This window comes from Acinetobacter sp. YH12136 (assembly GCF_013418545.1).
Lineage (GTDB): Bacteria > Pseudomonadota > Gammaproteobacteria > Pseudomonadales > Moraxellaceae > Acinetobacter > Acinetobacter towneri.
Genome location: NZ_VPBV01000007.1, coordinates 1 through 54,334 on the forward strand (window position 1 = coordinate 1; position 54,334 = coordinate 54,334).

Consider the following 54,334-nt stretch of genomic DNA (forward strand, 5'->3'; position numbering starts at 1 on the left):
CACTAAAAACAATGCTCAAGTATAAATGCGAGAACGCAGGCGTATTGTTTGAAGAAGTCCAAGAAGCCTATACCACCCAAATCTGTTCGTGCTGCGGTGAGATCACCTCAAGTAGTCCCAAAGGTAGTACAGATCTTGGAATAAGAGAATGGGAGTGCATGAGCTGTGGTACAGCTCATGATCGAGATATAAGCTCTAAACATTCTTGCGCTTGGGCATAAGCGTCTAGCTGTAGGAATCACCCTCTTTTAAGGGGGGAGGATGTCAAAACCTCAAAACCGAGCACATGATTTTACTGCATCGACCTCACCCTGAAAATGAAATCAAAGGTGGGGCATTGAAAGCTGTAAAGCAAGCACTCAAGCAGGAGGGTTTTTTATGAGTTATTTTAAATACAAAGGTTATCTCGGGACGATTGAACCAGACCTTGAAACAGGTGAGTTGTTTGGAAAATTGGCGTTCATTCGAGATCTTATTACTTATGAGGCTGAAACCTTAAAAACACTTGAGCAAGCTTTTCAGGAATCGGTAGATGGATATTTAGGTTCTTGTGCAGAATTAGGGAAGAAACCCGATCAGCCATTCAAGGGAACATTTAATGTTCGTATCAGTCCTGAGTTACATCGCAAAGCTGTTTTAGCTTCGGAAGATAGTTCTTTGAATGCATTTGTGAGTGATGCAATTCAAGAGAAATTAATGCGCTTAGGTGGATGATTTTATCAATGCTATAAATTTTGTTCTATATTCAATTTAAAGCATAGCGACCCATTGTTATACAGATCGCTATGCTTTTTTGTGTGAAAACTACTTCTTCTTACGTTTCAAGCGTTTCTTCGCTTGTTGTGCAGCAAGTGCCTCCAAAGCCTCACGCAATTCTTCATCACTAAAGGTGGTGATGTGTTGCAGCATCTGCAAAGTCACATCATCCAACACCAAATTGGCGTATTGCGCGACGTTTTTAAAGTTGTCATCAAACACAATCGCATTGTCACTGTTGGTGCTGATATAACCTTGCTGAGTCAAAACTTTAATAAAGCTTTGGAATAAGGCTTTGTCAAAGAATTCAGGTGAATTGAATTCATACAGCACCGACAAACGCTGACCGACCAAATGGCTCAACTCTTCGACCTGACGTGCCGAAATATTGCCTGAGCCGCGTTGTGTAATCAGCGCCAGCGTCATGTAATAACGCTCTAAACTCTGCATTACAGGTGCAGCCAATACTACCAATTGGTTGTGATCTTCACTATTTGGTGCAGGTGAAATTAAGTTGCCTTCCGCATCTTCAGAAATCAATTTGGCCTGAATTAACGCTTCTACATAGGCACAAATTCGTTCTTTGAGTTCCTGATCTTGCCATTTTAAGAACAACTCGGCTTTCAGGAACGGATATAAGGTGCGGATGACGTTGATTAAATCGCCACGGCGAATCGAACCATTATGTTTTACCAACGCGGCAATTAAAGATGGTAAGACAAAGGCATGCAAAATATTGTTGCGGAAGTAGGTGAGTAACACCGCCTGATGGTCTTCAATCGCGATAATATCGCCCAAAACGTGCTGCACTCGTTTAATCAGTTTGAGTTTTAAGCCGTAGGCAATAATTTCTTTACCTGATAATGGTGTGACTTGAGTGCGCTCATCATAAGGCAGGGCAGTGAGCAGATTACGGTAAGTGTCTAACTGCTTCACACAAATTTCTTCATCCAAGGTATGTTTTGGTGTTGCCAGTAAAATCAGCGATAACAAAGATACCGGGTTAATTACCGCAGCACGGTTAATGTTTTCCAAAATCGCATGTGCTGAAGTATTCACTGCATCTGACACTTGTGGTGGAATAGGATCATCATTTTTTTCAATGCTGATGTGTTCGGCATCGTGTTGTTTTAGAACATCATCTAAAAACACAGGTTCGCCAAAATTGACATGCACCTTGCCAAAAATCCGTTCAATCTTGCGCATGGTTTTTAAAATGCCCATTAGCGATTCAGATTCTTTTGGCTTGCCTTGCATTTCACCGACATAGGTTGAACCTTCCATCAGGCGTTCATAACCAATATAAGTTGGCACAAAAGCAATCGGTTTAGCACGACCACGCAAATGACTGTGAATGGTCATGGCGAGCATGCCTGTCTTTGGTGGCAACAAGCGGCCTGTACGTGAACGTCCACCTTCAATAAAGTATTCAAGCGGCGTGTTACGCGACAAAATACTGAATAAATATTCTTTAAAGACGGTTGTGTATAAGCCGTTGCCACGGAAAGTACGACGGATAAAAAACGCACCGCCACCACGAAGCAATTGACCTACAAATGGCATATTCAGGTTATCGCCCGCAGCAATGTACGGCACCATCATGCCGCGTTTGTAAATCACATAAGACAGCAATAAATAGTCGATATGACTGCGGTGACATGGGGTATAGATAATTTCATAGTCTTTGGCCAGTTCGCGCACGGTACTAAAATTATGCACTTCCACGCCATCGTACAATTGTGTCCATAAGCGGGTCAGTGCCATATCGGCAAAGCGTACCGCTGCATGAGAGTAGTCCGACACGATTTCATTTAAATAACCAATCGCACGACGCTCGGCTTCAATCACGCTAATTTTACTGCGTAAACTTTCACGACGAATGGCATCTTGCACATCGGGAGATTTAATCAGACTGAGCATGACATTGCGGCGGTCAGACAAGTCTGGGCCAAGTACGACTTCACGTTGTCCATCTAAGTAATTATTTAGAGTGTTAACAATAAAGGTCGCAGGCGACAGGTTCGGATGCTCAGTTTTGGCATGTTCAATTAAAGCGCGTAATGATTGTGGCTCGTGAAATTCCAAATAAGACTGACGACCATGCACCCCAATATTCATTAACTGCTTGACTGTGCCAGGCGTTGCCCACGTATCGGTAAACAGTAGTTTAAACCACGAATCCTCTTTATCTGGAGAACGTCCCCACAACACGGTCACAGGTACCAATTCAATATCAAGTTCTGGGTGTTGTTCTAATTGTTCAATTAAACGTAACAAGCGTGGCGGAAAAGCATAAGGTGGTGGATTGAGTAGGTTGTTCTCATCGTGATGCTGTAAAAACAGAATCGAGGCTTTTTCTTTATGTGAACCCATCACCAATGGATCAAGCGCAGGCGTGAGTTTTAAGCGACGTGTTTCGCCATCGACCACCAAGGCATTGCTGCGTGAGTGATTTTGCAATACGTAGCAAGTTATCTTGGTGCGAGTGGCATTTGAGTCTACACTTTGCGCATCCTTGACAGGGACTTCACCCAAAACATGCGGTGTCACCACAAGGTCAAGCAGCTTACCAGAAAGCTGACGATACATTTGACCAAAACCACGCTTGGACATATTCACTCCTACTTCATCACCTAAGTCCCTAGCCAGTAGGGAATTTATTTTGCGTCATTGTATCTAATAATCGCGCTGCATTTTTAGATAATTTGCATGAATATTGTTAGATTTTATCGTTAAAAATCGTATTTTTAGCAAAATTGATCGGCTAAGTTGTGACACAGCGGTCAGTCTTTGATGGGTAAAAGATGCAGAATCTATGGCAAAATAGCAGGCTTAAAATAGTCAGTTTATTTTGACGATTTATTTTTTCATCGACTTCGATCCCGCATCCCCAATTTCCGCCATACATAGGTTAGTTATGAACGCACTCACACAAGAGCTGGTTGAACTTCTTTGTTTAGAAAAGTTAGAAGAAAATATCTACCGAGGTATCAGTCGTAACTTGGTGGGTAAACGTGTTTTTGGTGGACAGGTTTTGGGACAGGCTTTACGTGCTGCATCTTATACCACTGATCGTCCTGCGCACTCCTTACATGCTTATTTCTTGTTTGGTGGAGATGTCAACGCACCCATTATTTATGAGGTTGACCGCTTACGAGATGGTAAAAGTTTTTCTAGCCGTCAGGTGCGTGCCATTCAGCATGGACGTACTATTTTTACGGCAATAGTGTCGTTTGCGCCATTGGAAGAAGGCTTGAACTATCAAATTTCAGAGCCGAATTATCCCGCCGCTGAACTTTTAAAAAATGAAGCTGAATTAAAACAGCATATTGTTGAATTTGTACCTGAAAACGTTCGCGCCAGTTTTATGCGTGATCGTCATGTTGAAATTCGTCCAATTAACCCGAGCAATCCTTTTTTACCCCAGCCTGAAGCGCCTGTTTATGCGCACTACATTCGTACCCATGACAGCATTTCACCAGAGGTGGATGAAGTGTCTTTGCATCAGGCAATTGCGGCATTTTATTCAGACTTCACGTTAATGACCACAGCACTGCGTCCGCATGGTTTGAGCTATTTATCACCAAGTTTGCAGTGTGCCAGTATTGACCATGCCATGTATTTCCATAAACCGTTCCGTGTGGATGACTGGATGCTGTACGACATGGAAGCCACCATTAGCACTAGTTCGCGTGGTTTGAACTTTGGGCGCATGTGGCAAAATGGTGAATTGGTGTGTAGCACCAGTCAGGAAGGCTTGATTCGTTTACGTGAAATCGAAACGCAATAAAATATAGCCTTTAAAATCTACATTCATCAGCCGACATTCATGTCGGCTTTTTTACATCCTGAAGCACGATCTGAACCTAATCAAAGTGCGCTAGAAAAATAATACTCGATTCAATTTCAGCCACATGGCATAGTCCACACATCACATTAAAAAACTCAATTGCGTATGAGCCTCAATACACAAATTCTAATTGCCGCAATTTTGGGTGTGGTGTTTGGTTTTATTCTGAATCTATTTCCAGACAGCACATTTTTTAGCGCCAGTTTGTATGGCATTGGTTTAATGAGCAGTATTTTTATTGGTTTACTGAAAATGCTGCTGATCCCACTAATTTTTAGCTCAATTGTGGTCGGTGTGTCGAACTTACAGGCTGTAGGGCAATTGAGTCGAGTCTGGAAAATTACGTTGGCGTGTTGTGTCACCACCACGACTTTGGCTTTAATTTTAGGTTTGGCGTGTGCGCATTTATTTGCAGTGGGTAAAGGCGTAGATATTGTGATGTTTCAAGATGCTATGGCGCAGCATCAAAGCCCAGACACGCTTACGCCGTCTTCGTTTTTTACCAATTTCATTCAAAACACCTTAATCAATCCGTTTAAAGCTTTTGCCGAGGGTAATGTTTTGGCAGTGGTGATATTTGCCTTATTGGTGGGTGTGGCGCTGGTCAAAGGCGGGGAGCACTTTAAAACGGTACGTAAACTCAGTCAGCAATTTTTTGAAATTATGATGTTGATGATTGGCTGGGTAATGAAACTGGCACCTTTGGGGATTTTTGCTTTATTGGCTAAGTTGGTTGCAACCGAAGATATTTCAGTCCTGAGTCGTTTGGCAGAGTTTGCTGCAGTGGTCACGGGCACCACGATTTTTCATGGTGTGGTGGTCTTGCCTTTGCTGTTGTGGATATTTGGCAAAATGGATCCGATCACCTTTTTTAAAGGCACACGTGCTGCCTTAATTACGGCTTTTGCCACCAGTTCCAGTTCTGCCACTATGCCACTTTCGATGAAATGTGCGCAGGAAAATTTAGGTGTGCGTCCGCAAACTGCAGGCTTTGTGATCCCGTTAGGTACACAACTGAATATGGATGGAACGGCATTGTATGAAGCTGCAGCGGCTTTGTTTGTTGCCAATTTAATGGGGCTGGATTTAAGTTTAGGACAGCAATTAATTGTCTGTGCCACAGCCATGATCGCTTCTTTGGGCGCGCCTGGTATTCCAAGCGCAGGTATGGTGACGATGATTATGGTATTACAATCGGTGGGCTTGCCTGCAGAAGCGATTGCGATTTTATTGCCGATCGACCGTTTGTTGGATACTGTGCGTACTGTGGTCAATGTGCAGGGCGATATGATGATTAGTGTGGTGGTCGATCGGCATACTCGTGATGACCCTGCACTGCATTCCTGATAATGGGTTTAAAATCGAATCAAGTTTTCAGCATCATCCTGTTTTATTGTGCTATGTAAAGACATGAGCCAAAGCAGATTAATCCCAACATGGGCTGTAGGCCACTTCCCAAATATGACCATCTAAGTCCTGAAAATAACCTGCATAACCGCCGTAAAAGGTGCTCTGTGCAGGTTTTAAAATTTTCGCACCTGCATTTTTTGCTTGTTTCAATACCTGATCGACCTCGAGTGGGCTATGTACATTATGTCCTAAAGTGATTTGTGCAGCACTGCTGGCTGTACCTGTTAAGCCTGTATCTTGTTGTAAACTTTGTTTAGACCATAAAGCCAGTTTTAAGCCTGCTTGCAGTTCAAAAAAGACCACCGCACCTTGTTCAAATTCCTGTCCAATAATGCCTTCAGTTACAAGTCCTAAGCCGTCGCGGTAAAAATCGAGTGCACGTTGTAAATCTTCTACCGCTAAGGTAATCACTGAAATGTGTGCCTGCATGTTTGATCTCCTTATCTTATGTAATTGTTTAAACGTTTAATTGTTATGATCTTGACAGTAGGGCATTTCTGGCTGCGTTGTAAAGTGCAACTTTGGTGGAGAGGGAGATTGTGATTACGGCGTAAAACTGAAAGTGGACATACAAATAAAAAGTCCTATTCGAGATTGAGCGAATAGGACTTTATATTATAGACCAATAGTCAGTAATTTAACGGACTATTTGGTTTCGGTATCAGATGCGGTTAAATCGTCAGTTTCTAAAAATTCAGGCTGATCAACATCAACATCATCGCCAGTCGCTTCTGGAATGCTGTCTAAATCAAATTGATGCGCTTGTTCTAAGGTAAAGTTCAAACGTCCGCCCATCACACTCGCAAGTTCTTCCAAACCTTGCTTATTGAGTGATGAAAACAATTGAATCGAGAAATCTAGTTTCATCTTTTTCAACTGCTGTTTGACTTCAAGCAATACTTTATTGGCAGGGCCGCGGTTGAGTTTGTCCGATTTGGTGAGCAATACATGCACGAACAATTTACGCGAATACGCCCATTCCAGCATCATCACATCAAAGTGCTGTAAGGGATGGCGAATATCCATCAGTAACACCAAGCCTTGTAAACTTTTACGATGAATCAAATAATTTTCGAGTTCTTTTTGCCACACAATTTTCATGGCTTCAGGTACGGCTGCATAACCATAACCGGGTAAATCGACCAAACGCTGTTCGGGGTTGCCCAAACTAAAGAAGTTGATCATTTGAGTACGACCCGGTTTTTTAGAAGCACGTGCCAATTGTTTTTGATTGGTTAAAGCATTAATTGCACTGGACTTACCTGCGTTGGAGCGTCCTGCAAAAGCCACTTCGTAGCCAGTATCTTCTACACATAAATTCAGTTTAGGCGCACTCATTAAAAACTCGGCTTTACGCAGCCAGTTTAAGGCGCGAACAGAGTATTCAGTAATGGCAGGGTCTACTTTTTTCTCGTAGCTAATTTTCTGCCGTGGCTGTGCTGCTGCCTTACTGTTTTTCGATTTTCCTCTGCTATGGTGCATAACTTAACTTCAATTCATGGTCTACAAACAGGCATTATAAAGCAAGTCATACAGGCAAGCGACCTTTGCGCCCTGAATGCCCGAAAAAAGCAACATCTAGGATGATATTGCTTTGACCGTTTAAGTTACTTTAAAGATGAATCAGCGGGATTGGAGATTGTGTACTGAACTGTAAATTGGGTACAGGCTGTAGCACTTCACCCAAGCTGTATTGATCTAAGCTTTGATAAAACTGTTCCATTGCCTGATTGAGAATGCCTTTTAGTCCACATTGCGCACGCAGCACGCAGGGCGGGGTATTACACTCTACAATTTGATTTTCACCTTGCAGGATTCTCACCACATGACCTAAACGCAAAGGCAATGCTTCAGGATGCAAGCGAATCCCGCCACCTTTACCACGAGTGGTAATTAGCCATCCTTGCTTACCCATAAAGTGAACGATTTTTACCAGATGGTTCTGGGAAACATGCAAATCCTGTGCAATTTCCGCAATGGTATAGGGTACATCTCGAGGACGCGAGATATACATTAAAATACGCAGCGCATAGTCGGTGAATTTATTTAATTGCATGATCGCACAGATGTTTTTTTAAAATACAAATAAATTAAGGCTAGTCTAGCATAACTAGACTAGCCTTACCTATTAGCTTTTAACGCTTTAGATTAGTGGCGAACACCACCTGTACCAAACGCTTCGCTATGGATTTGCTCATCTTTGATGCCACGCGCAAGTAAAGCTTTACGCTGTTCTGCCATGAATGGCATTGGACCACATAAGTAGTAATCTGCATCGGCTGGTAACAGCGCTGCATCTACAGTGCTGAGGTCTAAACGACCTGCAACATCGTAATCTTGACCCAGTACATCACCTTCGTTCGGGAACTCATACGCAGTCAACGTATGAATACGTGGACATTTTGCAGTTAAGTCTTGGAGATGCTGTTTCATGGCATGTACTTGTTTGCTACGACATGCGTGAATAAATGTCACAGGTTGTGGCACATCTAAAGTCACCAATTGATTCAACATTGCAATCATTGGTGTTAAGCCAACGCCGCCACTAATGAAGACATTGCGTTTGTTGCTGTCGATGAGGAAGAAGTTACCTGTTGGTGCAGATACTTCAACTTCAGAACCTTCTGGTAATTGGTGCAATACGTTCGATACCCAACCTGCAACTTTATCTGCACCATTGCCTGGCTCACGTTTTACAGAAATACGTAAGTAATCTTGTTGTGGGCTAGTCGATAGCGTGTATTGACGTGGTTGCTTCAAGCCAAGTTCAGGTACAAATACGCGTACTGAAATATATTGACCTGCTTCGTATTTTGGTAAATCGCTACCATCTACTGGCTCGAAGTAGATTGAAGTGATTTCGTCACTTTCTACAACTTTCTTGGCAATTTTGAAATTACGCCAGCCTAACCAGCTGCCTTTAGTTTGTTCGTGTTGTTCGTAGATTGCACGTTCAGCATTAATAAACACTTCTGCTAACTGACCATAAGCAGCTGCCCATGCATCAATTAGAGGATCTTCCATTGAAATATTTAATACTTCGCTAATAGAGTGAAGTAGGTTTTCGCCCACAATATTATAGTCAGGTGCTTGAATGTTTAAGCTCACGTGTTTGTGGGCAATCAATTCAATCACAGGCGCAAGCACAGAAGGATCTTCAATGTTTTCAGCATAAGCTAATACAGCACCTGCAAGCGCTTGAGCCTGCGCACCACTACGTTGGTGACCCATGTTAAAGGTTTCTTTTAGATCAGGATTATTCCCCAACATGCGGTTATAGAAATAACCAGTCAGTGCGACACCATTTTCACGGAGTACAGGAACAGTTGCTTTTACAAGGTCAATTTGCTGTGGAGTCATGTTCGATCTCTCATGGCTGTTATTTATAAGATGTATTCAAAATACATCTTATAAATAAGGATTGCAAACATTTTTTTGTGAAACCTTAAAAAAAATATGGATTATAAAAATATCCCATTATTTTTAAAGTTTTTATGGGGTTTGTAGATGTGACAGCGAGAGGTTTGTAAGTGTTCATTTAGGTTTTGGATGGTGCATCCATGAATGAAATCTATACAAACCTCATCGTTTATAACATGCTATTTCTTACCAAATAATGACCCTAACAAACCTCGTACAATTTTCTGCCCAGTAGAACCGCCTAAGCTGCGTGCTGCGCTTTTGGCAAAGGTACCCACAATATCCTGAGTCAGTTTTTCACGCTGTTTGGCAGCGCGTTCTGCTTCTTTTTGCTGTTCGCGGGCTAGACGTTCTTGCTCGCGCGCTTGTTGTTTGGCGAGTGCTTCGGCTTCTTTAGCCTCTTGCTTGGCGCGTGCTTCAGCTTCTTTGGCTTCAATTTTAGCTTGTTCTGCTGCTGCGGCTAGTTGCTGACGTTGTTCAACTTTTTGTTGCAGCATTTCATAAGCACTTTCACGATCTAATTGCTGCTCATACACACCTGCAATAACACTCTGGCTGATACAGGCTTGACGTTCTTCTGTGCTAATTGGGCTAAACGATGAGTAGGGCGGCATTACCCAAGCACGTTCTACAATTTGCGGTGTGCCTTGTTCATCTAAGCAACTAATTAAGGCTTCACCTACCGCAAGTTCGGTAATGGCTTGTTCAACTTTAAAGTCTGGGTTGGCACGGAATGTATCTGCGGCAGTTTTTACCGCTTTTTGGTCTTTGGGTGTAAAAGCACGTAAGGCATGCTGAACACGGTTACCCAATTGTCCCAATACACTTTCAGGCAAGTCCAGCGGGTTTTGGGTCACAAAATAAATCCCCACGCCTTTAGAGCGAATCAAACGTACCACTTGTTCAATTTTTTCTTGTAGCGCGCTGCTGGCATTGTCAAATAACAAGTGTGCTTCATCAAAAAAGAACACTAACTTTGGCTTGTCCATATCGCCCACTTCAGGCAATTGTTCAAACAGTTCTGATAACATCCATAATAAAAAGGTGGCGTACAGTTTTGGCGTGTTCATGAGTTTGTCTGCAGCCAAAACATTAATATTGCCGCGTCCCTGACTGTCAGTTTGAATAAAATCCAAAATATCCAAACTCGGCTCACCAAAGAATTTATCACCGCCCTGATCAGCTAAAGCCAGTAAATTGCGCTGAATCGCACCCAAACTGGCTGGAGAAAGATTGCCATACTCAGCTTTAAATTCACTGGCGTGTTCGCTGACATAGGTCAGCATGGCTTTTAAATCTTTAAAATCAATCAGTAATAAACCCTGATCATCGGCAATACGGAATACCGCAGACAACACGCCCTCTTGGGTGTCATTCAGGTTCAGCATTTGCGCCAATAATAACGGGCCAATTTCAGAAATGGTGGTACGAATCGGATGACCTTGTTCGGCAAATAAATCCCAAAACACCACAGGAGATGCTGCAAACGGAATGCTTTCGATACCTAAGCTCTTAATACGTGCATCAAACTTTGGGCTGCTGCTGCCTGCTTTGGCTAGACTGGAAACATCGCCTTTGGCATCGGCTAAAAATACGGGTACACCAATTCGTGAAAAGCTTTCTGCCAAGACTTTTAAGGTGACGGTTTTACCTGTACCTGTTGCACCTGCAATTAAACCGTGGCGGTTGGCAAACTGTGAATGTAAAACCACGTCTTGTTGAACGTCGGCAGTTTTTTTACCAATAACGATTGCTGTACTCATATTTTTATCCTGATTTATATAGCTATTGTTAAAATGATGATCTGTGCTGCATTAGTCGCTGAAGCTTTGTAAGGCATTTTGAATATCTTGAATTAAATCTGCAGGATGTTCTAGCCCAATACAAAAACGCACCAATAATCCTTCAGCCAAGTGAGAGTGCTCTAGGGTACGCATGGACTTGAGATCGTAAAGCATCACTAAACTTACGGGGCCGCCCCAGCTAAAGCCGAGTTTAAATAAAGATAGTGCATCACAGAATTGGCGTACAGCGGCTAAATCATATTCAGGCTTAAAAATCACACTGACCAAACCTGCGCTGTGTCCATCGCGGCAAATTTCTTTCCAATACGCATGCCCCGCAGATGTGGCATCGGCAGGGTGCAACACCTGAGCAAATTGTGGTTGTAGTTTCAGCCAGTTGAGTAATTCAATTGTGCTTTTTGCTTGGTGCTCATAACGTAGTTGCATCGAAGCCAAACTGCGTTGTACTTGCGCGACATCATCCCCCGATACGCAAATACCTTGAATGGCATGCATACGAAACAGTTGATGATGTAAGTGTTGATCACGGGTCACGACAGATCCCATTAAAATGTCACCACCACCACTTGGGTATTTGGTCAGGGCATGGACGCTTATATCGACACTTAAATGTTCATCACCAAAATCGAAAGCATTAAACGCAAGTCCTGCACCCCAAGTGTTATCTAAGGCTGTGAGCATGTGATGTGATTTGGCTTTTTTGACTAATGTAGTTAGGTTTGGAAACTCTAGTGTGACCGAACCTGCCGCTTCCAGCCAAATCAGTTTGGCTTGGGCAGAAGGTTGAAAGCTATCGACATAAATTGGATTGTAGACTTGTACGGTGATGCCGTAACGCTGCTCTAAATTGCGTAAATGCTCCATGTTTGGGCCGTAAATATTGTCAGCCACCCAAACTTCATCGCCTTGACTTAAAAAGCAGGAATTCACCAAATTAATTGCTGATAGTCCGCTTGGTGCGAGTAAGCAGTATTCACCACCTTCTAATTGCGCAATCTGATCAGCGAGTGTGAATGTAGTCGGTGTGCCATGTGTGCCATAGCTATAATCATAAGCATCAGTCCAGTGTCGATTAAACAGTGCATCTGTGTTTTCAAAGATAATGGTCGATGCACGAAATAGGGGAGGCTGTACCGTTTGAATATATTGTGGGGCACGTCTTGGTGCATGAATTAAAGCAGTTTGAGCATTTTTCTTCACAGGTTCACTCAGAAAATAAAACCATATTGGCTTTAGATTAAGAGAAACACAGGCTTAAAGCTATAAAAAGCTGAACGCTTTAAAAATACAAGATGAGTCTTGAAGTTGGCGTTATTTTTGCAGAAGCTCAAGTGTAGACATAACTCAGGATGATTAAGATGCAAGCGCCATTAAGAGTGCATTATTTTCAACATATTGCCGAAGAAGGTTTTGGGAGTTGCTATAGCTACCTGAAACAAATGCAGGCACACATCAGTGCCACCGAATTTTTTGCTTTGCCACCCGAACAAAATATTGAAATTGAAGCTTTGCCACGGGTCGAAGATGTCGATTTATTGATTGTGATGGGCGGCGCCATGAGTGTCAATGATGAGGCGAACTATCCCTGGCTGAAAATTGAAAAGCGCTGGATTCGACGTTATTTGGCTTCAGGCAAGCCTGCTATTGGCTTGTGTTTGGGTGGGCAGTTAATTGCCAATGCGTTGGGTGCAGCGGTCAGTCGTAATCCAGAACAAGAGCGTGGTTGGCATCCAGTCTATAAAGTCGAAAATACACCAGAAACCTGCTTTCAAATACCTGATCAAATCACAGTGATGCAGTGGCATGGTGAAACTTTTGAATTACCAAAGGGCGCGGTAAGACTTGCCAGTAATGCCGCCTGCGCTAATCAACTCTATCAAATTGGGAAAAATGTACTAGGATTCCAATTCCATCCAGAAATTACCCCACAAGCTTTGCAGTTGTTTTTAGACAATGCCGAAATGAAACCAGCATTTTCGGGCATGTATGTACAACCCGCGCATGAATTAAAACAGATGTCTGCGTCACAATTTCAGGCAGGCAACCAATTAATGAATCGTGCAATAGATTATGTTTTAGCACAAAGCAAACTTCGAGAATAAAGTCATGGATTGTGGCGCAAACACAGAAAAGAAAGTTAGGTCAGGGCGATGACGATTTCTGCTGTCAGGGATGGTTGGAATGGTCAAAATGCAGATTGTCTAAATTTACACTCAATAAATGGATAGGAATGCTGCTTAACTCATATATAAAGTGCTAATCGTATATTTTAAAAAGAGATATCGGCAGAGCGTGAAAAATAAAGCAATAAAGCCAAAAAGAGATTTGCTTATGCATTAAACAATCGTTATAATGGGCGACCCTTTATGCAAGGGGGTTAACTGCGAAGAAAGTAGTTAACATCGTGACAGTCATGGCATCGATCATGACCTTAGTGATAATTCACTGCCTTTGACACTTGCCTTAAATTAGTGGGGTGAGATGCGTCAAGGGTGATTCTTTATATATTTGGCTTGGAGTTAACTGGTATGTCTAACCAGAGAATTCGTATCCGTTTGAAGTCTTTTGATCATCGTTTGATTGATCAATCTGCTCAAGAAATCGTAGAAACCGCTAAGCGTACTGGCGCACAAGTTTGTGGTCCAATCCCGATGCCAACTCGCATCGAACGCTTCAACGTTTTAACATCACCACACGTAAACAAAGATGCACGCGACCAGTATGAAATCCGTACTTACAAGCGTTTGATCGACATTGTTCAACCTACAGATAAAACTGTTGATGCGTTGATGAAATTAGATCTAGCAGCTGGTGTTGATGTTCAGATTGCATTGGGTTAAGGCTTTCGGTTAATTAACACTCTAAGTTAATTAGGCCGCTTTTTTAGAGGTTTATGCACATGGCTATTGGTTTAGTCGGTCGCAAGTGCGGTATGACCCGTATCTTTACAGATGCTGGTGTTTCTGTACCTGTTACAGTGATTGAGGTTGATCCTAACCGCATCACTCAAATCAAAACGCTTGAAACAGATGGTTATCAAGCAATTCAGGTTACTACTGGTGAACGTCGCGAATCTCGCGTAACTAACGCTCAGAAAGGTCACTTCGCTAAAGCGGGTGTTGCTGCTGGTCGTTTAGTTCAAGAATTCCGTGCTACAGAAGCTGACCTTGAAGGTCGTGAAGTTGGCGGAACTATCGGTGTAGATTTGTTCACAGTAGGTCAGATCGTTGACGTAACTGGTCAGTCTAAAGGTAAGGGTTTCCAGGGTGGTGTTAAGCGTTGGAACTTCCGTACTCAAGACGCTACTCACGGTAACTCTGTTTCTCACCGTGTTCTAGGTTCTACAGGTCAAAACCAGACTCCTGGTCGCGTATTCAAAGGCAAAAAAATGGCTGGCCATTTAGGTGCTGAACGCGTAACTGTACAGGGTCTTGAAATTGTATCTATCGACACAGAGCGTTCAGTTCTTGTTGTTAAAGGTGCGATTCCTGGTGCGACTGGTGGTGACGTAACTGTACGTCCTACGATCAAGGCTTGAGGGGAAATAACGTGAATTTAAATACTGTTTCCGGCTCTGCTGTTGAGTTATCTGAAGTTGCGTTCGGTCGTGAATTCAATGAAGCACTTGTACACCAAGTTGTTACAGCTTACTTAGCTGGTGGTCGTCAAGGCTCTAAAGCTCAGAAATCACGTGCAGACGTTGCTGGCGGTGGTAAAAAACCATTCCGTCAAAAAGGTACTGGCCGCGCTCGTGCTGGTTCTATTCGTAGCCCAATCTGGGTTGGTGGTGGTAAAACTTTTGCTGCTCGTCCACAAGATTGGTCTCAAAAAGTTAACCGCAAAATGTACCGCGGTGCAATGCAATGTATCTTAGCTGAACTTGTTCGCCAAGATCGTCTTGTATTGGTTGAAGAGTTTGCTGTTGAAGCTCCTAAAACTAAAGAGTTGCTTGCAAAACTTAACGACTTGAATGCAACTCGCGCATTGATCGTAACTGAAGCTGTAGATGAGAATCTATATCTTGCAGCGCGTAACCTTCCACACGTTGATGTGGTTGATGCTACTGCAATCGATCCTGTTAGCTTGATCGCGTTCGACAAAGTTGTAATGTCTGTTGCTGCTGCTAAGAAAATTGAGGTAGAACTCGGATGAACAACGAACGTTTATATCAAGTCCTACAAGGACCTGTATTTTCAGAAAAAGCACAAGTTTTAGGCGAAACTGCTGGTGTTCAAGTATTCAAAGTTGCATTAAATGCAAACAAACTTGAAATCAAAAAAGCAGTTGAGCAATTATTTGGTGTGGAAGTTGTTAAAGTTAACACGACTATCACTAAAGGTAAGACTAAGCGCTTTGGTCGTACATTAGGACGCCGTTCTGATGTTAAAAAAGCATACGTCACCCTGAAAGCTGGCCAAGATGTTGAAATGGCTGACTTGGGCGATACCGCTGAAAGCGCAGCGGAATAAGGACGAAATTTATGCCGATTCAAAAATGTAAGCCAACGTCTCCAGGACGTCGCTTTGTAGAGAAAGTCGTTCACGACCATCTTCACAAAGGTGCGCCTTATGCGCCGTTGGTAGAAGCTAAAAAACGTACTGGTGGTCGTAACAACAACGGTCACATTACTACACGTCACGTTGGTGGTGGTCATAAGCAACACTACCGTATCGTAGACTTCAAACGTAACAAAGATGGCATTCCTGCTGTTGTAGAGCGTATTGAATACGATCCAAACCGTACTGCACACATCGCATTGTTGAAGTATGCTGACGGTGAACGTCGTTATATTATTGCGCCTAAAGGTTTACGTGCTGGTGATCAAGTTCAATCTGGTAACGATGCTCCAATCCGCCCAGGTAACTGCTTGCCACTTCGTAACATGCCAATCGGTGCTACTCTTCACAACATCGAACTTAAAATCGGTAAAGGTGCTCAATTAGCGCGTTCTGCTGGTACTTCAGTTCAATTGTTGGGTCGTGACGGTTCATACGCTATCGTTCGTCTACGTTCAGGCGAAATGCGTAAAGTGCACGTTGAATGTCGCGCTGTGTTAGGTGAAGTATCTAACTCAGAAAGCAACCTTCGTTCACTTGGTAAAGCAGGTGCTTCGCGCTGGCGTGGTGTTCGTCCTACCGTTCGTGGTATGGCAATGAACCCGGTTGATCACCCGCACGGTGGTGGTGAAGGGCGTACTAAAGGTATCCAACCTGTAAGCCCATGGGGTCAAAAAGCTAAAGGGTACAAGACACGTACCAACAAGCGTACGACTAAGATGATTATTCGCGACCGTCGCGTTAAGTAACAAGTAAAGGAATCTGACAATGCCTCGTTCTCTGAAAAAAGGCCCATTCGTCGATGCGCACTTGTTCGCTAAGGTTGAAGCGGCAATCGCGGCTAATAACCGTAAGCCGATCAAAACTTGGTCGCGTCGTTCGATGATCCTCCCAGATTTTGTTGGTTTAACAATTTCTGTTCACAATGGTCGTAACCATGTTCCAGTGATTATCTCTGAACACATGGTTGGTCATAAACTCGGTGAATTCGCGCCAACTCGTACCTATCGTGGTCACGGTGTTGACAAGAAGTCTAAACGTTAATAGGTGCTATGATGGAAGTAACTGCTAAATTACGCGGTGCCGCTATCTCGGCACAAAAAGCACGTTTGGTTGCAGATCTTATCCGCGGCAAATCTGTTGCGCATGCACTTAACATTTTAAACTTCAGCAACAAAAAAGCTGCTGTTTTAGTTAAGAAAGCATTGGAATCTGCAATTGCAAATGCTGAACACAATAACAGTTTAGATGTAGACGACCTTAAAGTATCTACGATTTACGTTGACGAAGGCATGAGCCTTAAACGTATTATGCCACGTGCTAAAGGCCGTGCAGATCGTATTACTAAGCGTACTTGTCACATCACCGTTAAGGTAGGGGTTTGATATGGGTCAGAAGGTTCATCCAATCGGTATCCGCCTAGGTGTTGTGAAACGTCATAACGCTAACTGGTATGCGAATCCGAAACAATACGCTGAATACTTGCTTAAAGACCTTCAAGTTCGTGAGTTTTTAACTAAAAAACTTAAGAACGCAATGGTAAGCAATATTCTTATCGAACGTCCAACGGGTGCTGCTAAAGTAACAATTAGCACTGCGCGTCCTGGTATCGTAATCGGTAAAAAAGGCGAAGACATTGAGAAATTACAACGCGAATTAACATCTATTATGGGTGTTCCTGCGCAAGTAAGCATCAACGAAATTGACCGTCCAGACTTAGATGCACGTTTAGTTGCTGAAGCAATCGCTTCTCAATTAGAAAAGCGTGTAATGTTCCGTCGTGCTATGAAGCGTGCGGTACAGAACTCTATGCGTGCTGGTGCTAAAGGTATCAAAGTTGAGGTTTCTGGTCGTTTAGGTGGTGCAGAGATTGCACGTACTGAATGGTATCGTGAAGGTCGTGTACCTTTGCATACACTTCGTGCGGACATCGACTATGCAACTATGCGTGCTGAAACTACTTACGGTACGATTGGCGTTAAAGTTTGGGTATTCCGTGGTGAAATCTTGGGTGGCATGAAACAAGTCATGAACCCAGCACCTGCTGAAGAACGTCCAGCTAAACGCGGTCGCGGTCGTGGTGAAGGTCAAGAGCGTCGTGGTCGTCGCAATGATCGTTCTGCTGAAAAAGGAGAATAATCCATGTTGCAACCTAAACGTACTAAATTCCGTAAGGTGCAAAAAGGCCGTAACACTGGCTTAGCGCACCGTGGTAGCTCAGTATCTTTCGGTACTATCGCTCTTAAATCAGTTGAACGTGGTCAAATGACTGCGCGTCAAATTGAAGCGGCACGTCGTACAATCAGCCGTCGTATTAAGCGTGGTGGTAAGATCTTTATCCGTGTATTCCCAGACAAACCAATTACTTCTAAGCCTCTTGAAGTGCGTATGGGTAAAGGTAAAGGTTCTGTGGAATATTGGGTTTGTCAAATCAAACCAGGTAAAGTCTTGTACGAAATTGATGGTGTGAACGAAGAATTGGCACGTGAAGCATTTACGCTTGCTGCTGCTAAACTTCCGTTTAAAACCACTATCGTGACTCGGACGGTAATGTAATGAAAACTAAAGATCTACGTGAAAAGTCGGTAGAAGAGTTGACAGCTTTGCTTGATGAGCAACAGCTTAACCAATTCCGTCTTCGTATGGCGAAAGCAACTGGTCAATTGGGTAAGTCGCATGAAGTTGCGCTTACTCGTAAAACTATTGCACGCATCAAGACCCTCCTTACCGAAAAACAGGGGAACGGGCAATGAGTCAAAATACAGTCCGCACGTTAACTGGCAAAGTTGTAAGCGACAAAATGGAAAAATCTATTGTTGTCCTTATTGAACGCCAAGTTCAACACCCGTTGTATGGCAAATTGATTCGCCGTTCAACCAAATTACACGCTCATGATGAGAACAATACAGCCAAGATTGGTGATGTTGTAACCATCAAAGAAAGCCGCCCAATGTCTAAAACTAAGTCATGGACTTTAGTTGAAGTTGTTGAAGCTGCTGCTGAGTAATTAACGTTCTTGTTGCATCATCGGTCAATTTCGAGTACTCTTTGAGCCTTTCGAAATTGTGACCGGTGATGCTCGGTTTTGGAGTAGGGCAATGATTCAAACCGAAACGATGCTTGACGTAGCTGACAACAGTGGTGCTCGCCGCGTACAATGTATTAAAGTACTAGGTGGTTCACATCGTCGTTATGCTTCTGTTGGCGACATTATTAAAGTTACTGTAAAAGAAGCTATTCCACGCGCACGTGTTAAAAAAGGTGACGTGATGAATGCTGTTGTTGTACGTACAAAGTTCGGTATTCGTCGTCCAGACGGTTCTGTGATCCGTTTTGATGATAACGCTGCTGTTATTTTGAATAACAACAAAGCACCGATTGCAACTCGTATTTTCGGACCAGTGACTCGTGAACTTCGTACTGAACAGTTCATGAAAATCATTTCATTGGCTCCTGAAGTTCTATAAGAGGCAATCATGGCTAAGATTAAAAAAGGCGATCAAGTAATTGTGATCGCAGGTAAAGAAAAAGGCAAACAGGGTACTGTTCTGTCAGTTTCTAATGACCGTGTTAAGGTCGAAGGTCTTAACTTGGTTAAGAAGCACCAGAAGCCAAACCGTGCTACGGGCGCTGAAGGCGGTATCGTAACGCAGGAAGCTTCGCTTCATATCTCAAACGTGGCAATTTTTAATGCTACAACCCAAAAGGCTGACCGTGTTGGTTACCAAACGATTGATGGCGTGAAAACTCGCGTTTATAAATCGAATGGTGAATCAGTGGCGGTGGCGAAGTAATAGGTTGAAATAGGCAATGGCCAGACTTAAAACACGTTACAACGACGAACTTAAGGCTCAATTACAAGAACAATTGGGCGTTAAGAATGTGATGGAGATCCCTCGCATCACTAAAATTACCATCAACATGGGTGTTGGTGCTGCAGCTGCTGACAAGAAATTGTTAGATGGCGCTCTTTCTGATATGCAAGCTATTGCTGGTCAAAAACCAGTTTTAACATTAGCTCGTAAATCAATCGCTGGTTTTAAAATCCGTGATGGTTGGCCGATTGGTTGTAAAGTTACTTTACGCGGCGAACGTATGTACGAATTCTTAGACCGTTTGATCTCTATCGCGATCCCTCGTATCCGTGACTTCCGTGGTTTCTCTTCGAAATCATTTGATGGTCGTGGTAACTACTCTATGGGTCTCAAGGAACAAATCATGTTCCCTGAAATCGATTTCGATAAGATTGATCAAATTCGTGGTATGGACATCACCATTACTACGACTGCTCGCACCGATGACGAAGGCCGTGCGCTTATGCGTGCATTCGGCTTCCCGTTCAAATAAGAGGTCGATATGGCTAAGAAAGGTATGATTAATCGCGAATTGAAACGCGAAGCTACTGTTGCTAAATACGCTGCAAAACGTGCTGAATTAAAAGCAACGATTGCAAACGTAAATGCAAGCGACGAAGAGCGTTTCGAAGCGATGATGAAATTACAAGCATTACCACGTAATGCGTCTCCAGTACGTCTTCGTAACCGTTGTGGTTTAACTGGTCGTCCTCATGGTTACTTCCGTAAGTTCGGTTTAAGCCGTAACAAATTACGTGACACAGTAATGCAAGGTGATGTACCGGGCGTTGTTAAGGCAAGCTGGTAAGGAGCACTATAAATGAGTATGCAAGATACCGTTGCCGACATGCTAACGCGTGTTCGTAACGCTCAAATGGCAAAGAAACAAACTGTTTCTATGCCTAATTCTAAGTTGAAGGTTGCTATTGCAAACGTACTTCAACAAGAAGGTTATATCGCAAATGTAGAAGTGGCTGACAACGAAGGCAAACCTACATTAACGATTACTTTAAAATACTATGAAGGCAAACCAGTTATCGAAACTGTGAAACGCGTAAGCCGTCCAGGTCTACGTCAGTATCGCGGTAAAGATGCACTTCCAAGCGTTAAGCAAGGTTTAGGTATTGCAATCGTTTCTACAAGCAAAGGCATCATGACTGATCGCGCTGCACGTGCTGCAGGTATCGGTGGTGAAGTTATTGCTTTTGTTTCTTAATAATAGGTGATTCCTCATGTCTCGTGTGGCTAAAGCCCCAGTAACTGTACCTAACGGTGTTACAGTTACTCAGAACGGCCGGCAGGTCGAAGTGAAAGGCAGCAAAGGTACATTGTCTTTCAACCTGCATGCGCTGGTCGAGCTAAAACAGGAAGACGGTATTTTAGCTATTGCTCCTAAAGCTGAGTCGAAAGACGCTTGGATGCAAGCTGGTACTGCTCGCGCTGTGCTTAACAACCTTGTAAAAGGTGTGAGCGAAGGCTTCGAACGTAAGTTGCAATTGATTGGTGTTGGTTATAAAGCTGCGGTAAAAGGTAACGTTGTTAACCTTAACCTTGGTTTTTCACACCCAATCGATTACACCCTTCCTGAAGGTGTGACTGCAGAAACTCCAACTGCAACTGAAATTATCCTTAAATCTGCTGATAAAGCAGCTTTAGGTCAAGTTGCTGCGGATATCCGTGGATACCGTCCACCAGAGCCATATAAAGGTAAAGGTGTTCGTTATTCGGATGAAGTTGTTCTTCGTAAAGAAGCTAAGAAGAAATAAGGCGCGAGGTTCTTATGAACGAAAAGAAACAATCCCGTTTGCGTCGTGCGAAAAGCACACGCTTGCACATCCGTGCATTGGGTGCGACTCGTTTGTGTGTAAACCGCACGCCGCGTCACATCTATGCTCAAGTTATTTCAGCAGATGGTGGCAAAGTTTTAGCGCAAGCTTCAACTTTAGATGCTACTTTACGTGCTGGTACAACTGGTAACGTTGAAGCAGCTCAAAAAGTAGGTGCTTTAATTGCAGAACGCGCGAAAGCAGCTGGCGTAACTAAAGTTGCGTTTGACCGTTCTGGTTTTAAATATCATGGTCGTATCAAAGCCTTGGCTGATGCTGCTCGTGAAAACGGCTTGGAGTTCTAATCATGGCTAAAGTTGAACAAAACGAAGGTCTTGTTGAAAAGCTGGTTGCCGTTGATCGCGTAGCCAAAGTTGTTAAAGGTGGTCGTATCTTCTCTTTCACAGCATTAACTGTTGTGGGTGATGGTAATGGTCGCGTAGGTTTTGGTCGTGGTAAAGCACGTGAAGTTCCAGCTGCTATTTCTAAAGCACTTGAAGCTGCACGTCGTAACATGATCACTATCGAATTGGCAGATGGTACTTTACAACACCCGATTCATGCGCGTCATGGTGCAAGCCGTGTTTACATGCAACCAGCATCTGAAGGTACTGGTGTAATTGCGGGTGGTTCTATGCGTGCAGTTTTAGAAGCTGCAGGTGTACGTAACGTATTGACTAAATGCCGTGGTTCTACTAACGCTGCAAACGTAGTGAACGCAACTTTTAACGGTTTGCGTGACATGACAACTCCTGAAAAGGTTGCTGCGAAACGTGGTCTTTCAGTAGAACAAATTCAAGGGTAATCAATCATGAAAACGATTAAAGTTACCCAGACTAAATCTGCATCGCACCGCTTGAAAAATCACAAGCTTAGCCTTAAAGGTTTAGGTCTGCGTCGTATTGGTCATACTGTAGAAGTGCAAGATACGCCTTCTAACCGTGGTATGATCAACCAAGTCTACTATATGGTTAGTGTAGAGGAATAAGCCATGACTCTGCGTTTAAATGAACTTGCACCTGCAGAAGGTGCTAAGCGTGAAGCCCGTCGTTTAGGCCGTGGTATCGGTTCTGGCGTTGGTAAGACTGGTGGTCGTGGTATCAAAGGTCAAAACTCACGTAAGAGCGGTGGTACACGTCCTGGATTCGAAGGTGGTCAAACTGCGTTATATCGTCGTTTACCTAAATTCGGTTTCACTAGCCAAATCGCTTTGAAAACTGCTGAAGTACGTTTATCTGAGCTTGCTAAAGTGGAAGGCGACATCGTTAGCCTTGAAACTTTAAAAGCAGCGAACGTTGTACGTAAAGATATGGCTCGTGCTCGTATCGTACTTTCTGGTGAAATTACTCGCGCATTCACTATTCAAGGTGTTGCTGTGACTAAAGGCGCTAAAGCTGCTGTTGAAGCGGCTGGCGGTAAAGTCGAGGAGTAATCCCCAGTGTCTATGTCTCCTAGTTCTTCAGGTCATGTTCACATGATGAAAGGCCAACCATTTCACGTGAAATACCGTGAAATTATACGCCGAATGATGTTTCTCATTGGTGCGTTATTGGTATTTCGACTAGGAGCGCATATTCCAGTACCAGGCATTAATAATGCCGCACTTGAACAATTGTTTAATGCAAACCAAGGTACAATTCTTGGTTTGTTTAACATGTTTTCGGGTGGTGCATTAGAGCGGATGTCGATTCTTGCTTTAGGGATCATGCCATACATTTCTGCTTCGATTATCGTACAGTTAATGTCTACCGTGGTTCCTTCGCTTGAAGCTTTGAAAAAAGAAGGCGAGCAAGGTAAACGCAAAATTAATCAATATACGCGCCAAGGCACATTGTTTCTTGCACTTGTGCAAGCGATTGGGATGTGTGCAGGTCTGATTAGTCAAGGGATTACCTTAACTTCAGGTCTGGCTTTTTACGTTCCAGCTGTGACCTCTTTGGTTGCAGGCACAATGTTCCTAATGTGGTTGGGTGAACAAATTACCGAACGCGGAGTGGGTAATGGTATTTCCATGATCATTTTCGCAGGTATTGTTGCAGGCTTGCCTAATTTAATTATGCAATCCTTCACATCTATTGACAGTGGTCAGTCAAGCCTGATTGGTTTGGCAATTTTTGGTTTATTGTCTTTAGGTGTACTTGCAGCGATTGTGTTTATTGAGAAGGCGCAGCGTCGTATTCCAGTAAACTATGCTCAAAAACAACAAGGTCGTCGTGTATTTACTGCTCAGCAAACGCATTTGCCATTAAAAATTAATATGGCAGGTGTGATTCCAGCAATTTTTGCCAGTTCATTGCTTTTGTTCCCAGCGAGCTTAGGTCAATGGGTCGGCAGTGCGGATCCTAGTGCTGGATTAATCAAGCGTAGTCTACAAGACTTGGCATTGGTATTGTCGCCTGGACAACCGTTGTATTTGGTGCTCTTTGGTGCGTTAATTATCTTTTTCTGTTACTTCTACACTGCGCTGGTTTTCAGTCCTAAAGAAGTTTCGGAAAACTTGAAACGCAGCGGAGCTTATGTGCCTGGTATTCGCCCAGGTGAGCAAACTGCTCGTTACTTAGATCATATTCTCAGTCGTTTGACCTTTATTGGCGCGATTTACATCACTGTAGTCTGCTTAATGCCGATGATTCTACAAAGCTCATTTGGAATTCCATTTAGCTTAGGTGGTACATCATTATTAATCGTTGTAGTGGTTGTGATGGACTTTATGGCTCAGCTTCAAGCACATCTCACCTCGCACCAGTACGATAATCAAACGTTAATGAGAAAAACGACTGCTCATCCTAAGGGATAAGCGCACTTAGAGGTTTCATCATGAAAGTACAAGCTTCTGTAAAGAAAATTTGTGGTAGCTGCAAAGTTATCCGTCGTAATGGGGTTATTCGCGTAATTTGCAGCGCAGAACCTCGTCATAAGCAGCGTCAAGGTTAATTTGATTAAGACCTGTTGATTTCAGTAGGCTAATTAGGTTATTATCCGCCCCTCAAGATTTTTGTGGGGCGGTTGATTATCTTAACTGCCTTTTTGGAGAAAATTGAATGGCTCGTATTGCCGGTGTAAACATTCCGGATAACAAGCACGCTGTTATCTCTCTCACTTATATCTTTGGTATTGGTCGCCACACTGCTAAGACTATCTTAGCTGCTGCTGGTATCGCACCAACAACAAAGATCCGTGAATTAGATGACGCTCAGCTTGATGCGATTCGTGCAGAAGTTGCTAAGGTTCCGACCGAAGGTGACTTACGTCGCGAAATTTCCATGAACATTAAACGTTTAATGGATTTAGGCTGCTACCGCGGTCTTCGTCATCGTCGCAGCTTGCCTGTCCGTGGTCAACGCACCAAAACTAACGCACGTACCCGTAAAGGTCCGCGCAAACCGATTAAGAAATAAGATTTCTGGAAGCTAAAAGATGGCTAAAGATACTCGCACACGCAAGAAGGTCACTCGTACCGTCTCTGAAGGTGTTGCACACATTCACGCTTCTTTTAATAACACCATTGTGACCATTACCGATCGTCAAGGTAATGCACTGGCTTGGGCTACCTCAGGTGGACAAGGCTTCCGTGGATCACGTAAATCAACTCCGTTCGCTGCTCAGGTAGCTGCTGAAGTTGCTGGTAAAGCTGCTTTAGATTACGGTTTGAAAAACTTGGACGTCCTTGTTAAAGGTCCTGGTCCAGGTCGTGAGTCTGCGGTTCGTGCATTAGGTGCAGTGGGTTATAAAATTAACAGCATTACCGATGTGACTCCAATCCCTCACAACGGTTGCCGTCCACCTAAAAAACGTCGCGTGTAAGGAGAAACATTCATGGCTCGTTATATTGGTCCAAAATGCAAACTCTCTCGCCGCGAAGGGACAGACCTGCAACTAAAATCTGGCGTTAAACCATTTGACGTCAAAACTAAAAAACACGCTAAAGCTCCTGGCCAACATGGCGGGGCTCGTGGTGGTAAGCAATCTGAGTACTCACTACAATTACGTGAAAAACAAAAAGTACGTCGTATGTACGGTGTTTTAGAGCGTCAATTTAGTAACTACTATAAAGAAGCTGCTCGTGTGAAAGGCGCAACAGGTGAAAACTTGTTGAAATTGCTCGAAAGCCGTCTTGATAACGTTGTTTATCGCATGGGTTTTGGTTCTACACGTGCAGAAGCTCGTCAGCTTGTATCTCACCGTAGCATTACTTTAAATGGTCGTCGTGTTAACATTGCGTCTATTCAAGTTAAAGCTGGTGATGTAATTGCAGTTCACGAAGGTGCAAAACAACAATTACGTATTAAAAACGCAATTGAATTGGCTGCTCAACGTGGTATCCCTTCATGGATGGAAGTTGACCATTCTAAATTTGAAGGTACGTTTAAAGCTGCACCAGATCGTTCTGATTTACCTGCTGAAATCAACGAAAGCTTGATTGTAGAATTGTATTCTAAATAATCCTTGAGGTAGCAATAATGACGCGTACTGCAAATGAGTTTCTTACTCCGCAAGCGATCAAGGTCGAAGCGGCAAGCGGGACCTCGGCAAAAGTTATTCTAGAACCATTAGAGCGTGGCTTTGGTCACACTCTTGGTAATGCTTTACGTCGCATCCTTCTTTCTTCTTTACCTGGCGCAGCTGTGGTAGAAGTTGAAATTGAAGGTGTCGAGCACGAGTACAGTACTTTGGAAGGCTTGCAGCAGGACATCGTCGAGCTCTTGCTGAACCTGAAAGGATTGTCTATTAAGCTGTTCGATCAAAATGAAGCTTATTTGACATTGGAAAAACAAGGTCCAGGCGATGTAACAGCTGCAGACCTTCGTTTACCGCATAATGTTGAAGTGGTTAACCCTGAACACTTGATTGGCACTTTAAGTGCTACAGGCAATTTAAAAATGCGCCTGAAAGTTGCTCAAGGCCGTGGTTATGAAACATCTGACTCACGTTTCCCAGAAGGCGAAACTCGCCCTGTAGGTCGTTTGCAGTTAGATGCTTCTTATAGCCCAATCAAACGTGTGTCTTACATCGTAGAAAATGCGCGTGTAGAACAACGTACTGACCTTGACAAGTTGGTCATTGATCTTGAAACCAACGGAACTGTAGATCCAGAAGAAGCGATCCGCAAAGCGGCAACAATCTTGCAACAACAAATTGCAATTTTTGTTGATCTTCAGAAAGATCAAGCTCCTGTTGCTCAAGAGCCTCGTGAAGAAGTTGACCCAATCTTGCTTCGTCCAGTAGATGATCTAGAGCTTACTGTTCGTTCTGCTAACTGTTTGAAAGCAGAAAATATTTACTACATTGGTGATCTTGTACAGCGTACTGAAGTTGAGCTACTTAAAACGCCTAACTTGGGTAAAAAATCGCTTACAGAGATCAAAGATGTTCTGGCTTCTAAAGGCTTACAGCTCGGCATGCGTTTAGAGAACTGGCCACCGGCTAGTCTCCGTATGGACGATCGTTTCGCCTATCGTAGCCGTTAATTAAGTAGGACTATCACCATGCGTCATCGTAATAGTGGTGTGAAATTAGGCCGTACAAGCAGCCATCGCAAAGCGATGTTCCAAAACTTGGCTAATTCTTTGTTCGAACACGAGTTAATCAAAACAACTGTTCCTAAAGCAAAAGAATTACGTCGTGTTGCTGAGCCTTTAATCACTTTAGCTAAAAACGATACAGTAGCAAACCGTCGTTTAGCGTTTGCTCGTACTCGTTCAGCAGCAACTGTTGGTAAATTATTTACCGTTCTTGGCCCTCGTTACAAAGAGCGTAACGGCGGTTATCTACGTGTTCTTAAAGCGGGCTTCCGTGCGGGTGATGCTGCACCGATGGCTTACGTTGAGCTTGTAGATCGCGAAGTTAAATAATTTCGCTAAGAATAACGCACGTTGTTCAGAAAAAGACCGGTTTTACCGGTCTTTTTTTATGAAAAAAATATATTGAATCTCAATAAATGATGAAATTGTCCCGAATTGATATAAATTTTAGTAACTTTTGCTAAACTTGACATTGTGTATTGTCAAATTTATGCTTTAATAAAAAACATCATTCAAGCTGGACAATAAAACATGGATAAGCAGGTTGATATATTAATTATTGGGGCAGGGATTTCGGGCATTGGTGTAGCAGCACATTTAAGTCAAAACTGCCCACAGCGTTCTTTTGAAATTATTGAGCGTCGTCAAAGTTTTGGTGGCACTTGGGATTTATTCCAATATCCGGGCATTCGTTCAGATTCGGATATGTCGACTTTTGGTTATAATTTTAAGCCTTGGAAAAAAACCAATGTACTTGCCGATGGCGCATCTATCAAAGACTATCTAGAAGAAGTCATTCAAGAAAAAGCCTTACACTCAAAAATTCATTTTCAGCATCGTGTGTTATCTGCCAATTATGACTCTCAAACACGTAAGTGGATGTTACGTATAGAAAATGCAGTGCAACAGATTGAAACTTGGGTGGCTAATTTTGTTTTAGGTTGCACAGGCTATTACAATTACGATCAAGGTTTTCAGCCTGACTTTCCGAATCAACATGCGTTTAAAGGTACATTTATTCACCCACAGCATTGGCCTGAGAATTTAGATTATCGTGGTAAAAAGGTCTTAATTATTGGTAGTGGTGCAACCGCCATTACCTTAGTACCTGCTATGTCAAAAGGTGGTGCAGCGCATGTCACCATGCTACAACGCTCGCCGACTTATATTGCTTCAGTGCCTGCAATGGATTTTGTTTATCAGCAAATGCGTAAAGTTTTGCCTGAAGATGTTGCTTACAAAATCACGCGCGCACGTAATATTGGCATGCAACGCGCAATTTATGCTTTAGCACAAAAGCAGCCGAAATTACTGCGGACTTTGTTGCTGAAATCTATCCAAATGCAGCTCAAAGGCAAGGTGGATATGAAGCATTTCACACCACATTATAATCCGTGGGATCAGCGTTTATGTGTTGTGCCTGATGGTGATTTATTTAAGATTTTACGCGAAGGACATGCCTCGATTGAAACTGATCAAATTGCTAGTTTTACTGAAACAGGTGTGCAATTAAAATCAGGTAAACATTTGGATGCCGATATTATTGTGTCTGCGACAGGTTTGAATATTCAAATTCTAGGCGGTATTCAAGCCACAATTGATGGTGAGCCTTTGGATACCTCCAAACACATGCTGTATCAAGGTGTGATGGTCAGCGATGTGCCGAATATGGCGATGATTATTGGCTATATTAATGCGTCTTGGACACTTAAAGTGGATGTGGCTGCGGATTATATTTGTCGTTTGCTCAATTATATGGATCGACAAGGTTATGACGAGGTGATTCCTCAAGGTGACCAAACAGAGTTGTTAGAAGATACGGTGATGGGCAGTTTGAGTTCGGGCTATATCGCACGTGCTGCTGATGTGATGCCAAAGCAAGGCAAACATGCGCCATGGCGAGTCACTAACAATTACTTAGAAGATCGCAAAACTTTAAAACAAGCAAGCTTTGAAGATGGTATTTTAAAGTTCAAACAGGCTGTGCCTGCACAGCAGCGTAAACCTAAATTAGTGTCTTAAATCGTTGGGTGCAAAAATAATATGGTGCAAGGGATTTAAAATCTCTTGCGCCATTTTTATGTTGAAGTGGTAATTTTATAAAGAACGTGAAATCAGCTCTTTCATAATTTCATTGGTGCCTGCATAAATACGATTGGCCCGATTGTCTAAGTAAGCACGTGCAATTGGATACTCAAGCATATAGCCATAACCACCATGCAGTTGTAGACATTCATCCACCACTTTGGAGTACATCTCTGAAATTTTATATTTGGCGGCCGCTGCAGCTTCAACACTGAGCTGATCTTGAAGTTGTAACTGCATACATTGATCTAAAAAAGCACGACAGAAATCAATTTCGGTGCGTAATTCTGCCAGTTTAAAGCGCGTATTTTGAAAGCTATGAATACTTTTGCCAAAGGCTTGACGTTGCTGAGTATATTGCAGTGTATGTGCAAAAGCAGCTTCTGCACCTGCTTGGCAAATAATCGCGACAATTAAGCGTTCCCAAGCCAGTTCTTTCATCAGCATGATAAAGCCCATGCCTTCTGCACCCAATAAATTGCTGCGAGGCACGCGGACATTATCAAAAAATAATTCGCAAGTGTCCTGACCTTTCATACCAATTTTATTCAGTGGTTTGCCTTTGCTAAATCCCGCACGGTCTGCTTCTACCAATATTAAAGACAGATTGGCTGAACCTTTGTCTGTGTTCGCTGTTTTACATACCACAATCGCCATGTCGCACAAATAGCCGTTGGTAATAAAAATTTTAGAACCATTAATCACGTATTCATCGCCATCCAATACCGCAGAGGTACGCACAGCTTGTAAGTCTGAACCTGTACCGGGTTCGGTCATGGCAATCGCGGTTATCACTTCGCCTGTGGCCATGCGGGGTAACCAGTGTTGTTTTTGTTCAGTTGTGCCAAAGTTATTAATGTAATTGGCGACAATATCTGAATGCAGTGAAAAACCGGTAGCACTGTCACCTGCATAGGCTTGTTCTTCAATCAAAATCATGCTGTATAAGCGGTCTACCCCTGAACCTGCATATTCTTCAGGCATGGTGCTACACAGCAAACCCAAAGCACCTGCTTTACGCCATAGCTCACGATCTACATGCTGCTGCGCTTCAAATTTTTCAGTATGGAGGATGACTTCCTGCAAATAGAATTTTCGTACCAAATCACGAAAACTGTCGTGTTCAGCACTGAATAAGGTGCGCGGTAACATATTGGCAATGGGGCGAATTGCGGCAGATTGCATGGTTTTATCTTCCTGATGTTGTTATTTTGAATTCACCTTAGAAGAATTTATAGGGGGCAACAAGGTGCAAAAGTTTCAATTGCAAATGAAAGATGATGCTTTTGGTCAATGCTGCATAAAAGTCATCGAAACTTTAAAAGGGGTCGGTTAAACTAGCCTGAGTTTAATTTTAATGGGGAAACCGCATGAGTGATGACATCAGCTTAGAAGAACGCAAAGTGATTTACCGTGCCCGTCGTGGTTTAAAGGAAATTGATGTCTATTTTGACCCGTATGTGAAAAATCATTATTTGACTGCCAGTGCGGAAGAAAAACAAATGTTTGCCGATTTGGTTGAGCAGGAAGACCCAGATTTATTGGATTGGTTTATGGAAGTGTCTGAGCCACCACGTCCTGAGTTGAAAGATTTTATCCGTAAACTAAAGCATTATGTGCATGGCTAAGCAGCAGTTTCAGCTGAAACCTAGTGTCATCGCAATAGTGTTTCAGCTGATGATCGCTCTACTCATCGTTTGGCTTTTACTACAAGTGTTAAAGCCATGGCTTAGCGTTGTATGTATTGTCATTATGGGCTGGACATATTTTAAATTTGTTCGTGCAAACCGAATTGTTGGTTTAGATCAATTAGATGACCGTGAATGGTCAATTTCCTATCTCGCGCCTCGTGTAGTATCACAACAGATTAAAAGCACAGCTCGCCAAATTGAAATTCAGCGTGTGCAACTGCGTCAAGTGATAGATCATCAAATTTATATCGTCATGGAATTTCAGCAAGCCTTTAAACCTCTGGTGATTTGGTGTGATCAGGTTTCCAAGGCGGAATGGAAGGCTCTAAAAGTATTGGCGAAAATGCTCTAATTTACAGACAGCTGTATATTTTTATAATAATAAAAAACTATAAGTATCATAAAGATAAAATTATCATCTATTTTTCGTGTCCTGATCAGTCATTTTATATTGGCATAAAAGATTACACATATCCCTATTTTCAGTTATATTCATTCCAGACAAGTGTAGATCAATACAAATCAGATTCCTGAAATGTGCAGATTTAAATTTAGTCGAAAGATTTTTTAAGATAAGCCCGAATTGGGCATCAGTTAATAAGTAGCATGTGCTGAACCGTCGCAATGCTACTTTTTTTTGCCTAAATTTTGTCGGATGACAGATTTCAGTCAATTTTAGTCACTTTAAAACATGGCAAAGTTATCCATCTGAAGCAGCAAGTAGACGCTTTTATTCAGATATTGCTTCTGCTATGTTTGTTGCAATGGACATAAACACAATTATAGAGGACAGGAAAATGTCGCAAGTCCAAAAAATAGGCCAGGGTGTGGCCGTATTTGCAATCACAAGTTTATTATTATCAGGTTGTTCACAAGTGATCAAAACAGGTGCCAATGTCGCACTTGGATTTACTGAAAAACATATTGTGCCGCCAATTTTAGCGATGGAAGATGCTGAAATGGTGTGTAATTCTGGTAATTCCTTAACCCCTGCCATTATGGCGACTAAAGATATGGGCGCAGACCCAACCCGTGTTGCGGTACTAATGTATTCGGCTGCGGGTATTTGTGCCGAAGAAAAAGCTTTGGATGCTGAATTGCGTTATTTACGTGCAGCAAAAGCAGGGCAAGTGGGCGAAGCGCAAGATGCGCGGATTCAGCAAAAACGTTGGGCGGCTTTGGCGGCACAGCGCCAATACACAGGCTATCAATTGTTTCAGCATCGTTGGGAAAAGAAATATCGGAAACCTTTGGGCGAAGGTTGTCCAAAAATGAACAGTGATATTGATCAAACTGTGTATATGTTGGGGATGTTGAGTGGCTTGCAAGCCATGACCAATGATATTAATTCAGGCGGGGCAGTGCATGTGCCTAAAGATATTGCCGCGATTGTTGAACGTGGTATGACCTGTTTAAACAATGAAAAATTCTGGGGCGCACCAGAGGCTACACGTGCCGTAATTTGGACTTTGCTTCCAGGTGCGGGAGATGGCAAACCTGATCCGTATCAAACCTTAAAGCAGTCGATGCAAATCGGTGAAAATAAAGGCGTGCGTTTATCACACGCTTTATACGCGGTTGCTGCCCAAGCCAGTGGTGAAGATGCCAAAATCCGCGACGCACTCAAAGCCTTTTCTAATGCACGCAGTGACGAAAAACCTGTAAATCCACAATTTAAATTGATTGATGCCATGGCGGGAAGCATGGTACAAGGAATTTCAGACCGTTACTGGACTGAACATACAGGTGTGCGTACGGGTGATCAGCAGCGTTTCTGGGATGAGCAAGATAATTCTTCTGAATTAGATGATTTATTTAATGAGGATACGGCAGCTCAATTGTAAAAATATCAAGATTGCCCAATTCAATATTGACCAGAGGTTTTAGGATTGGGCAATCCGTTTGCCGAAGCACATAACAAGAATAATTTGGAGGATGCAAGCGCCTATGCAATATTCATCTCAATTTCTCAGTCGAAAAATTGTGTTTATTGCGACATGTATGTCGGTTTCGGTATGTTTGCAGATTTTTGCAGAGCATTTTATTTATTGGTCTACACATTTATTGGATGAATTTTGGCGCTTATGGACAGGGCATTGGGTGCATGTGGGCTGGATTCATTATTTACTCAATATGATCGCGTTTGCCTGTTTACCTTTTATTTTTCCGCATGCCAAAGTATGGCACTTTGTGGCGCTTTTGTTGGTACTACCGCCAGCGATTAGTCTGAGTTTCTATTACTTCCTTGCCGATATTGATGCCTATGCAGGACTTTCTGGGGTGTTGCATGGTGCTTATGTGGCGGTGGCATGTGTGCATTTGCTTTATAAAAAAGAACGTGGCTTTGCCACATTGGTCTTGCTGCTTATTTTATCTAAACTGATTTGGGAAAATACCGTGGGCAGTTTGGGTACAGCAGAATTAATCGGGAGTCCTGTATTAGTTGAGGCACATTTATTGGGGGTGATTTGGGGAGTAATTTTTGCACTGGCTTATATTATTTGGGCCTATTGCATTGATTCGCATTAAATTTACATCGAAAAGGACTCACAAGAAATCTCACAATTGACCATTTTTACTTAAAAGAAAATCTATATTGTCATTTTAAAAATAACGACGTTCATTCACATTTAAACTGAATACAAAAATGCTCAATGGAAGATGGATATTCCGTTGAATAAGGACAGACAGAAATTCGAGTGTCTCGGTTTCTGCATAGAATAAAAACAGGAAAATATATGCACAATAACGGACAACGCAGGTCTGGCTTGGCTTTGCTCAGACATATATGGACAGAATGGATTTCTACATTCGTTATTTTGATCTTGTTGCTACTGACACTTATTATTGGTACAGGTGAAATGGTACATGGTCAGTTGTTGCGCATGGGTGAACGCCTATACGGTGACCCTGCAACGGGTATGCAGTATTCATTTTTGCGTGCCGAACCCACTGCACCTGACTGCGAACGCAACCCCGATGTCGATGCGCAAGTACATGCCCAAATGCAAGCCAATGCTGCTGATGAGTTTGCCGATATTTTTGGCACCGCCTCTGAGTCAGATGTCCGTGCTTCAATTTTGGCAGCCAAACAAATTTGTGAAGAAAAATTTCAATTTCATGATCAGGCGATTCAGCATATTCAAGCTCATCCAAGCTTGAAAATGTATCGAACCATTGAAACCTCTTTCTTTGGCATTTTTAAATTTGGTACTGAAAACCGTGCCATTTTATTGGTGTTGATGGTGGTCTTTGCCGCAATTAGTGCCACTTTAAAAACCCATCACATTGGTTTACGTGGCCCTGCGACCAAAATTGACTTCAAGGTGTACTCGACCTTAATGGTGGTGGCGAATGGTTTCTTAACCTCGTCAAGTATCAGTCAATATCGTTCAGTACTCGATTCGGGCGTACCGATGAGTGGCGAAACACAGGTCATTTACTGGATGTGGATGATTCTGTTTGCAACTCTGACTTTAATTAGTTTATTCCAGCTTATTAAGCCACCTGCACCGACCCGTGAAGGCTGTAGTTTAGGTCTTGCTTTCCTGAGCGTACCTTTGTATGCCTATATGGCAATTAGTACGGGTTTCTCTTTTACCTTCCTGATGGATTATCCAATGGGGCAAGGGATTTACCTAGGGCAACTGGTCGAATTCTCTAGTATTTTCTTGAACTTGGCTTTGTTTATTTGGGCGGGGATGTTGCTCAAACAAACCCGAATTGTGGATTTGTTCCTGAATATTCTGCGTCCGTGGAATTTGGCACCTGAAACCTTAACCTGGCTGATTCTGATTGCCGCTGCATTACCAACGGCTTATACCGGTGCATCGGGGATTTTTGTCATTGCTGCAGGTGCGATCATTTATAAAGAAGTTTGGAATGCGGGTGGACGACGTCAGTTTGCACTGGCGGCAACAGCTATGTCGGGTTCAATGGGGGTCGTGCTTCGTCCATGCCTATTGATTGTTGTGGTGGCATCGCTGAATAAAGAAGTCACAACGGATATGCTGTATCACTATGGTTTGTATGTGTTCCTACTGACTTCAACCCTGTTTTTAGTGATTTCGTTGTTCTTTGCTGAAAATAAATTCCGCATTGCTGCACCGAACATAGCTGCGCCATTGTCCTTACGTGCTTTTGGCCCTGTACTACCATATATCCTCATTTTTGTGTTGATTTGGTTGTTCTATAAATATGCTTTAGACACCAATATGAATGAATTTACTGCACCTGTAATGATGCCGGTTATTTTATTGATGATGGTGTTGTTTGATAAATTGCGCCATGAACCTGCGCCTATTCCAGCGATGGGGCAGTGGGATCAGACTTTAGATCACAAGCCTGTAGCACAACAGACAGCAGCTTCATCTGAGCGCTCATTATTGACTGCACCTGATTCACCATTGCGTCAGTATGGTTTCTTCAAAGCTCTGCATTTATCGACCAGTGAAACGGTGGGACATATTGGGGCATTGGTAATTTTGATGGCGCTTTCAGTCAGTGTAGGTGGCTATTTAGAACGCATTGAAATTATGGAAGCGTTCCCAACCGACATTAGCAGCATCTTTATTGTGATTAGCCTGATTGTTGCCTTGATGATTTTTGTGGGCATGATTATGGATCCATTCGGTGCGGTGATTCTAATTTCTGCAACGGTTGCGCCTGTAGCTTATCAATATGGGATACATCCTGCGCATTTCTGGATGATTACCCTAATTGGTTTTGAATTAGGCTATGTGACGCCACCTGTAGCGCTGAATCACTTATTGGCAAGGCAGTCGATTGGAGATGAAGAAGTCGCTGCAGCCGATGCAGAAGTTCGTCATAAATCGTTCTATTATCGTTATGAGCGTTGGATTTTGCCTATGATTGTGATGCTTCCTGCGATGTTGATTATTGCCTATGCACCGTATGCGTTCAAGCTATTCGGCTGGTATGAATAAGCACATGGATACTTAATCACTGTCATCTTATTATTTAAAAACACCCTGTGGTTCACTACGGGGTGTTTTTTTAATAGGTTGATATGCAGGGAATACAAAGCAGCATTATGAATGCGGGGAGTGATGATTCAGGTGTTTTTGTAACAGTGGACTGCACAAAATAATGGCAAGCAAAATTAGGGCAAAGCCAATTAAACTAAATAAGTCTGGCGTTTCATGCCAAAAGCTAAAGCCCCAAATCCCTGCAAAAATAATCGCAATGTAATTGACAGGGCCAATTTGCCCAGCAGGGGCAAGACGGTAGGCATTGGACATAAAGATCTGACTGATATTGGCCAGCAATCCTGCACCAATTAAAAAACTCAATTCTTTTAAGTTGTAAGGACGCCATGACCAGAACATCGGTACAACAGAAATGAGTGTCCCAATCATGCAAAAATAAAACACAATGCGTTCAGGCGGTTCGGTTTGAGTCAGGGCGCGTACCGTGACAAAAGCCATCGCTGCTAAAAAACTGGCACTGAGTCCAATTGCGGACATGCTATTAAACATACCTGCATCGGGTTTGGCGACAAATAACACGCCAAATAAACCAATGAACGCAGCCCATAGCATTGGTTTGGTGATTTTTTCTTTAAGGAATAGCCATGCAATTAAGGGAATAAAAATAGGCGATGAATAGGTGAAGACCATCGCATTGGACAGTTTTAGATTGGCAATCGCGTAGAAAAAACCATACATGGCGGTTAATCCGACTACCGAACGCCAAGTGTGCATCCATAACTTTTCAGTTTTAAAAAAGCCCAAGCCTTTATTGAAAATGAGCGGGATAAAAATAAACAAACCAATGAAATTACGGAAAAATACCACTGTGGCATTATCTACCGTTTCTGAGGCGTAACGAACGCACACTCCCATGAGTGAAAACAGAAAGGCAGAGCAGGTCAACAGCATAATTGCTTTGAGCAAATTTTGTTGGGCAGAACCAGAAGATGTCATACAAATAAAGCCAGAATAACCTCTGGCTATTCTAGCTTAAATTGGCTACAACACTGACCCTTTATCGTATTTTAAAATGACTGATGTGAAGCAGAGGAGGCTTACTGTGCCAGTTGGGCTTCCAGTATTTTGATTTGTTCTTCTTTCAGTTTAATCAATTCATCAGCATCGTTATGTTGCTGTTTTAATAAAGCGCGTTGATCATTCAGCTGATTTTGAATGTCATCTAATTTGGCCACTTCTTCTTTGGCAAGCGCTGCATTTTCAGATACAGGCGCTTTGAGTAAATCTTCTGTGACCAACTGTTTTGGTGCTGCTTTATCTTCTTGCAATGGCGTTGCTTCAGCAGGTGCAGCTTTCGCTACAGGCGCCGTAGTTGGGGCAGTTTCTATAGGCGCAGTATTGTCGCTATCGCCCATCCATTGAAAGATAAATACGGCAATAATGACAATAATTAATCCACCCGTAATCGCCCATAAAAGCTTAGGGTTATGTCGTTGATCTTCAGTCATGCGTTGTTGAACCTTATTGTTTTACTTTGACTGACGCGGCTTAAACTGGATCACCCCAATTTCATCTGAAACCTCTGGGATTTCAGGTTCATCAATATGTGTTGGACGGTTTTCCGTATAATCACACTCGATACATTCGATCCATTCAGCTTCGTCAGCGGTGAGCATGACAACCCGATCCATCGCCTGACATTTCGGACATTTTGCGCCTGCAATGAAACGACGTTTAATGGTCATCACGACTCCCCTAACTTCATCTAAAGTTCTTAGTTTAAGCGTTTTTGACTATGTTCGTCCAACCTTGATGACGTAATAGTGCGTCTATTTTTGGCTCGCGTCCGCGGAAATTGATAAATGCGTCAAGCGCTGAATCTTTTCCGCCAACTGCTAGAATAAACTGTCTAAACTGCTTGCCAGTTTCGGTGTTAAATAGCCCTTCATTTTCAAAGCGATCAAAGGCATCGCTGGCCAAAACCTCTGCCCATTTGTATGAATAATATCCTGCAGCATAGCCGCCTGCGAAAATATGGCTGAAGCTGTGCTGGAAGCGGTTGTAAGCTGTAGTTGGCGCAACGGCATAGTTTTGACGAATATCATCTAGCATGGCTTGAATCTGTTCCGCATTTAAAGCAGGGTTGCTGCGATGAATACTTAAATCGAACAGGGCAAATTCAATTTGGCGCAGGCTCTGCATTCCCGACTGGAAGAAACGTGCATCTAACAGTGCTTTAAGCAGGTGTTCTGGCAGGGTGTCTTGGGTTTCAATATGCGCACTCAGCATATCTAAACTATCTTGATCCCAAGTCCAAAATTCCATGAATTGGCTTGGTAATTCCACCGCATCCCAAGCGACACCATGTGTACCTGCCACAGCAATATTATCTACTTCAGTTAGCATGTGATGTAAGCCATGTCCAAATTCATGGAATAGGGTGATGACTTCATCATGCGTTAAAAGCGCGGGTTGATCTGCCACAGGCGGGGTAAAGTTACACACCATATAGCAAATTGGTTTTTGTAAACCCTGTGCCAATTGCATGCGTGAGCGGAAGCCACTCATCCATGCGCCGCCGCGTTTGCCTGTACGGGCATATAGATCAAAGTAAAAACCACCAATCACTTGACCTTGATCTTCAAGTTCAAAATAACGTGTATCGGGGTGCCAAACAGGGGTAGCGCGCTCAATAATATCGACATCGTATAAACGCTTGACGATGCTAAATAGACCTTCAACCACTTTCGGTGCAGGGAAATATGGTTTTAACATTTCTTGTGAAAGGTTAAATTGCTGTAATTTTAATTTTTCAGAATAGTAGCCTGTATCCCACGGTTGTAAGGTATCAATCCCATCTTGGGCGGCAATGGCTTTGAGTTCGGCAATTTCTTGTTCTGCAGGTGCACGAGCATGTTCTGCCAGTTCACGCAGGAATTGATCGACTGCTTCGACACTTGGTGCCATTTTGCTGGCAAGGGATAATTCTGCATAGTTGTTAAAACCGAGCAATTGCGCCATTTCTTGACGTAAACGCAAGATTTCTTCCATGATCGGGGTGTTGTCAAATTCAGACTGGGCTGATTGATCGGACGCGCGAGTAGTGTATGCCTGATACAAGGTTTCGCGCAAAGCACGATCATCGGCATAGGTCATAATGGCTAAATAGGCAGGAATATCCAGTGTTGCCACAGCTTGTTCCAATTCGCGTTGCTGACCATATTGTTTCAGCAATTCAACGCTGCTTGGCGGTAAACCTTTGAGCTGATCTTCGGACAATACTTTGTAATAGGCTTGGGTGGCATCCAACACATGATTGGAAAAGTCTGATGACAGTTGCGATAAACGCGCTGAAATTTCAGCATAGCGTTTTTTAGCTTCACCTTCTAAGGCCACACCTGACAGTTTAAAGTCGCGCAATGCCAGTTGAATTGCGCTTTGTTGTGCAGCAGGCAAATCTTTAAAGGTGTTGGCGTCGTGAATATGTTGATAGCTTTGATACAACACCGTGTGCTGACCCAATTGAGTGTAGTAGTCGCTTAAACTTGGTAACAGCGCTTGATACACTTCGCGGGTTTCAGGATTATTCATGACCGCATTTAAATGTGACAGCACGCCCCATGCTTCGCTCATGTTATTTTCGAGCTGATCAATCTGTTCTAAAACATTTAATTGCGCCGTCGTATTTTCAGGTACTGCAGTCAGATTATTTAAAAAGTTTTGTCCCTGCTGAATGGCATGCTCAATTTTTTGTTTTAAATCTGCCAGGGTAATTTGATCAAATTGTGGAACAGGCAAAGTTGCCTTTTCTAATGTCATGTCGGTCTGCCGATTTATTTCCTGTGTTATTTGTAGAAGTAAGGCTTCTAGAAGGATAAATCAAGCCTTGGGTGCTATTTATTCGCTCTTGTTTCACCGTGGATAGATTGAATATCTTGGATGTAGGTGCCAAAGCGCCCCTCAATGACCGATAATTTTATGAATAGATTTTGATTTTTGTAGTGTTCATATTCATCTACATTGATTCGAAACATACCAGTAGAGTCATACGGTGTTTCAATAGAATAGTAGACACTTCCTTTTTTACCATGTTTTTTAACAGCGCTTGCTTCCAATGTCACCACAGTAGGTGTACCCAAAACTAGGGTATGAAGCAGAGGAGGATAGACAACTAGATTTAAGTAAAGAAACAGAATTACAAAAATAGGGAAGAGGATTAAAAAATAGAATTTTGGCTTTTTTTGTACATTTGTCCATGTACGTGGAATGATCCATTGTCCGTATCTATGCAGAACATAAAAGTAGATCAAAACAGCCAAATAAATCAACGTTGCAACAATGAAGGCTGTGATTTTGACTTGATTTGTTGGGGTGAAGTCTATAAAAAAGAGAGCAATCAGTGCTGAAATACTAAGTACAAAGACTAAGCATATTACATATTCATGGTAATAGTATTTAGTAATTTTCTGTGATGTCATGATTTTTAAGTGGTTTATTTTTATAGAGATATATTAAATGAAAAAGAGCGCCGTAGCACTCTTTTTTATTTAGTAAAATTTACTCACCCTTTGCTTTGGCATTGGATTTTTTCTTTTTCACCTTGGTCTTTTTTTTGGCTTTGTCTTTCGGTTTAGCTTCCGACTTCGCTGAGGTTTTTTTACCGTAAGAGCTCGGTTTGCTTTTTGGCTTTTTCTTCGGCACAGGTTGCTCACCGTTTTCACTTAAAGTCGCCTTGCTTGGACGCTCAGAAAAAACTTCTTCAGTGGCTTCACGGCTGAACGGTTTTGCCACGCGCGGTGCGCGCATACGAATAGCACGACCTGCATGGGTGAGTTGCTGCATGAGCTCAAAATCAATTTTGCGATCTTCTAAATTGACAGCCGCGACTTTAATTTTAACTTCATCGCCCAAGCTAAAGCTTTGACCACGTGCTTGTCCAATTAGACTTTGGCTGGCTTGGTCAAATACAAAGAAGTCATCGCCCAACTGGCTGACATGAATCATGCCATCGACATAAAGGTCTTTGAGAGTAACAAATAAACCAAATTCGGCTACTGCAGAAATTACGCCCACAAATTCTTCACCCAAATGCTGCTGCATATAGTGGCATTTTAGCCATGTGGTGACAGAGCGTGAGGCTTCATCGGCACGACGTTCAGTTGCAGAATAATGTTCGCCTGCATCATCTAAAGCTGCGCCCGAAAGTGGTGATGGTTTTTGTTTTAAATGCGCTTTAATGGCACGATGCAACAATAGGTCAGGGTAGCGACGGATTGGTGAAGTGAAATGCGTGTAGGCATCGTAAGCTAAACCATAGTGACCTGAATTATTGGCGCCATAATAGGCTTGCATCATTGAGCGTAATAACACCGCGTGAATACTTGGTGCATCAATACGATCTTTAGTGGCTTCAATCACCGCTTGATAGTCGGCCTGAGTGGGTTGTTCTGGAAAATGTAGCCCAAGTAATTTGACAAAATCACGGACTTTTTGAATACGTGAAAACTCTGGCGGTTCATGCACACGGTACAGCATCGGCACATCATGTTTGAGTGCATATTCTGCTGCTGCGACGTTGGCGAGTAACATACATTCTTCAATCAGTTTATGCGCATCGTTACGGCTGCGCGGCAAAATTTCTTTAATTCCACCTAACTCATCAAAGGTCATGTAGGTTTCAATGGTTTCAAATTCCATGGCATGACGTTCGGCACGTAAGCCTTTAAGCACTTGATACAGTTGGAACAGGGTATTTAATGATTTGCGCATTTCCCGATCTTCAGGAATTGCCGCACTATCACCCTCAAAATATTGTGCCACTTGAGTATAGGTTAAACGTGCTTTGGAATGCATGACCGATGGATAAAATTCAAAACCTGTGACCCGACCTGCGCGTGACAGTTTTAAATCGCAGACCATACACAAACGGTCAACCTGCGGATTCAGCGAACATAAGCCATTCGATAAAGCTTCAGGCAACATCGGCAATACAAAATGCGGGAAATAGACTGAAGTCCCACGTTCCTGAGCTTCATCATCCAACGGTTTGCCTGTGCGGACGTAATGGCTGACATCGGCAATTGCGACCACGACACGGTAACCACCGCCTGGACGTTTTTCTGCATATACTGCATCGTCAAAGTCGCGGGCATCTTCACCATCAATAGTCACTAAGGCTAAATCGCGTAAATCAACACGTCCTTCACGGTCTTGGGCAGTCGGTTCTTGAAAGCTTTCAGCTTCTTGAATGACATCTTCAGGAAATTCATACGGCAGACCAAATTCTAAAATGGTTTGCGGAATAATAATTTCAGTTTCGGCTTTGTCTGCCATCGACTGAATAATATGTCCTGTGGCAAATTCTTCGCGGGTTGGATAGTCATCAATCGCAATGCGCACAGAATCGCCCAATTTAACTTGGGCATGTTCAATTAATTCTTTTTCAAGGGTAATGGGTTGATGGCTATTTGGCTGGGCAGGCTGAATAAAATATTCACCATCGTATTCTGACAATTTACCAATGATTTGTTTGACACGACGCTGGGTGACTTCGGTAATAAACCCCCATGCCTTGCCTTTACGATCTACCGATGTCTGGCGGACTTTGACTTGATCGCCATTAAACACCAAACGTAGTTCGCGTTCAGGCAATAAAATATCTTCATGACCTGCAATATTGGCTGTGCCTAAACCTTTACTGTTGATGTAAACCGTGGCGTCATGAGTCGGTTGTTCTGCAGCCAGCTGGAACTTGAATCCATCTTTCATGAGCTGACCATCACGTACCATGGCAATTAAACGATGGCTCAGGGCATCAATACTTTTTTGATCGGCAATCGCAAAATGCTCAACCAAGTCTGCATGTGACTGTGCCACTTGCAAGGTTTCAATGGTTTCTAAGATTAAGGTACGGCTTGGAATAGGATTTTCGTAGCGTTCGGCTTCAGCTTTTGCTTCAGGATCGACCCAATTTTTCATCATGGAATAAACTTCATGTCAGAAGATAGGTTTAGCATAAGTCATGTACGGAAAGACTGCACGTAAATGATTGCAATAATGTGTTTTCTGTCGTTATTTTACGATGTTTCTAGTTTTTGTGCAGCGATTGCCAAAAGTTCAGGCGTAATTCTGGTGATGAATCCTGAAAATTGTTTAAAAAATATTTAATTGAGCAAAAATATGCAAAAATTGTGGTATCGAAGCTTGCAGTGCTAGCACTTAATTTGTATTATGGCGGCACGTTACGGTGAGATGGGTGAGTGGCTGAAACCACGTCCCTGCTAAGGACGCATACGGGTAACTGTATCGAGGGTTCGAATCCCTCTCTCACCGCCACGCTTTACTTATGTCGCGCTCATAGCTCAGCTGGATAGAGCACTTGGCTACGAACTAAGGGGTCGGGAGTTCGAATCTCTCTGAGCGCACCAATAAGTAAACCGAACAGTAACGTATCGCCTAAATTGGCACACAAGTAATGCGCTCATAGCTCAGCTGGATAGAGCACTTGGCTACGAACTAAGGGGTCGGGAGTTCGAATCTCTCTGAGCGCACCAACTTGAACAATCAACCGCTTAAATGCGGTTTTTTTGTGCCTGAAATTTAGTAAACTCAAACAATAATCAGTTTATTAAAAAGAATAGCGTACTCATAGTTTTACGTTAAAATTCTTTTGAATCGTCCAATATCTGTGCATTTGATTGCAAAATGATGAATTAATACTTAACAGCCAGAAAAAAACACGTATAATGCACCCCATCAAGTCGTCGCGCTCATAGCTCAGCTGGATAGAGCACTTGGCTACGAACTAAGGGGTCGGGAGTTCGAATCTCTCTGAGCGCACCAACTTGAAATAAAAAACCGCACTTTTGATGCGGTTTTTTTGCATCTACACTATCTAAAAATGATGAAATTTCTGTGTCAAAAGCATGACCATTGTTTTACGTCTGGCTTTGAGCGAATAAACACGAAAAAAATAAGGAAAGTGCTCAATCTAGTGTAAGATTTAGCTCAATTTGAATGACTTGATGATGAGCTTATGTCTGACACGCAGCCAGCATTGTCTTTGCGCTATTTTTTAAATTTAGAAGAATCTCAAGACGGCTTTGCCCTTGCGACTTTTGGTAAAAAACAATTTACCCGTTTTATTACACCGTTGATTAGTGTGGCGATTATTGCTTGGGGCTTTTATTTGGGCTTCGATGGGGTAGGTCGCTATTATGTTGCACTCGGTGCTTTCTTTTTAATCTTGCAAACTTTAATGCGTTATTGGTTTTTGCCAATGATGTTTAAACGCCAGTTTGTAAAATACCAATTTGGAAAAAGCGAGCAAGGCATTGATTTATTTCAGGACTATGCCGAGCTGTATGCCAATGGTCGTAAACAGGTATTTCATTATAACGAGGTGCAAAATTTCGCTGTGGGTAAACTCACCTATATGCTGGAATTAAAAAATCGTACAGTGGTGATTGTACCGAAACGTGCATTTAATCTGCCTGCAGAACAAACGGTTTTTGAAAATACTTTTAAAAAGTAAGTTCTAATTTTCCCAATTTACGAGTTATTTGAGGATGATCATGAGTACACGTCCATCTAAAATTGTCTGTGTCGGTCGCAGTTATGCAGACCATGCCAAAGAATTAGGTAATGCTGTACCTGATCATCCTGTGTTATTTATTAAACCGCCAAGCAGTTTACGCAGTTTAAGTGATGGGATTACGTGGAATAAGGTCTGGGGCAATTGTCACTATGAATGTGAATTGAGTTTACGCATTGACCAGCCTTTAAATGCAGACACAGATCCTGCCAAAGTATTGGATGCTGTAGGTGCAGTGACTTTGGGCTTGGATTTAACTTTGCGTGAATTGCAGGATGAACTGAAGAAAAAAGGACAGCCGTGGGAACGAGCCAAAGCGTTTGACGGTTCTTGTGTGTTGGCAGATTGGGTGGATGTATCGGAAATTCAGGACTGGAAAAACGTGCAATATCGTTTGGACATTAATGATGAATTACGTCAGCAAGGCGATACCAGTTTATTGATTTTTGATATTGCGGCATTGTTGGCAGATATTAGCCAAGTATTTAGTTTAGAACCTGGTGATGTGGTAATGACTGGTACACCTGCAGGGGTGGCAGCATTACAGTCGGGCGATCAGTTGAAGATGACCTTACAAGGACGTACTCAGGCATTTGTCTGGACGACTTTTGTAAAATAAATAGTGGTGTAAACGGTGATGTCATCAAAAGATGAGTATCACCGTTTTGTACTTGCTTTTAAATCCAATGGTTATACTTTCAGTAAATGCTGAAATTTACTGCGTAATTTATTCAGTTTCGGTGGAATGGAAAAATTGCAGTAGCCCTGATTTGGATTTTTGGCAAAGAAATTCTGATGATAGTCTTCTGCAGGGTAAAATTCAGGTGCTGCACTGAGTTCAGTCACAACATTCACACCTTCAGCTTGTAATGCTGCAATCATCTCGGTGGCAGCTTGTTGCTGTGTAGCATCTAAATAATAAATCACAGAGCGGTATTGTGTGCCGACATCATTGCCCTGACGGTTTAATGTGGTTGGGTCGTGTGTGGCAAAAAACACCTCAAGTAATTGTGAATAGCTGATCTGCTGCTCATCAAAATCAATCAAAATGACTTCTGCATGTCCGCTGTCGCCACGGCAAATATCTTCATAGCTTGGGTTTAAGGTATGTCCACCTGCATAACCGCTGGTGACTTTTTCTACGCCTTGCAGTTGTAAAAATACGGCTTCGACACACCAGAAACATCCGCCACCAAACAATGCTTGTTGCATGATTTTGTCCTTATATTTTATGAATCAACCATTTTAAGCCTGTCTATTATTAGGCTTAGCCGTTAACGTGCAGCCGTTGGTGTTTCAAATTGAATCAGTAAATTTCCATGGCGATCTAGCAATTTCAGGGTTTTACCATAGACCTGATAATGCGTCACTTTATTTAGGGCTTCATGAAATTTCTGATCTAAGTTGTTGTTATTTAAGCAAGCCATTCGCGTGGTTGCCAATTGCCCCAATTGTAGGGTGTCACGTCCTGCGACATAACTACCGCTGAGTCGGTTACAACTATCTGAACCTGTGACTGTTTGTGTGGCGGCATCAAAGTTTAAATATGGCAAGTTTTGGCGGTTTGCTTCTGTTTTTAACATGCTGTTGCCCAATTGCGTAGCAGTCCATGTACGTTGTACTAAGTTGGCTTGATTGATTGCGCTAATTTGGCTTGCACTCGTTTGAGTTGGCATAGTTTCACATCCTGATAAAGCAATCATTGCACCCAATAAGGTGATCCCGAAGTATTTTTTTAGCATGGAATGATCTCTAATTTTTTGAAATTGTTGCTATCTAAACAAATTATGCGCCGTGGCTCTAGTTGAATTTGTATGTTTGCTGCAACTTTTTCCAAGATATGGTGTGGTTTTTTCTCTGAATTGATTGTATCTGCGCAAAATGACCAAAATAGGTCAGGGCAGCACTTTGTTCTGATAAGTCGGATGCGAATAAGGCGTGCTGATGTTTGCTGAAGAATCGAGCTGCACGCCTTGTCGAATGAGCGCGGAAAAGTCTTGGCTGTGGATATCTTTTAAGTTTTCCACACGTGGGTTAATGTGGGCACGTTGATACCAAGTTTGCATATCCCAACGATGATCCAGCGCATGCAAATCATATAAATAATTGGGTAAATAACCCGAAGCAAACAGACGATAGTCGGCAGGGAAACGTTTTTGAGATACTGCCTGAATCATGTCAAACAGCAGCGTGGTGCAATTACTGGTCAACGTATTATACCAACGCGCTTTGGCGGCTAAAGCATCGGCTTTATGCAGATATTCCTGAAACAGTGCTTGTGCTTCTTGTGGATTGAGCTGGATCGGGAAAAAATAAACTTGCTCACCCCGAATATTGCTGCGGGTGTAGATGATATCTTTTTCATCGGCAGCGACAAGGCTGAGTTCATATTGCCGAAAGAAGCCACCAATCGCAGAAAACTCTTCGTGTTTTTCTTTGCGAATTTCAATGGAAAAGGTGAGTGGCGCTTGATCGGCAAAGTCAAAACTGACTAAGGTATGCGCAATTTTTGGCCCCATCCAGTAAGAGGTGATGATATTCACCCCCGTAATCTGTTTCAGGTTAAATTGGCGGGTTTCCCAACGTTCGGTATAGCGACCATCGGCATGCCAGTCAAAATTGCGGATATTGTGCAGCGTGACCTGATCTTGTACTTGTTCATAATGCAGCATACGGGCTACTTCAGGGTTCCAGTCACGGTCTTGCTTGGCATCCATCCCAAAATACCAAAACAGCCCCAAGGTAAAACCCAAAAGATAAACCAAAATATCCTGATTGCGACTGAGCAAATGCTGAGTGATATAAATGCCCAAAATGCTGAGGGTGAAGGCTAGCCAAGTCCCAATCAGCACACGGCTCATTAACCAACCCAAAGGCTGATGAATCCACAAGGCCATACTGAGCCAAATAGAAGAAAGAACGACACCTAAACTGAAGATGAAATGCAGCATCCGCCATTCCTGAGGCAAGTTAAATTCCGTTTAAGTTATGATAATCAAAGATTGCCAAAGCTGTCAGCATTATTTTTGATAGCGGGCAAACTCAAAGACAATGCCTGATTTTTCATCGACATGCTGTTCTGAGGCTACTTTTTTAAATTCGGCAGGAATGGCAGGGTAATGCGCATCTCCCTGCACATCCAACTCAATATGCGTCAGTTCCAAACGGTCAGCAATCGGCATAGTTTGGCTAAAAATTTCACCACCACCAATAATAAATAAAGTGTTTGGTTTTTCTGAGGCTTGAACATCGGCAACGGCTTGTTGCAAGGCATCTTCAATGCTATGCGCCACTTTTGTGCCTTCAAATGCCCAGTTTGGGTCGCGGGTAATCACCCAATTGACACGTTTAGGCAGGGTGCGTCCCATCGACTCCAAGGTTTTGCGTCCCATAATCACCACGCCACCTTGGGTGATTTCTTTGAAGTGTTTTAAGTCTGCCGAAATATGCCACGGCAATTGGTTACCCTGACCAATGCAGCGTTGTTGATCCATAGCGACTACGTGTACAACTTCTAAATTTTGAAATGACATAATTAGGCTCGTATTTTCTTAGTCTGCCAAGCATCTTTTGGGGACGTTGGGGCAATTTAAATGTTGAGATGATAAATCTAGCAACAGGCAATTAAACAGCGACAGGTGCTTTAATTGCAGGATGTGACTCATAGCCTACAATTTCAATATCTTCAAATTTAAAATCGAAAATATCTTTGATTTCAGGATTGAGTTTTAACTGACATAACGCCAGTGGTTCACGGCTTAGCTGTAACTGTGCCTGTTCAAAGTGGTTGGCATATAAATGCGTATCGCCACCTGTCCAGACAAAATCTCCGACTTCTAAATCACAGACTTGCGCGATCATGTGGGTTAGTAAAGCATAGCTGGCAATATTAAAAGGCACGCCTAAAAAAACATCGGCACTGCGTTGATATAGCTGGCATGAGAGTTTGCCGTTGTGCACAAAAAACTGGAATAAAGTATGGCAAGGCGGTAAAGCAACTTGACCTGCTTCTTTCGGGTTCCAGCCTGACACGATTAAACGACGTGAATTTGGATTGGTTTTAATTTCATTGATTAACCATGCAATTTGGTCAAAACCATCTTGCTCATACAGACCATCGGCTTTTTGTGTTGCACCAAAATTACGCCATTGATGTCCGTACACTGGGCCAAGTTCACCTTCAGGACGACCAAAGCGCGCGGTTTGTTCTGCGGTAGACCATTCATCCCAAATACTGACTTTATGTTCTTGTAGATATTTGACGTTGGTATCGCCTTTTAAAAACCATAACAGCTCAATTACGATAGAACGGAAATGTACTTTTTTGGTAGTCAGCAGTGGAAAACCTTGTGCAAGGTTAAAACGCATTTGGTGCCCAAACACTGAACGTGTGCCTGTTCCGGTACGGTCACCTTTGTCGCCACCATGGTCAAGAATATGTTGGAGTAGGTCTAAATACTGGCGCATAGCGTTCTCTGGTCAAGCAAAAGAAATATTTTTTGTTTGGGCAATTCGATGCCCAGTAAATCAGAAAGAATAATAGCAGAGTTTTTAAAGTTGTGACTTTATTGTGTGTCGGAAGCGTGATGTTGATGCAGTAAAGCCAACGGCGAAAACAGGCAAATAGCCAAAGCGGTAAAGCCAATGCCTTGAGCGCCCGACAGTAAAATTTCACCGTGTTGAATCTGCATGAAAATTATTGCGAGTAACAACGCCAGTGGAATCCAAGTCAATAGTCGTGCCAACCAACCTGTGGGATGTTGTGCAGTAAAATGAATTTTGCAGTAACGACAAATTAAAAAAACAATACCTGTGGCCAGAAACATTAAAATCGCATCGAGCTTTAAGGGTTCTAAGAAGTATACCGCTGCAGTGACCAGCGCGATCAGCATCAGCAGGGCAATTTTCTTTGTGACCGCAACCTGTGGGTTAAACCAAAATTCAAGCATGTGAGATATTGATGTCTGAAAAGTGTAAGTAATAGATAGCACTGTAGCATAAAAAAGGCGAAGATTGACTTCGCCTGAATGGATGAAACCTGCATTTAAATGGGTAGTAGCTTAGCTGTTTTTTTGCGGCCCCCAATCATAAATTTTCTTTTGATAGGCATACCACATCATCCAGAAACCGACCAAAATCATTGGTAAGCTCAGGAATTGTCCCTTACTCATCCATGCAATAAAGAGCTGACCATGATCGGGTTCGCGGAAAAATTCGACAACAAAGCGCGCCAAACCATAACCAATCAGGAATAGGGCAGACACTGCCATGCGTGGACGTGGCTTTGAACTAAACCACCACAGTACAATAAACAGGATTAGACCTTCACATAAGGCTTGATACAATTGCGATGGATGACGTACCAATTGTAAAGGATCGGTCGGGAAAATCATCCCCAAAGCAAAATTCGGATCGGTCACAGGGCGACCATATAATTCACCACCAATAAAGTTACCAATACGACCAAACATTAGACCTGTAGGTACACATGGGGCAATAAAATCCAAAGTTTGAAACCACGTCATTTTGTATTTTTTACACCAGAACAGCATGGCTAAAATCACGCCCAGAAAGCCGCCATGGAAACTCATGCCGCCTGTCCAGACTTGGAATAACCACAGTGGATTTTCCAAAAATTGTTCAAAGCCGTAGAAAAACACATAACCGACACGTCCACCAATCACCACGCCCAAAGCGCCGTAAAAGATCAGGTCGGAAACCATGTCTGGTGTCCAGCCACGTTGTTTGGCACGGTAAGTTGCCAAACCCCATGCAAATAAAAATGCCAGTAAATACATCAAGCCATACCAATGGACTTGTAAAGGCCCGAGCGAAATAGCAACGGGGTCAATATTTGGATAGGTGAGCATTCCTGTTCCTTGTGATTCTGTTTTGCACAGATTTTAGCTGAATGTGATGAAAAATGTTGTACATTCAATGTGTAAAGATCAAGAGTTTAAATTATGTGTATTGTGGCATTGGCTTGGCAGGTCTTGACAGACACACCACTGTGTTTGATTTCAAATCGAGATGAGTTCTATCGGCGTCCGACAGCAGCACTGGCAGCATGGTCTGATAGTCCAATTGTTGCAGGGCAAGATTTAGAATCGGGCGGTACGTGGATGGGCATTACCCCATCGGGACGCTGGGCTGTGATTACCAATTATCGTGATGCGAATGATGTTCGTGAATATCCAACTTCACGTGGGCATATTATTCAGGCTTTTTTAGAATCTGAGCAAACGCCTATCCGTTTTGCGCAAGCCTTAGAAAAACAGCAATGTGAATATGCAGGTTTTAATTTATTTGTGGGTGACACCACTCAAGCGGTGTACATGAGTAACCGTGGAGAAGCGCCGCAGGTTTTAGCTAAAGGCGTTTATGTGGTGTCGAATGGATTGATGAGTGACCCTTGGGAAAAAACTGCACGTTTACGCAAACGCTTTACGCAGGAGTTTTTACCGATGCTGCAATTGCCTGATCTTGCAACGGCAGAGCTAAATGCTGCGGCGTGGGATATTTTGCAAGATGAACGCAAAGTTGCATCTGAATTGTTACCGCAAACAGGGATTTCATTGGAGATGGAAGCGTTGTTGTCATCGACTTTTATTCAAAGTCCACTTTACGGTACACGTTGTTCCAATTTTTTACGTATGCAGGCGCAGCAATTTACATGGCTGGAAAAAACACAATATGGTGAGCAAAAGGGAGATATTGTGCAGCAACAGTTGAACATTGAGGCATAAAAAATGCCGACGTGATGTCGGCATTTTTAATTTATGGATGTTATCCAGCAATTGCTTTGCCGTCTTTACGGGTGATGACAACCGTTGCTGAACGAGGACGTGCAGTTTTATTGTTCATGTCAGTTTGTGTTGCAGGCCAATGGCTGCTTGGCGCATCAAAACTCTTTGAATCTTCACCTGGGTGCTGAACGTTAATAAAGATTGCTTTGTAGTCAGGTGTCATGGTTACACCTGTAACTTCACATTCTTTTGGCCCAACAAGGAAGCGACGTAAGTTTTTATCGGTGACTTGAGCACCAGCAATTGTACTTTGATCACCAACAGTTTTTACAACACCGCCATCACCAACTTGACCAGGTAGTGCTGCTAACATCATACAGTTTGTAACATCTGTATATGCGCCATCATCTGTTTGAATCCAAAGAACACCACGTGGGTCAAACCACATACCATCTGGACTTGAGAAGTCGTTTGCATCGCTTAAATTAGAAAGGTTAATTGTCGGATCCATACTTGCTTCAGCACCAAATAGATAGATATCCCATTCAAATGATGTTGCTGCAGTATTCTCTTCTTTAAAGCGGATAATATGACCATTGACGTTACCTTTACCACCTTCAGGATCGGTGTAGTTACGTGGGTTTGCAGGATCTGTTGCATAGCTTGAACCACGGTTCGAGTTATTGGTTAAAGTCACGTACACTTCACCATTTTCAGGGTTTACAGCAACCCATTCTGGACGATCCATTTTTGTAGCTCCTACAGCATCTGCTGCAAGACGAGCAAAAGTAAGGACATCCGCTTGTGAGCTAAATGGGTAAATAGCGTTTGTTTCGGTTAAGCCATTTTTACCATAAGCCAGTTCAATCCACTCTCCTGTGCCTGATGCATTAAATTTAGCGACATAGAATTTCCCTGAATTCATATATTTGTCGCCAGCTCGATAACCACCATTCACATCTTTAGGATCCCATGTTGCATCTGATACAAATTTGTAGATGTACTCACCGCGCGAGTCATCGCCCATATAGAATGCAAATTTTTGCCCTTCAATTGCGCGGCTGGCGCGACAGTCTTCGTGAGCAAAACGACCTAATGCAGTACGTTTTACTGGGTTTGAGCGGCTATCGAATGGATCAATTTCTACAATCCAGCCAAATGTATTTGGCGCATTACGATAGTCTTGAGTTGCAGACTCTTTGGTTACGTTAGCAGCCCAACGATCATACATGTCTTGAGATTCAAAACCAGCTTCTGCTGTTTCCCAACCATAGCGTGAAGATTTATTCAAATACACGATGCGATCTTGCTCATCGCGTTCTGGAATTTTTTTACCATCAGCATCTAAAATATAAATGATGTTGTTTTTCGCATCACGTTTAACACTACCGTCTGCATTTTTTTCAGTTTGATAAGAGATCTCTAAGCCTAAGCCATAGCGTTTAAGTGCTATTTTTTCAGCTTCACTACGGGCTGAGTATTGGTCTGTACCTGAGCGTTGGAAATAACCAATAAAATTTTCTTCAGCAGTTAAATAAGTGCCCCATGGTGTATAACCATTACCACAGTTATTTTGTGTGCCTCGAGTTTGACGACCAGCGGGAGAGAATGCTGTGTGCAGTAATGGAGAACCAGCTACAGGCCCTGCAAAATCCATGACAGTCGAAGCTGTAATACGACGGTTAAATGGTGATGACTTCACAATCTCTACAGCTTGAGTTTCAGCATTTTTCTTAATATGAACGACTGAAACACCGTGTGCATTTACTTCACGAATCACTTCATCTTCTGGGCGACGTCCATCCTTTTTAGTTGCGCCTTTTGGATGTAAGAAGGTTTGGTTGATATATTCGTGGTTCAAAACCAATAAGCCATGATCTGATGCATTTTCATCATAACGACCAGTTTTAGTACTTAAGCCAAAATAGCTCATGCCATCGTGACAGTCACCAGAGCGGAATTGGAAACTTGGGCCAGATGGAACATCTGCATCTGCATTCCAATTGCTATAAGAAGGATTGATTGAGTCACCTAAAGCATATAATACAGTTGCTTGGTAACCTTCAGGAACAGTAACAATATCATTTAAATTTTTATCTACAGCTTTAAATGTTAATGTTTCAGGCTTGGTATTGGGTTCTTCTTTACTTGTTGGTGGTGTTACATTTGTATCTTCATCATCATCACTACATGCAGATAAAGAAGAAGCTAAAGCTAAAGCTGCTGCACCGCTTGCAGTTTTTTTAATTAAACTGCGACGGCTCATGCGTTGTTCTAGAATGTCACGAAAGTGCGTATTGTCTGAAGTGTTATTATCTAACTCTTGATCTTCATTGTAAGGCATAAAATCAGTCATTTTTTTCCTAGCAAATTGCTTAGTCGTTTGAAAGTTATATGTAAATTAGTGGCTAAACATGACATGCGGGTTAAGCTTATGTGTCAAACTGATTAAATCCGTTCAGTTGTGATCTACACGCACAAAAAAAGAAGCAACCATGTGCTTCTTTTTAAAATTCAATATTTTAGATTAGCTGTGACTGACTCGTCGCTTCTCAATTAATTTGCCAAAAAACAAACCAATTTCAAACAGCATCCACATCGGAATGGCAAGCATGATCATCGATAAAGCGTCTGGCGGTGTGACAAACATGGCCACAAAAAAACAGCCAACAATAATAAAGCGACGTTTTTCAACCAAAGTTTGCGTAGACACGACACCAATCATAATCAGCAAAAGTGTGACAATTGGAATCTCAAAGGTAAAACCAAAAACCAAAAACAGCTTCAAACAAAATGTAAGATAGCTATTAATATCGGTCATCGGGGCGACTGTTTCAGGGGAAACGCTAATGAAAAAGTGCAGAATGGATGGCAAGGCGACAAAGTAAGCAAAGCTAATTCCGATATAGAACAAGCAAATACTGCCGATCAGCAAAGGCAGCGCCAAACTTTTTTCTTTTTCATATAACGCTGGTTTTACGAATGCCCAAATCTGATACAAAATAAATGGCATCGCAATGAACAGCGCGACAAAAAAGTTTAGTTTAAACGGCGCCATAAAGGTTGCGGTAACATCAGTCGCAATCATGGTTGATGTACGTGGCAACTGTGCACGTAATGGTTCCGACAATACTTGATAAGTTTTATTGGCAAACGGCAATAAACAGAAGAATAAGGCAAGAATAAGCCCTACAATTTTAAAAAGATGATTACGCAGCACCATCAAGTGCTTAGTAATTGGCATTTCTTCTAATGCGGCTTGCTCTGCCTT

Annotated in this window: 64 protein-coding genes, 4 tRNA genes and 1 pseudogene (1 of these 69 cut by a window edge); 46 read left to right on the top strand and 23 right to left on the bottom strand. The window is 42.6% G+C overall.

The window, feature by feature from the left end:
* Nucleotides 1–252 (top strand): annotated as a pseudogene (locus FTU71_RS04625) (zinc ribbon domain-containing protein); the annotation flags it as partial.
* Nucleotides 253–378: 126 nt separating this feature from the next.
* Nucleotides 379–714, top strand: coding sequence for a type II toxin-antitoxin system HicB family antitoxin (locus FTU71_RS04630; RefSeq protein ID WP_096901356.1), 336 nt, complete (start codon nucleotides 379–381; stop codon nucleotides 712–714).
* Between the two features lie 90 nt (nucleotides 715–804).
* On the opposite strand, the gene plsB is transcribed toward FTU71_RS04630, so the two are convergent.
* Nucleotides 805–3,369 (bottom strand): glycerol-3-phosphate 1-O-acyltransferase PlsB, encoded by a 2,565-nt coding sequence (gene plsB, locus FTU71_RS04635; protein ID WP_004974675.1) that lies wholly within the window; start codon nucleotides 3,367–3,369, stop codon nucleotides 805–807.
* Between the two features lie 304 nt (nucleotides 3,370–3,673).
* On the opposite strand from plsB, the gene FTU71_RS04640 reads away from it, so the two are divergent.
* Nucleotides 3,674–4,546, top strand: coding sequence for an acyl-CoA thioesterase II (locus FTU71_RS04640; protein WP_096901357.1), 873 nt, complete (start codon nucleotides 3,674–3,676; stop codon nucleotides 4,544–4,546).
* Nucleotides 4,547–4,711: 165 nt separating this feature from the next.
* Nucleotides 4,712–5,953: a dicarboxylate/amino acid:cation symporter gene (locus FTU71_RS04645; RefSeq protein WP_004974680.1), complete on the top strand. Its 1,242-nt coding sequence runs from the start codon at nucleotides 4,712–4,714 to the stop codon at nucleotides 5,951–5,953.
* A gap of 78 nt (nucleotides 5,954–6,031) precedes the next feature.
* Here the strand turns inward: FTU71_RS04645 and FTU71_RS04650 are convergent, their stop codons facing one another.
* From FTU71_RS04650 to FTU71_RS04675, 6 genes are all read right to left on the bottom strand, one after another.
* Nucleotides 6,032–6,445: a VOC family protein gene (locus FTU71_RS04650; RefSeq protein WP_019836869.1), complete on the bottom strand. Its 414-nt coding sequence runs from the start codon at nucleotides 6,443–6,445 to the stop codon at nucleotides 6,032–6,034.
* A gap of 216 nt (nucleotides 6,446–6,661) precedes the next feature.
* Nucleotides 6,662–7,498: a ribosome biogenesis GTP-binding protein YihA/YsxC gene (gene yihA / locus FTU71_RS04655; protein ID WP_096901358.1), complete on the bottom strand. Its 837-nt coding sequence runs from the start codon at nucleotides 7,496–7,498 to the stop codon at nucleotides 6,662–6,664.
* Between the two features lie 130 nt (nucleotides 7,499–7,628).
* Entirely contained in the window at nucleotides 7,629–8,072 is a 444-nt protein-coding gene (locus tag FTU71_RS04660) for an Rrf2 family transcriptional regulator (RefSeq protein WP_004974689.1), read from the bottom strand.
* A gap of 92 nt (nucleotides 8,073–8,164) precedes the next feature.
* Nucleotides 8,165–9,376 carry an NO-inducible flavohemoprotein gene (hmpA, locus tag FTU71_RS04665; RefSeq protein ID WP_096901359.1) on the bottom strand — a complete coding sequence of 404 codons (1,212 nt, stop codon included), beginning with the start codon at nucleotides 9,374–9,376 and terminating at the stop codon, nucleotides 8,165–8,167.
* A 239-nt stretch (nucleotides 9,377–9,615) separates the two neighbouring features.
* Nucleotides 9,616–11,199 (bottom strand): helicase HerA-like domain-containing protein, encoded by a 1,584-nt coding sequence (locus FTU71_RS04670; RefSeq protein ID WP_096901360.1) that lies wholly within the window; start codon nucleotides 11,197–11,199, stop codon nucleotides 9,616–9,618.
* Nucleotides 11,200–11,250: 51 nt separating this feature from the next.
* A complete protein-coding gene (locus FTU71_RS04675; RefSeq protein WP_096901361.1) occupies nucleotides 11,251–12,441 on the bottom strand; it encodes a PLP-dependent transferase in 1,191 nt (396 codons plus the stop codon).
* Nucleotides 12,442–12,599: 158 nt separating this feature from the next.
* Here FTU71_RS04675 and FTU71_RS04680 point away from each other — a divergent pair, with 158 nt between their 5' ends.
* The 30 genes from FTU71_RS04680 to FTU71_RS04825 all read left to right on the top strand — a co-directional run bounded on the left by FTU71_RS04680 (nucleotide 12,600) and on the right by FTU71_RS04825 (nucleotide 29,021).
* The gene (locus FTU71_RS04680; protein WP_096901362.1) at nucleotides 12,600–13,343 is read left to right on the top strand and encodes a type 1 glutamine amidotransferase; all 744 of its coding nucleotides are present in this window, start codon (nucleotides 12,600–12,602) and stop codon (nucleotides 13,341–13,343) included.
* Nucleotides 13,344–13,769: 426 nt separating this feature from the next.
* The gene (rpsJ, locus tag FTU71_RS04685; protein WP_000070912.1) at nucleotides 13,770–14,081 is read left to right on the top strand and encodes a 30S ribosomal protein S10; all 312 of its coding nucleotides are present in this window, start codon (nucleotides 13,770–13,772) and stop codon (nucleotides 14,079–14,081) included.
* A 59-nt stretch (nucleotides 14,082–14,140) separates the two neighbouring features.
* Entirely contained in the window at nucleotides 14,141–14,779 is a 639-nt protein-coding gene (rplC, locus tag FTU71_RS04690; protein WP_026438075.1) for a 50S ribosomal protein L3, read from the top strand.
* Between the two features lie 11 nt (nucleotides 14,780–14,790).
* On the top strand, nucleotides 14,791–15,393 hold the full coding sequence (rplD, locus tag FTU71_RS04695) for a 50S ribosomal protein L4 (protein WP_004974702.1): 603 nt from the start codon (nucleotides 14,791–14,793) through the stop codon (nucleotides 15,391–15,393).
* Nucleotides 15,390–15,710, top strand: coding sequence for a 50S ribosomal protein L23 (gene rplW, locus FTU71_RS04700; protein WP_004974703.1), 321 nt, complete (start codon nucleotides 15,390–15,392; stop codon nucleotides 15,708–15,710). The genes rplD and rplW overlap by 4 nt, the downstream gene beginning before the upstream one ends.
* A gap of 11 nt (nucleotides 15,711–15,721) precedes the next feature.
* Nucleotides 15,722–16,546 carry a 50S ribosomal protein L2 gene (gene rplB / locus FTU71_RS04705; protein ID WP_004974706.1) on the top strand — a complete coding sequence of 275 codons (825 nt, stop codon included), beginning with the start codon at nucleotides 15,722–15,724 and terminating at the stop codon, nucleotides 16,544–16,546.
* A 19-nt stretch (nucleotides 16,547–16,565) separates the two neighbouring features.
* Nucleotides 16,566–16,841, top strand: a complete 276-nt coding sequence (gene rpsS / locus FTU71_RS04710; protein WP_004673001.1) for a 30S ribosomal protein S19 — start codon at nucleotides 16,566–16,568, stop codon at nucleotides 16,839–16,841.
* Between the two features lie 11 nt (nucleotides 16,842–16,852).
* Nucleotides 16,853–17,182 carry a 50S ribosomal protein L22 gene (rplV, locus tag FTU71_RS04715; protein ID WP_001982638.1) on the top strand — a complete coding sequence of 110 codons (330 nt, stop codon included), beginning with the start codon at nucleotides 16,853–16,855 and terminating at the stop codon, nucleotides 17,180–17,182.
* Between the two features lies 1 nt (nucleotide 17,183).
* Entirely contained in the window at nucleotides 17,184–17,936 is a 753-nt protein-coding gene (gene rpsC, locus FTU71_RS04720) for a 30S ribosomal protein S3 (protein ID WP_004974711.1), read from the top strand.
* A gap of 3 nt (nucleotides 17,937–17,939) precedes the next feature.
* On the top strand, nucleotides 17,940–18,353 hold the full coding sequence (gene rplP, locus FTU71_RS04725) for a 50S ribosomal protein L16 (protein WP_004691317.1): 414 nt from the start codon (nucleotides 17,940–17,942) through the stop codon (nucleotides 18,351–18,353).
* Complete coding sequence (gene rpmC / locus FTU71_RS04730) at nucleotides 18,353–18,550, top strand: 50S ribosomal protein L29 (protein WP_004650482.1); 198 nt, start codon at nucleotides 18,353–18,355, stop codon at nucleotides 18,548–18,550. The genes rplP and rpmC overlap by 1 nt, the downstream gene beginning before the upstream one ends.
* Complete coding sequence (gene rpsQ, locus FTU71_RS04735; protein ID WP_004974714.1) at nucleotides 18,547–18,804, top strand: 30S ribosomal protein S17; 258 nt, start codon at nucleotides 18,547–18,549, stop codon at nucleotides 18,802–18,804. Before rpmC ends, rpsQ begins: the two co-directional genes overlap by 4 nt.
* Before the next feature lie 91 nt (nucleotides 18,805–18,895).
* Nucleotides 18,896–19,264: a 50S ribosomal protein L14 gene (gene rplN, locus FTU71_RS04740; RefSeq protein WP_001982634.1), complete on the top strand. Its 369-nt coding sequence runs from the start codon at nucleotides 18,896–18,898 to the stop codon at nucleotides 19,262–19,264.
* A 9-nt stretch (nucleotides 19,265–19,273) separates the two neighbouring features.
* Nucleotides 19,274–19,591, top strand: a complete 318-nt coding sequence (rplX, locus tag FTU71_RS04745; RefSeq protein ID WP_004974717.1) for a 50S ribosomal protein L24 — start codon at nucleotides 19,274–19,276, stop codon at nucleotides 19,589–19,591.
* Between the two features lie 16 nt (nucleotides 19,592–19,607).
* Nucleotides 19,608–20,144 carry a 50S ribosomal protein L5 gene (gene rplE / locus FTU71_RS04750; RefSeq protein ID WP_004974719.1) on the top strand — a complete coding sequence of 179 codons (537 nt, stop codon included), beginning with the start codon at nucleotides 19,608–19,610 and terminating at the stop codon, nucleotides 20,142–20,144.
* A gap of 9 nt (nucleotides 20,145–20,153) precedes the next feature.
* Nucleotides 20,154–20,459 carry a 30S ribosomal protein S14 gene (gene rpsN, locus FTU71_RS04755; protein WP_004825185.1) on the top strand — a complete coding sequence of 102 codons (306 nt, stop codon included), beginning with the start codon at nucleotides 20,154–20,156 and terminating at the stop codon, nucleotides 20,457–20,459.
* A gap of 12 nt (nucleotides 20,460–20,471) precedes the next feature.
* On the top strand, nucleotides 20,472–20,867 hold the full coding sequence (gene rpsH / locus FTU71_RS04760) for a 30S ribosomal protein S8 (RefSeq protein WP_004974720.1): 396 nt from the start codon (nucleotides 20,472–20,474) through the stop codon (nucleotides 20,865–20,867).
* 16 nt (nucleotides 20,868–20,883) lie between these two features.
* On the top strand, nucleotides 20,884–21,417 hold the full coding sequence (gene rplF, locus FTU71_RS04765) for a 50S ribosomal protein L6 (RefSeq protein WP_004974722.1): 534 nt from the start codon (nucleotides 20,884–20,886) through the stop codon (nucleotides 21,415–21,417).
* A gap of 14 nt (nucleotides 21,418–21,431) precedes the next feature.
* Complete coding sequence (gene rplR, locus FTU71_RS04770) at nucleotides 21,432–21,782, top strand: 50S ribosomal protein L18 (protein ID WP_004281497.1); 351 nt, start codon at nucleotides 21,432–21,434, stop codon at nucleotides 21,780–21,782.
* Nucleotides 21,783–21,784: 2 nt separating this feature from the next.
* Entirely contained in the window at nucleotides 21,785–22,282 is a 498-nt protein-coding gene (rpsE, locus tag FTU71_RS04775; protein ID WP_004974725.1) for a 30S ribosomal protein S5, read from the top strand.
* Nucleotides 22,283–22,288: 6 nt separating this feature from the next.
* Nucleotides 22,289–22,465: a 50S ribosomal protein L30 gene (rpmD, locus tag FTU71_RS04780; RefSeq protein ID WP_004786899.1), complete on the top strand. Its 177-nt coding sequence runs from the start codon at nucleotides 22,289–22,291 to the stop codon at nucleotides 22,463–22,465.
* Between the two features lie 3 nt (nucleotides 22,466–22,468).
* The gene (rplO, locus tag FTU71_RS04785) at nucleotides 22,469–22,909 is read left to right on the top strand and encodes a 50S ribosomal protein L15 (protein ID WP_004974728.1); all 441 of its coding nucleotides are present in this window, start codon (nucleotides 22,469–22,471) and stop codon (nucleotides 22,907–22,909) included.
* Between the two features lie 45 nt (nucleotides 22,910–22,954).
* The gene (gene secY, locus FTU71_RS04790) at nucleotides 22,955–24,274 is read left to right on the top strand and encodes a preprotein translocase subunit SecY (protein WP_171324833.1); all 1,320 of its coding nucleotides are present in this window, start codon (nucleotides 22,955–22,957) and stop codon (nucleotides 24,272–24,274) included.
* Between the two features lie 20 nt (nucleotides 24,275–24,294).
* On the top strand, nucleotides 24,295–24,411 hold the full coding sequence (gene rpmJ, locus FTU71_RS04795; RefSeq protein ID WP_000867907.1) for a 50S ribosomal protein L36: 117 nt from the start codon (nucleotides 24,295–24,297) through the stop codon (nucleotides 24,409–24,411).
* A 107-nt stretch (nucleotides 24,412–24,518) separates the two neighbouring features.
* On the top strand, nucleotides 24,519–24,875 hold the full coding sequence (gene rpsM / locus FTU71_RS04800; RefSeq protein WP_004974734.1) for a 30S ribosomal protein S13: 357 nt from the start codon (nucleotides 24,519–24,521) through the stop codon (nucleotides 24,873–24,875).
* 19 nt (nucleotides 24,876–24,894) lie between these two features.
* Entirely contained in the window at nucleotides 24,895–25,281 is a 387-nt protein-coding gene (gene rpsK, locus FTU71_RS04805) for a 30S ribosomal protein S11 (RefSeq protein ID WP_001040166.1), read from the top strand.
* A gap of 12 nt (nucleotides 25,282–25,293) precedes the next feature.
* The gene (gene rpsD, locus FTU71_RS04810) at nucleotides 25,294–25,920 is read left to right on the top strand and encodes a 30S ribosomal protein S4 (RefSeq protein WP_004974744.1); all 627 of its coding nucleotides are present in this window, start codon (nucleotides 25,294–25,296) and stop codon (nucleotides 25,918–25,920) included.
* Between the two features lie 17 nt (nucleotides 25,921–25,937).
* The gene (locus FTU71_RS04815; protein WP_096901364.1) at nucleotides 25,938–26,945 is read left to right on the top strand and encodes a DNA-directed RNA polymerase subunit alpha; all 1,008 of its coding nucleotides are present in this window, start codon (nucleotides 25,938–25,940) and stop codon (nucleotides 26,943–26,945) included.
* Nucleotides 26,946–26,963: 18 nt separating this feature from the next.
* A complete protein-coding gene (gene rplQ / locus FTU71_RS04820; protein ID WP_004974746.1) occupies nucleotides 26,964–27,329 on the top strand; it encodes a 50S ribosomal protein L17 in 366 nt (121 codons plus the stop codon).
* Between the two features lie 201 nt (nucleotides 27,330–27,530).
* Nucleotides 27,531–29,021, top strand: coding sequence for an NAD(P)/FAD-dependent oxidoreductase (locus FTU71_RS04825; protein ID WP_179989874.1), 1,491 nt, complete (start codon nucleotides 27,531–27,533; stop codon nucleotides 29,019–29,021).
* Nucleotides 29,022–29,096: 75 nt separating this feature from the next.
* Here the strand turns inward: FTU71_RS04825 and FTU71_RS04830 are convergent, their stop codons facing one another.
* Nucleotides 29,097–30,269, bottom strand: a complete 1,173-nt coding sequence (locus FTU71_RS04830; RefSeq protein WP_179993949.1) for an acyl-CoA dehydrogenase family protein — start codon at nucleotides 30,267–30,269, stop codon at nucleotides 29,097–29,099.
* 185 nt (nucleotides 30,270–30,454) lie between these two features.
* On the opposite strand from FTU71_RS04830, the gene FTU71_RS04835 reads away from it, so the two are divergent.
* The 5 genes from FTU71_RS04835 (at nucleotide 30,455) to FTU71_RS04855 (ending at nucleotide 35,721) form a co-directional block, all read left to right on the top strand.
* Entirely contained in the window at nucleotides 30,455–30,712 is a 258-nt protein-coding gene (locus FTU71_RS04835) for a succinate dehydrogenase assembly factor 2 (protein ID WP_004974752.1), read from the top strand.
* Nucleotides 30,705–31,127 carry a protein YgfX gene (locus FTU71_RS04840; RefSeq protein ID WP_096901367.1) on the top strand — a complete coding sequence of 141 codons (423 nt, stop codon included), beginning with the start codon at nucleotides 30,705–30,707 and terminating at the stop codon, nucleotides 31,125–31,127. The genes FTU71_RS04835 and FTU71_RS04840 overlap by 8 nt, the downstream gene beginning before the upstream one ends.
* A 445-nt stretch (nucleotides 31,128–31,572) precedes the next feature.
* Nucleotides 31,573–32,619 carry a hypothetical protein gene (locus tag FTU71_RS04845; RefSeq protein ID WP_179989878.1) on the top strand — a complete coding sequence of 349 codons (1,047 nt, stop codon included), beginning with the start codon at nucleotides 31,573–31,575 and terminating at the stop codon, nucleotides 32,617–32,619.
* 103 nt (nucleotides 32,620–32,722) lie between these two features.
* Nucleotides 32,723–33,304, top strand: coding sequence for a rhombosortase (rrtA, locus tag FTU71_RS04850; protein WP_179993950.1), 582 nt, complete (start codon nucleotides 32,723–32,725; stop codon nucleotides 33,302–33,304).
* 209 nt (nucleotides 33,305–33,513) lie between these two features.
* Complete coding sequence (locus FTU71_RS04855) at nucleotides 33,514–35,721, top strand: TRAP transporter large permease subunit (RefSeq protein ID WP_180111524.1); 2,208 nt, start codon at nucleotides 33,514–33,516, stop codon at nucleotides 35,719–35,721.
* A gap of 105 nt (nucleotides 35,722–35,826) precedes the next feature.
* Here the strand turns inward: FTU71_RS04855 and FTU71_RS04860 are convergent, their stop codons facing one another.
* The 6 genes from FTU71_RS04860 to rnr form a co-directional block, all read right to left on the bottom strand.
* Complete coding sequence (locus FTU71_RS04860; RefSeq protein ID WP_004974770.1) at nucleotides 35,827–36,720, bottom strand: DMT family transporter; 894 nt, start codon at nucleotides 36,718–36,720, stop codon at nucleotides 35,827–35,829.
* Between the two features lie 101 nt (nucleotides 36,721–36,821).
* Complete coding sequence (locus FTU71_RS04865; RefSeq protein WP_180111525.1) at nucleotides 36,822–37,232, bottom strand: hypothetical protein; 411 nt, start codon at nucleotides 37,230–37,232, stop codon at nucleotides 36,822–36,824.
* 21 nt (nucleotides 37,233–37,253) lie between these two features.
* Entirely contained in the window at nucleotides 37,254–37,463 is a 210-nt protein-coding gene (locus FTU71_RS04870) for a YheV family putative zinc ribbon protein (protein WP_171324836.1), read from the bottom strand.
* Between the two features lie 40 nt (nucleotides 37,464–37,503).
* On the bottom strand, nucleotides 37,504–39,543 hold the full coding sequence (locus FTU71_RS04875) for a M3 family metallopeptidase (protein ID WP_180111527.1): 2,040 nt from the start codon (nucleotides 39,541–39,543) through the stop codon (nucleotides 37,504–37,506).
* A 74-nt stretch (nucleotides 39,544–39,617) separates the two neighbouring features.
* Entirely contained in the window at nucleotides 39,618–40,202 is a 585-nt protein-coding gene (locus FTU71_RS04880; protein WP_180111529.1) for a hypothetical protein, read from the bottom strand.
* Between the two features lie 79 nt (nucleotides 40,203–40,281).
* On the bottom strand, nucleotides 40,282–42,705 hold the full coding sequence (gene rnr, locus FTU71_RS04885; RefSeq protein WP_180111532.1) for a ribonuclease R: 2,424 nt from the start codon (nucleotides 42,703–42,705) through the stop codon (nucleotides 40,282–40,284).
* A 264-nt stretch (nucleotides 42,706–42,969) separates the two neighbouring features.
* Between rnr and FTU71_RS04890 the strand changes: the two genes are divergently transcribed.
* The 6 genes from FTU71_RS04890 to FTU71_RS04915 all read left to right on the top strand — a co-directional run bounded on the left by FTU71_RS04890 (nucleotide 42,970) and on the right by FTU71_RS04915 (nucleotide 44,936).
* A tRNA-Ser gene (locus FTU71_RS04890) sits at nucleotides 42,970–43,059 on the top strand.
* Between the two features lie 15 nt (nucleotides 43,060–43,074).
* Nucleotides 43,075–43,151 (top strand) — tRNA-Arg (locus FTU71_RS04895).
* 49 nt (nucleotides 43,152–43,200) lie between these two features.
* Nucleotides 43,201–43,277, top strand: a tRNA-Arg gene (locus tag FTU71_RS04900).
* A gap of 212 nt (nucleotides 43,278–43,489) precedes the next feature.
* Nucleotides 43,490–43,566, top strand: a tRNA-Arg gene (locus FTU71_RS04905).
* 193 nt (nucleotides 43,567–43,759) lie between these two features.
* Nucleotides 43,760–44,257 (top strand): YcxB family protein, encoded by a 498-nt coding sequence (locus FTU71_RS04910; protein WP_096901373.1) that lies wholly within the window; start codon nucleotides 43,760–43,762, stop codon nucleotides 44,255–44,257.
* 40 nt (nucleotides 44,258–44,297) lie between these two features.
* On the top strand, nucleotides 44,298–44,936 hold the full coding sequence (locus FTU71_RS04915; RefSeq protein WP_096901374.1) for a fumarylacetoacetate hydrolase family protein: 639 nt from the start codon (nucleotides 44,298–44,300) through the stop codon (nucleotides 44,934–44,936).
* A gap of 71 nt (nucleotides 44,937–45,007) precedes the next feature.
* On the opposite strand, the gene msrA is transcribed toward FTU71_RS04915, so the two are convergent.
* From msrA to lgt, 7 genes are all read right to left on the bottom strand, one after another.
* On the bottom strand, nucleotides 45,008–45,529 hold the full coding sequence (msrA, locus tag FTU71_RS04920; RefSeq protein WP_070153293.1) for a peptide-methionine (S)-S-oxide reductase MsrA: 522 nt from the start codon (nucleotides 45,527–45,529) through the stop codon (nucleotides 45,008–45,010).
* A gap of 62 nt (nucleotides 45,530–45,591) precedes the next feature.
* A complete protein-coding gene (locus tag FTU71_RS04925) occupies nucleotides 45,592–46,059 on the bottom strand; it encodes an META domain-containing protein (RefSeq protein ID WP_004974787.1) in 468 nt (155 codons plus the stop codon).
* A gap of 153 nt (nucleotides 46,060–46,212) precedes the next feature.
* Complete coding sequence (locus tag FTU71_RS04930) at nucleotides 46,213–47,268, bottom strand: DUF4105 domain-containing protein (RefSeq protein ID WP_180111534.1); 1,056 nt, start codon at nucleotides 47,266–47,268, stop codon at nucleotides 46,213–46,215.
* 69 nt (nucleotides 47,269–47,337) lie between these two features.
* Nucleotides 47,338–47,850, bottom strand: coding sequence for a dihydrofolate reductase (locus FTU71_RS04935; protein ID WP_180111536.1), 513 nt, complete (start codon nucleotides 47,848–47,850; stop codon nucleotides 47,338–47,340).
* 91 nt (nucleotides 47,851–47,941) lie between these two features.
* Complete coding sequence (gene thyA, locus FTU71_RS04940) at nucleotides 47,942–48,784, bottom strand: thymidylate synthase (RefSeq protein WP_004974795.1); 843 nt, start codon at nucleotides 48,782–48,784, stop codon at nucleotides 47,942–47,944.
* 98 nt (nucleotides 48,785–48,882) lie between these two features.
* Nucleotides 48,883–49,266, bottom strand: a complete 384-nt coding sequence (locus FTU71_RS04945; protein ID WP_179991486.1) for an AzlD domain-containing protein — start codon at nucleotides 49,264–49,266, stop codon at nucleotides 48,883–48,885.
* A 111-nt stretch (nucleotides 49,267–49,377) separates the two neighbouring features.
* Nucleotides 49,378–50,187, bottom strand: coding sequence for a prolipoprotein diacylglyceryl transferase (gene lgt / locus FTU71_RS04950; protein ID WP_096901379.1), 810 nt, complete (start codon nucleotides 50,185–50,187; stop codon nucleotides 49,378–49,380).
* A gap of 93 nt (nucleotides 50,188–50,280) precedes the next feature.
* Between lgt and FTU71_RS04955 the strand changes: the two genes are divergently transcribed.
* Nucleotides 50,281–51,063 carry an NRDE family protein gene (locus FTU71_RS04955; protein WP_004974805.1) on the top strand — a complete coding sequence of 261 codons (783 nt, stop codon included), beginning with the start codon at nucleotides 50,281–50,283 and terminating at the stop codon, nucleotides 51,061–51,063.
* A 40-nt stretch (nucleotides 51,064–51,103) separates the two neighbouring features.
* Here the strand turns inward: FTU71_RS04955 and FTU71_RS04960 are convergent, their stop codons facing one another.
* Nucleotides 51,104–53,419 carry a PhoX family phosphatase gene (locus FTU71_RS04960; RefSeq protein WP_180111538.1) on the bottom strand — a complete coding sequence of 772 codons (2,316 nt, stop codon included), beginning with the start codon at nucleotides 53,417–53,419 and terminating at the stop codon, nucleotides 51,104–51,106.
* Between the two features lie 171 nt (nucleotides 53,420–53,590).
* Nucleotides 53,591–54,334, bottom strand: partial view of a twin-arginine translocase subunit TatC gene (tatC, locus tag FTU71_RS04965; protein WP_180111540.1) — the 3' portion only. The gene runs 42 nt beyond the window's last position; only the last 744 of its 786 coding nucleotides appear in the window; its start codon lies off the right edge, out of view; it ends in the stop codon at nucleotides 53,591–53,593.

Bases quoted from the DNA above. Each gene is read 5' to 3' on its own strand.
- FTU71_RS04935 (WP_180111536.1), bottom strand. From the start codon at position 47,850: ATGTCATTTCAAAATTTAGAAGTTGTACACGTAGTCGCTATGGATCAA.
- FTU71_RS04930 (WP_180111534.1), bottom strand. From the start codon at position 47,268: ATGCTGCATTTCATCTTCAGTTTAGGTGTCGTTCTTTCTTCTATTTGG.
- FTU71_RS04880 (WP_180111529.1), bottom strand. From the start codon at position 40,202: ATGACATCACAGAAAATTACTAAATACTATTACCATGAATATGTAATA.
- FTU71_RS04825 (WP_179989874.1), top strand. From the start codon at position 27,531: ATGGATAAGCAGGTTGATATATTAATTATTGGGGCAGGGATTTCGGGC.
- thyA (WP_004974795.1), bottom strand. From the start codon at position 48,784: ATGCGCCAGTATTTAGACCTACTCCAACATATTCTTGACCATGGTGGC.
- rpmJ (WP_000867907.1), top strand. From the start codon at position 24,295: ATGAAAGTACAAGCTTCTGTAAAGAAAATTTGTGGTAGCTGCAAAGTT.
- FTU71_RS04640 (WP_096901357.1), top strand. From the start codon at position 3,674: ATGAACGCACTCACACAAGAGCTGGTTGAACTTCTTTGTTTAGAAAAG.
- rpsS (WP_004673001.1), top strand. From the start codon at position 16,566: ATGCCTCGTTCTCTGAAAAAAGGCCCATTCGTCGATGCGCACTTGTTC.
- hmpA (WP_096901359.1), bottom strand. From the start codon at position 9,376: ATGACTCCACAGCAAATTGACCTTGTAAAAGCAACTGTTCCTGTACTC.
- FTU71_RS04815 (WP_096901364.1), top strand. From the start codon at position 25,938: ATGACGCGTACTGCAAATGAGTTTCTTACTCCGCAAGCGATCAAGGTC.
- msrA (WP_070153293.1), bottom strand. From the start codon at position 45,529: ATGCAACAAGCATTGTTTGGTGGCGGATGTTTCTGGTGTGTCGAAGCC.
- FTU71_RS04875 (WP_180111527.1), bottom strand. From the start codon at position 39,543: ATGACATTAGAAAAGGCAACTTTGCCTGTTCCACAATTTGATCAAATT.
- rpsE (WP_004974725.1), top strand. From the start codon at position 21,785: ATGGCTAAAGTTGAACAAAACGAAGGTCTTGTTGAAAAGCTGGTTGCC.
- FTU71_RS04955 (WP_004974805.1), top strand. From the start codon at position 50,281: ATGTGTATTGTGGCATTGGCTTGGCAGGTCTTGACAGACACACCACTG.
- rpsM (WP_004974734.1), top strand. From the start codon at position 24,519: ATGGCTCGTATTGCCGGTGTAAACATTCCGGATAACAAGCACGCTGTT.
- rplO (WP_004974728.1), top strand. From the start codon at position 22,469: ATGACTCTGCGTTTAAATGAACTTGCACCTGCAGAAGGTGCTAAGCGT.
- rpsJ (WP_000070912.1), top strand. From the start codon at position 13,770: ATGTCTAACCAGAGAATTCGTATCCGTTTGAAGTCTTTTGATCATCGT.
- FTU71_RS04855 (WP_180111524.1), top strand. From the start codon at position 33,514: ATGCACAATAACGGACAACGCAGGTCTGGCTTGGCTTTGCTCAGACAT.
- FTU71_RS04925 (WP_004974787.1), bottom strand. From the start codon at position 46,059: ATGCTAAAAAAATACTTCGGGATCACCTTATTGGGTGCAATGATTGCT.
- rplC (WP_026438075.1), top strand. From the start codon at position 14,141: ATGGCTATTGGTTTAGTCGGTCGCAAGTGCGGTATGACCCGTATCTTT.
- FTU71_RS04835 (WP_004974752.1), top strand. From the start codon at position 30,455: ATGAGTGATGACATCAGCTTAGAAGAACGCAAAGTGATTTACCGTGCC.
- FTU71_RS04830 (WP_179993949.1), bottom strand. From the start codon at position 30,269: ATGCAATCTGCCGCAATTCGCCCCATTGCCAATATGTTACCGCGCACC.
- FTU71_RS04660 (WP_004974689.1), bottom strand. From the start codon at position 8,072: ATGCAATTAAATAAATTCACCGACTATGCGCTGCGTATTTTAATGTAT.
- FTU71_RS04670 (WP_096901360.1), bottom strand. From the start codon at position 11,199: ATGAGTACAGCAATCGTTATTGGTAAAAAAACTGCCGACGTTCAACAA.
- FTU71_RS04915 (WP_096901374.1), top strand. From the start codon at position 44,298: ATGAGTACACGTCCATCTAAAATTGTCTGTGTCGGTCGCAGTTATGCA.
- rplF (WP_004974722.1), top strand. From the start codon at position 20,884: ATGTCTCGTGTGGCTAAAGCCCCAGTAACTGTACCTAACGGTGTTACA.
- rplR (WP_004281497.1), top strand. From the start codon at position 21,432: ATGAACGAAAAGAAACAATCCCGTTTGCGTCGTGCGAAAAGCACACGC.
- rrtA (WP_179993950.1), top strand. From the start codon at position 32,723: ATGCAATATTCATCTCAATTTCTCAGTCGAAAAATTGTGTTTATTGCG.
- rplX (WP_004974717.1), top strand. From the start codon at position 19,274: ATGGCTAAGATTAAAAAAGGCGATCAAGTAATTGTGATCGCAGGTAAA.
- rpsN (WP_004825185.1), top strand. From the start codon at position 20,154: ATGGCTAAGAAAGGTATGATTAATCGCGAATTGAAACGCGAAGCTACT.
- rpsD (WP_004974744.1), top strand. From the start codon at position 25,294: ATGGCTCGTTATATTGGTCCAAAATGCAAACTCTCTCGCCGCGAAGGG.
- rplV (WP_001982638.1), top strand. From the start codon at position 16,853: ATGGAAGTAACTGCTAAATTACGCGGTGCCGCTATCTCGGCACAAAAA.
- lgt (WP_096901379.1), bottom strand. From the start codon at position 50,187: ATGCTCACCTATCCAAATATTGACCCCGTTGCTATTTCGCTCGGGCCT.
- rnr (WP_180111532.1), bottom strand. From the start codon at position 42,705: ATGATGAAAAATTGGGTCGATCCTGAAGCAAAAGCTGAAGCCGAACGC.
- FTU71_RS04840 (WP_096901367.1), top strand. From the start codon at position 30,705: ATGGCTAAGCAGCAGTTTCAGCTGAAACCTAGTGTCATCGCAATAGTG.
- rplE (WP_004974719.1), top strand. From the start codon at position 19,608: ATGGCCAGACTTAAAACACGTTACAACGACGAACTTAAGGCTCAATTA.
- FTU71_RS04680 (WP_096901362.1), top strand. From the start codon at position 12,600: ATGCAAGCGCCATTAAGAGTGCATTATTTTCAACATATTGCCGAAGAA.
- FTU71_RS04630 (WP_096901356.1), top strand. From the start codon at position 379: ATGAGTTATTTTAAATACAAAGGTTATCTCGGGACGATTGAACCAGAC.
- rplP (WP_004691317.1), top strand. From the start codon at position 17,940: ATGTTGCAACCTAAACGTACTAAATTCCGTAAGGTGCAAAAAGGCCGT.
- rpmC (WP_004650482.1), top strand. From the start codon at position 18,353: ATGAAAACTAAAGATCTACGTGAAAAGTCGGTAGAAGAGTTGACAGCT.
- FTU71_RS04910 (WP_096901373.1), top strand. From the start codon at position 43,760: ATGTCTGACACGCAGCCAGCATTGTCTTTGCGCTATTTTTTAAATTTA.
- rplN (WP_001982634.1), top strand. From the start codon at position 18,896: ATGATTCAAACCGAAACGATGCTTGACGTAGCTGACAACAGTGGTGCT.
- rplB (WP_004974706.1), top strand. From the start codon at position 15,722: ATGCCGATTCAAAAATGTAAGCCAACGTCTCCAGGACGTCGCTTTGTA.
- FTU71_RS04860 (WP_004974770.1), bottom strand. From the start codon at position 36,720: ATGACATCTTCTGGTTCTGCCCAACAAAATTTGCTCAAAGCAATTATG.
- rpmD (WP_004786899.1), top strand. From the start codon at position 22,289: ATGAAAACGATTAAAGTTACCCAGACTAAATCTGCATCGCACCGCTTG.
- FTU71_RS04645 (WP_004974680.1), top strand. From the start codon at position 4,712: ATGAGCCTCAATACACAAATTCTAATTGCCGCAATTTTGGGTGTGGTG.
- rpsC (WP_004974711.1), top strand. From the start codon at position 17,184: ATGGGTCAGAAGGTTCATCCAATCGGTATCCGCCTAGGTGTTGTGAAA.
- rplQ (WP_004974746.1), top strand. From the start codon at position 26,964: ATGCGTCATCGTAATAGTGGTGTGAAATTAGGCCGTACAAGCAGCCAT.
- FTU71_RS04960 (WP_180111538.1), bottom strand. From the start codon at position 53,419: ATGACTGATTTTATGCCTTACAATGAAGATCAAGAGTTAGATAATAAC.
- secY (WP_171324833.1), top strand. From the start codon at position 22,955: ATGAAAGGCCAACCATTTCACGTGAAATACCGTGAAATTATACGCCGA.
- FTU71_RS04650 (WP_019836869.1), bottom strand. From the start codon at position 6,445: ATGCAGGCACACATTTCAGTGATTACCTTAGCGGTAGAAGATTTACAA.
- FTU71_RS04945 (WP_179991486.1), bottom strand. From the start codon at position 49,266: ATGCTTGAATTTTGGTTTAACCCACAGGTTGCGGTCACAAAGAAAATT.
- rplW (WP_004974703.1), top strand. From the start codon at position 15,390: ATGAACAACGAACGTTTATATCAAGTCCTACAAGGACCTGTATTTTCA.
- rpsQ (WP_004974714.1), top strand. From the start codon at position 18,547: ATGAGTCAAAATACAGTCCGCACGTTAACTGGCAAAGTTGTAAGCGAC.
- rpsK (WP_001040166.1), top strand. From the start codon at position 24,895: ATGGCTAAAGATACTCGCACACGCAAGAAGGTCACTCGTACCGTCTCT.
- rpsH (WP_004974720.1), top strand. From the start codon at position 20,472: ATGAGTATGCAAGATACCGTTGCCGACATGCTAACGCGTGTTCGTAAC.
- FTU71_RS04865 (WP_180111525.1), bottom strand. From the start codon at position 37,232: ATGACTGAAGATCAACGACATAACCCTAAGCTTTTATGGGCGATTACG.
- plsB (WP_004974675.1), bottom strand. From the start codon at position 3,369: ATGTCCAAGCGTGGTTTTGGTCAAATGTATCGTCAGCTTTCTGGTAAG.
- yihA (WP_096901358.1), bottom strand. From the start codon at position 7,498: ATGCACCATAGCAGAGGAAAATCGAAAAACAGTAAGGCAGCAGCACAG.
- FTU71_RS04845 (WP_179989878.1), top strand. From the start codon at position 31,573: ATGTCGCAAGTCCAAAAAATAGGCCAGGGTGTGGCCGTATTTGCAATC.